Source organism: Paenibacillus gyeongsangnamensis (assembly GCF_027533625.1).
In the GTDB taxonomy this organism is placed as follows: Bacteria; Bacillota; Bacilli; order Paenibacillales; family NBRC-103111; genus Paenibacillus_G; species Paenibacillus_G gyeongsangnamensis.
The window spans coordinates 56017-113031 of the sequence record NZ_JAQAGZ010000022.1 but is presented as its reverse complement, the minus strand read 5'-3'; the positions used below and the strand labels follow the sequence as shown (position 1 = coordinate 113031).

Sequence of the window (57015 nt, the reverse complement as noted above, 5' to 3'; positions counted from 1 at the left end):
GAATGAGTAACCTTTTTGCTATGCAATTCTGTTATTCGAAATGAGACAAGCGAGGTGCATGGTCGATGCCGTCAGTGTCTGATGCGATGGCGGAGGCGGTAACGGAGGAGGAAGTCGTTTACCAGAATCCGCTGCTTTTTCTAAAAGTATGGGAGATCCATTCGAAACAGGCGGACTGCGGCCATCCGGAGCAGTGGCCTTGGCATTATCATAAGGAAGTCGAGTTTCTGGCGATCCGCCGGGGAAGCATGAGGCTGCAGACCAAGCACGAATACTGCTCGCTGCAGGCAGGGGACGTGGTCGTCCTCGGCTCCTCCCAGCTGCACCGGACAAGCAAGGAGCATCCGTCCGAGCTGCAATATGTGGTGTTTCAGGTCGATTTGGTGCAGCATTTTGACCAGAGCACGATGCCTTACCTGCACTGCTTCTCGGAGCTGACGCGGCCGCTCGGGGAGCTGAATTATATTTTCCGCGAGAACGAGGAGGCGAGGCGGGAAGCGTTCGCGCTCATCATGGACATCTTCGAGGAATCGCAGACGCGCGGACGAGGCTATGAGCTCGCCATCAGCGCCGCCATTAAGCGGCTGCTGCTCCTGCTGCTCCGCTGCGATACGCGGGGGGTGTTAAGCGGGGCGGGCGAGGCGGAGCTGACGCGGCTGCGCCCAGCGCTCGATTATGTGGACCGGAACCTCGGCGAGAAGATCGCGGTGGAGGAAGCATGCCGCCTGCTGAACCTGAGCTATCATTATTTCATCAAATATTTCAAGAAGGTCATGGGCCTCTCCTTCGTCGATTACGTGAACTACAAACGCGTGAAGAAAGCGGAGCGTCTGCTCCTCACCCGCGACATCTCGATCATGGAGGTCGGCTTTGAGGTCGGCATTCCGAACATGGCCCAGTTCTATAAGCTGTTCAAGCGGTATAACCAATGCTCGCCGAAGGAATTCAAGCGGCGGATGAAAGGGGAGGCCGGGCGGATAAGTCCGGAGTCGGATGCGGAGGGACTCCAGTATGTGGTAAACTGAATGATGGCGAACATTTGTACGCCCACATCTTAGTTCTGCATAACCGGAGGTAGGAACCACATGCTGCAACGAACACACGGAGCGGCGGGCGTCTTGGCGGCGGAATGGGTGCTGCACGTCTATGAAGTCCCGCTGCTGTCGTGGGAGACGGCCGGAGCGCTCATGCTCGGCTGCTTCGCCGGACCGCTGGCCGATATCGACAAGCCGGGGTCGGTGATGGCGAAGCTCTTTTTTCCCTTGTCGGCCTTATTAAGACTGCTGCAAATTCATCATCGGACGCTGACCCATTCCTTCGCCTTTCTTGCGCTGCTCGGGATGGCCTTGATGCCGCTTCCGCCGCTGTACTTCTGGACGTTCCTTCTGGCGTACGCGTCGCATCCTTTGATCGACCTGCTCAACGAGCAAGGAGTCGCCCTGTTCTGGCCGGTGAAGAAGAAGGTGCGCCTTCTCCCCAAATTCATGGCCATCGATACGGGATCGCCTATGGAATCGTTGTTTTGCTTCATTCTGGTCGTTCTGTGCTTCTGGCTTCCGATCCGGGACTGGTGGCACGGCACGTTCTAGAGGGCGGATTTATACGAAAAAAGACGGCAGGCGCTGTTTCGCGCTTGGCCGTCTCTTTTTTGCGCTACGCGGATATCGGGACGTGGCTCACGCGATCCGGAACCGGCGGACCGACGAGACAGGCGCTCCCGTGTAGAGAACTTGCAGCGGCCGTGCGGATTCCTTTAAGATGGACTCAGCGGGGATCGAATCCGCCGCCTTGCCGTTTGGACAAATTTTTATGGAGGACCGACGAATGCATATACGAGAATTGCAGCCCCTCGAACCGCTTCCGCTCGAATTGCTGCTGCTGGCCGACCCGGAGGCACAGATTGTCCGCTCCTACATGAAGCGGGGCAAGTGTTACGTCATGGAGCATCACGGCGAAGTGATCGGCACCTACGTGCTGCTGCCGACCCGGCCGCACACCGTCGAGCTCGTCAACCTGGCCGTCCGCGAGACGATGCAGGGGCAAGGACTGGGACGGCAATTGATCGCTCACGCGCTGCAAACCTCAAGAGAGCTGGGGTACAAGACCATCGAGGTCGGTACCGGCAACTCCAGCGTCGGGCAGCTGCTTTTGTATCAGAAATGGGGATTCCGCATCACGGGCGTGGACCGGGACTTCTTCACCCGGCACTATGCCGAACCGATCGTGGAGAACGGCATTCCCTGCGTGGATATGATTCGATTGCAGCAGGATCTGTAGTCCGGGAACGGCAGCGTCAGTCGAAGCCGCTCCTGCCCATCGGGCCATGCTCGGCTCCCATACCCCGGCAGTCACATCCAACCAGGATAAACGGCTACGCCGTCCTTGTCTTACAAGGACCAGCGCGTTTATCAAGGTTGATGCGAAGCTATAAGCCCGCGAAAAACTTATAAATACTTATCAACTTAAAAAAAGACCCAAGCTTGTCTTAAGCCGACAAACTCAGGTCCCGCTGATAAAAATCTTATTAGACCGACCGCAGCAGCCGTTCCTGGCGGATTCGCTTCAAATCGCGGAAGCCCACGAACCGCTTGCTTTCCTCGTTCCATACATGGAACTTGAGCGATTCGAGACTCGACCGCAGCGTGATCGTCTGGACGTTCCGAAGCTGCGGATTACTGTTGTGAACCGACTCCAAATAATAGTTTGGCACCCGCGGGCTCAAATGATGGATATGGTGGAACCCGATGTTGCCCGTTATCCAGTGCAGCACCCGCGGCAGCTTGTAGAACGAGCTCCCCCGCAGGGCGGCCTCCACGTAATCCCAGGCTTTTTCCTCTTCGTAGTAAGATTCCTCGAATTGATGCTGAACATAGAACAGCCAGATGCCTGCCAGACCGGACGTCAGGAAGATCGGCGCCTGCACCAGCAGGAACGACTCCCAGCCGATAAGCCAGCACAATAGTCCCGCGCCGGCGGCGATGCCGAGGTTCGTGATGTAAGTGTTGATCCGCTCCTTGCGGCCGGCACGCTTCCGGTTAAAACGGTAATCCAGGAGAAAAATGTACACCGGTCCGATCGTAAACATGAAGAGCGGGTTGCGGTACAGCCTGTACACGATGCGCCTTAGCAGCGGCGAAGAAAAATATTCATCCACCGTCAAGGTCCAAATATCCCCCGTCCCCCGTTTGTCCAAATTGCCGCTCGTTGCGTGATGAACGGAATGAGTATGCCGCCACTGCTCGTAGGGGCAGCAGGTCAGAATGCCCGTGAACGTACCCACAATCTCATTAGCCGTGCGATTCTTGAAAAAGGACTTATGGCAGCAGTCATGAAAAATGATGAAAATCCGAACCAAGAACCCGCCGGCCAGCATGGCAATCGGTAAGGTCAATACGTACGAAACCGATAAGCTCAAATACGCAAGATACCATAAAACAAAGAACGGTCCCACCGTATTCACGAGCTGCCACACGCTGTGTTTGAGCTGTGGTCTTTCGAAGGGGGCGATATCCATGCGCCATCCCTTGTGTTCCTCCTGAGACATTCCGTTACATCTTCCTCTCCCGTTATCGTGATGGATGCATCATTAAAAAATAGCCCAATTTACAATATACGCAAAAAATGTCGATTGGTTTCAAAATTAAGCTCGAATATTGTCAGGGAAATCAATCCAATATAAAAGAATGATGCCCCGACGTTCGGCGGTACAGGATAAAGCTGCGCTCTAGCCGGTAGAGGCGAGAGAAACCGACCCGGCCGTGTTCGGGCAAGAGGGTAAAAGCCTCTCTAAGAGCGTTATAGTGCTGTATGTGATAGTCAAACCCGCCGGCTGTTGTTGAGGCCACTGAAAAAGTCCTTCGAAAACCGGCAGCGACTCACTGAATTCAACTTATAAACTTAATTCCTGCTGCAACTCATCTACGGTTTTCTGTAATTCGTTTAATTTATCCTATAAACCTTTAATTTTTGGGAACTGCATAATAATGCCGTTTAGTGCCTTCACATTACTGCCCGAAAGTTCAGCAGGCTGCCGATGATGACGGCAGCCTGTTCGTCTTGATGCTATCGTCTCCGTTAGAATACTAATTGTACTTTGAACTTGAAATCTCTTTTACCGAACCATCCGCTCCGCAACCTGCTGCAGCTGTAACGACAACTGTTGTTCTCGCTTCCCGCCAACCGCACCGAACGGTAATTACCGCTTCACCGCTCGACTTGCCGGTAACCATCCCGTTACCGTCAACCTCCGTAATGATCGGATCGCTTGAATACCATTCTCTTTTAAATGGAGCTTGAACCTGCAGCGTGATAGGTGCATTCGTACTTGTGAGAAATTCTGCAGTACCGGTGAGCGTCAGCCGTTCCCCTGGCTTCAATTCGACCGAATGCGAATCGAATGCGATGTAATCGAACAGTGGTATGACATCCCAGCTCAGGCTGTCTCCGTCTACCTTCAGATTCAAATAATGAAAGAAACCGCCTTCCTCAGCCGGAACATGCGTAAATTTCCCGCCTCCACCGGAGATGATATAGTCGACGTCCTGCACCCGCTTGTGGAGATAAGCATGCAGATCGCCGCTTAATACGGCAATGCTCCGCTCCGGATGCCGTCTTTTATACCACCCGAGCATATTGTACAACCTCTCGATATCTTCCTTATTGCGAAAACCATGGCCCGTTAATAAATTCCGGCCGTCTGCAACAATTTCATCCGGCGGTACATGCATCATAATCAGGATGTGCTTCATTCCAGTTTCGTTCAGTATATCCTCCAGCCACGCCCATTGCGACGGGTCGGAAGCTGTAATTCCCATTGAAGCGCTGTCCATGCCGATGAAACGAACGCAGCCGTAATCGAAAATATAGTTTGTTTCCCCAAAAGCATAATGAAAGTTGCGCCTGGAATTCGTTCCGGTTATCTCGTGATTGCCGATCGAGATCACAAAGGGTACCCGAAACGAATGAAGCACCGGAAGGGCCAGCCGAAAATTTTCCTCGGTATCGTAATCGACAATGTCACCGACATAGGCGATCAGTTCCGTTTCCGGCTCCCTGTTGATTCGGGCGATCTGTTCTCGCAGCAAAATATCCGTAGGCATCGTCCCGTGACCCTCGAAGTAATATCCTCCGTCGCCGATGACACTGATCTGAAACTTGTTCGGATTTTTCGGCTGCCCCAGCGAAGGGCCTACGGTAAAAGACCAGCTAACCTCAGCCGCGTTGCCGGCGCGATCCGCCGTAATAAGGCTAACTGCGTGCCGTGATTCCGGCGGGAGCGGCTCCGGCGTGAAGTAGATCGTTTCGCTTGTTTCGTCGTAACGAAAGGCTAACTCCCGGCCGTCAAGCATCAGCTTCGTTTTGTTCCAGTCTATTCCAGTATGGGAATCGTACAATCGGGCGGAGATCCTCGGACGGGTCGTTCGAGTCGTCATCCCGTCCAATGGACCGATTACTGTAATAACCGGCGCATCCGTATCGGGTCCGGTATACATGCGGAACGTCCATTTTGCCGAAGGCATTGCGGGATTGCCGGCAAAATCCGCGGCCTCGATCAAAACCGAGTGCTCTCCATCCTCGATAGGTTCATTCGGCTTGTACTCGACGAGTCCGGTCAACGGATCGTACGTGTGTTCTATAACACGGTGATCAAGCATCATCCGGATCGAAGCAGGATCGACGCCGCTGCCGGCATCCCGGACGAAAGCTCCAATGGGCATGTGCGCCGCGTGAACGGTCGTTTCCGGCTTTGGTGACATTCCACTGAACTCGGGACTCTCCCAATCTTCTCCGGACTCGCCGTATTCCGCCCTCACTTGATCGAAGTAAATGATGCCGGCGTTTTTATTGGCGTTATCGTCCTCGACCACATACACCCGACAAAGCTTGACCGGAAACGGCAGTTCCGGACTTATCGGGCTAGTTACGTATTTCCAGCCTACCCAATTCAGTCCTCCCGGCTGCGTCAGATTGAGTGCGATCGCATTCCCTTTGCAGTCCTTAAGTTGTGCCCGTAGCCAGTGACCGTTTCCGTCCCCGTATATCCAAACTCCCAACATGGAAGGGTAACCCGGAAGGATCCGGCCGATTTCACCGTCTTCTCCCCAAAAAATGACGGAAGCAAGGGAAATTCCCAGCTCTCCGCTAAAATCATACGAAAGACGGAGACTGTGCTCGCCCGTTCGCACCGGATCGGGTCTGCTCGCGAGGCCTAGTGCGACCGATCCGGGCACGACTTTCGCAAAACCAGCCTCCAATCCGTTCAAATGGTCAAAATTTTCCTCGAAGTTATATCTTCCGCACATCATGCTAAGACCTTCACAGGTTGGCCGAGACGGGCCGATTCGCTAGCCGCCAACGCAACCATGGCGGCATGCAAACCGTCCTCCCCGGTAATGGGTACCTGCTTTCCTTCCAGTAAAGCTTGTACGAATCCTTCGATCATGTAAACGTACATATCGTCTCCCCAGTAATTCCATTGGGCTTTGGTGAGGTCATCGCTGTACAGCTCATTGGTTTGGGCGAATGCATCAAGCGACATCATCCCTTTGGAGCCTATCAGATTCAGCTTCAAATCGCTTGAGGCCGGGCATGACTTCGGACGGGACCAGCTGGGATCAATGACGGCAAATGCACCGTTAGCGAATTTGACGTGAACGATTCCCGCATCTTCCACCTCGATGTCGTGGAACAACGTGCCGGCCTCCGCATACACCTCTTCGGCACGCCAGCCCGTAAACCACAAGATCAAGTCCATCACATGAACGATATGGTCCATGAAAGCCCCGCCGCCGGATAACGTTCTGTTCGTAAACCAGGCCCCAGGCAACGTCCCTTTATTGCTTCCTTTAATGATTGCAATTTCTCCGAGTTCTCCACACTCTAGTGCAGCTTTCGCCTTCACGACGGCGGGAAGGTACCGGCAAGGGAAAGCGGTCATCAATTGTACGCCGTTATCCCGGCAAGCGCCGATCATCGACTCCATATCTTCCCAAGTCGTTCCTAATGGCTTATTGCATAAAATATGCTTGCCGGCTCTCGCCGAATCTATGGTCATTTGCGCATGGCGCGTATTTTCGGAACAAATGACAACGGCATCCGCATCGGAGGCCAGCAATTCACGGTAGTCGGAATAATACCGCAGCCGATAGTCGTTAACCGGCGATTCCACGCGGGACCAATCTTGATCCGCAATTCCGACGATTTCGACTTCTTCTATCCGTGACAAGCATTGCAAAAATTTGTTGGCATGACCATGGGCGAAGCTGATCATTCCAACTTTCAGTTTACGCATAGTTGTTCCTCCCAGATCAAAACGCTGAATATTTATTAAGGTTAAGATTCAGGCAAGCTCACAGGCTGCCCCGTACGAATCGATTCGATGGCAGCGGCGGCGATTTCGACCGCTTTTAAACCGTCATAAGCACTTACAACAGGATCATTCCCCGTCCGGATGCATTCCAGAAAATGGTTGAGCTCAGTCCAGTAGTTGGAATGGACAATGGGACTCTGTTCATTGACCACGGGTGATCCGTGCGGACCTTCCCTTAGAACAGTTCTTAAGGTGATTCCATCCCGGTTGCTGTGCCGGATAGCGCCTTTCTTCCCGAATAGCTCGACTTCGGAAGTAAACGTATCCGGAGACCCGAGACACCCTTCCAGGTTCGCGATGGCGCCGCTTCGAAAACGGAGTGTCACAAAAGCATAGTCCATCGACTCCGTCCGATGATTCAACGCATAAACGCTGCTGATCTCTCCCAGCGTCCACCGCATGAAATCGATGTCGTGAATGATGACATCCAAGATAACCCCGCCGCTCAACCGGGGGTCCAGGAACCATTCCCTTCCCTCGCCCGGATTGCCGGCTATTCGCTTCGCGTGAGCGATACCGACTTCTCCAATGACTCCATCGGAAACTTTGCGTTTTATGTCGGCATAGGCCGGAAAAAAACGGACGACATGCGCCACATACAGTCGTACGCCGTTTTCGTTGCAGCTCTGAATCATTTCTTCCGCATCCTTCGGCGATAGAGCCAGCGGTTTTTCGCAAATGATATGTTTGCCTGCTTTCGCCGCCTTCAGCACAAGTTCTTTATGAAAATGACTCGGTACGGTAACGCATACCACTTGGATATTGTTATCCGCCAGCAAGTCGTCTACTGATGAATAAGCCGATGTTCCGTATTCCGCCGCAATTCGTTCCGCTTGCTCCTGGCGGAGGTCGCTGATAGCTGTCAGTTCCACTCCCGGCATCCGAGTCAACGCTTGTATATAAGTTACTCCCATTTTTCCGCAACCAACGACTGCAACTTTCATCTATTCCTTACCTCCGGAAAAATCAAATATCGGCGTTCTGCTGTTTGAAACATATTCTTGATGGCCGAACTCACCAAATAATCAGTTAAATGAAAAACCACCTTCGCGAATGTCTTCGCGACCTAACGGTGGTTTTAGTTGGAGCATATTACGACACATATTATATTTCAAAAATGGTTAGCACCGGGTAATGATCGGATGCGCGCTCCGTTAAAGGATTTCGAATAATTCGCGATTCTTTGGCGTAAGAAGCCATAATTGAATCAGCAAAAATAAAGTCTACTCGCGAGTTTCTCCCTCGTAACGTGCCGATTGGTTCATCGGGAGACGGATTGGCCTTTCGCCACGTATCCACGTAACCGCCGTCCAGAATTTGCTGAACAATGGGACCGCGAACCGCATCACGATGATCGTCCGGCAGCTGCGCTCCCCATGTCGGGGACAAATCTCCTTCTCCCGGCGCCCATGCGTTGAAATCGCCAAGGACGCAATGAGGACCTTCAATCTGCTTCAATACCTCCATCATGGCTCCTACTTCCCTCATCTTGAAATTGGAACCGGCAGGTCCTGGCAGTGCGCGATAATGAAGCGTGAAAAAACCAATAGGCTGATGATTCGGCGGTTGTATCCATACCTCGAAGATAGGACGGAACATGGCCTCTGTATCGCAAGGATGAACAACTAGCCGATTGATTGGATAGCGTGACAAAATCGCCACGTGTTCCGGCGCCGGTTCCGATTCAGGCATGTTGCAATGACCTATAACCGGCAACATGCGGCTCCGCTGAGCAAGCGTCATCAAACCATCGATATCATCCACTTCTTGGCAAGCCAAGATGTCCGGCTGAGTCTCCTGAATAACTTGAGCCAGCTCCTCCAACCGATCACCAGGTGCATGCAGCATATTGTAAGTCATGACTCTAATCGTCGTCATATCATTGCTCCTTTCATCTTAGCCGACATCCGTATGAAACGTAATGCCTTCCATAAAATATTTTTGTCCCAGGAAGAAGATGATCACCATTGGGAGTGTAAACACGACCGACGCCGCCATAAGCAAATTCCAGTCGGCATTGTGTGTATTGAGAAACTGCTTCAGGCCGAGCGAAAGAGTCCAATGGTCAGGAGTGCTCAAATAAATGAGCGGTCCCGTATAATCCGTCCAGGCGCCTACGAACGAAAGAAGCGCCACTGTCGTCAGAGCCGGCTTGCTAAGGGGCAAAATAATTTGCCAAAAGATGCGCCAATCGGAAGCGGCATCGATGCGCGCCGCTTCAGTGACGGATTCGGGAATCGTAAGGAAAAACTGCCGCAGCACGAAAATATAGTAGGGAACCCCTAAAAACGTCGGCACGATAAGCGGCAAATACGTACCGAGCCAGCCCAAGTCGCGGAAAATCAAATACGTCGGAACAAATGTTACGAAGCCTGGCAAAAACATCGTTGCCAGCAATACACTGAACAACAGTTTTCGTCCGGGCCAATCGATTTTCGCCAACCCATAGGCGACCATGCTGCTCGATAACACGGTGCCGAGAACAGACATGACCGACAGCAGAACGGTGTTGCCAAGCTGATTCCAGAACGGGATCGTCTTTAGCGCCTTAGGGTAATTTGACCATAAAGGCGGCCATTCGAACCACCGGATCGGATCTGACATCATATGTTCCAAAGGTTTGAGCGATGAAGTAACCATCCAAAAGAACGGCATGATCATGCCGATACTAATTAAGATCAAGAGCGAATACACAAGCCAAATATGTTGAGTACGTTTCATTTCCATGTTTTCATGCCCTCGTAGTGGGTCCATTTCTTCGACCAAGCTAATAGCAGCCCAATGAGCACGGCTAAGATCAAGAACAAAACCCAAGCCAGCGCCGACGCGTAGCCCATCCGCAAATTGACAAAAGCAAGCTGATACAAATAAATCGAATAAAACTCTAGGCTTCCGCCCACTCCAACGCTGCCGCCGTCGGAGCCTCCGCCGCCCATGATGTAAGCTTGGGTAAAATATTGCATCGCGCCAAGCACACCCATAATCAGGTTAAATAACATCAGCGGCGAAATGGCGGGCAAGGTGACATGCCGGAAACGTTGCCAAGCCCCCGCTCCGTCTAAATAAGCGGCTTCCAGCAATGCGGGAGAAACGCCCTGCAAGCCGGCGAGGAAAATCAGCATCGTACCGCCTATGCTCCACCAATGAATGAGAATGAGGCTCGGTTTAGACCATTCCATGCTTGCCAGCCATAACGGACCTGTAATATGAAATATGCCGAGAAACTTGTTGATTAAGCCGAACGACGGATTGAGAATCCAAATCCAAAGCATCGATGTTGCAACTGGAGGTACTAATTGCGGCATATACAGTACTGTGCGGAACAGCTTTCTGCCGCGAATCGGTTGATTCAGAAGCAGCGCGTAAACTAATCCAACCACCAGGCTGCTTGGAACCATGAATACAACCAAATATAACGTATTGTAGCTGGAGCTCCAGAACGTCGGATCATCCAGCAAAGCCCGGTAATTGTCCCAACCTACCCATCGCGGAGCTCCGATGATGTTGTAATCAGTAAAGCTGTAATACAGCGACAAGAGCATCGGCACTAGTACCAAGGTGAGTAACCCGATAAGCCATGGGGAAACGAACAAAAGGCCCCATCTGATTCGAGAGTGAACGAGCTTGCCTTTGCGGCCCGGAGTATTTTTACTCCGGGTCTGCAAAGGAACGACACGCTGCTGTACTGAACTCATTTGCCGGCACTAGCTTTCCAAGTTTTCAGTTCAGAATCAACCAAGGGGGCGATTTGCTTTTGCACGTCATCCAGCGCTTGTTGCACCGTCATTTTCCCGGTCTCCGCCAGCTGAATGTTGGTGCTGAGCTGCTTCGCATAGGTAGCTGATTCCGGGATCGGCGGGAAAGGAATAATGTTGTCGCCGCCGCTATATTTCCAGAAAAACGCCATTTGCGGGTTCGGAGCCAGCTTCGAATCGTTCACAAGCTCCTTGAGCGCAGGAACTGCCATAATCGCCGAGAAATATTCCGGTTTAACGCCCAGCTTTTCCCCTTCTGTAGACAGCCATTTGATAAGCTCCCAAGCTTGGTCCGGTTCCGCCGCACCTTTCGGGATGACCATCGGATTGCCGCCGACGGAGCCCATGTTGCCGAACTGGGGAGCATCGGCCGGATGCGGGATCGGAGCTACATCAAAATCCAGGTTCGGAGCCTGCTGCTGAATGCTCGGCATAAACCATTCGCCGGAGACGATCATACCTACTTTGCCGGTTGTGAACGGGTTTACGCCGCTCGCTGCGTTTTGGTTGCTGGATTGGAACCGGGCAATTTTGTCGGGATTGAACTGCTTCCAGTAATCGACAAGCCAGCTGACGCCTTTGACGACATTGGGGTCGTTCGCTGTCACGACTCCGTCTTTAGTAGCAAAACGGCCGCCCCATAAATAGCCTTCATTTTCTTTAGTGAAAGCCGGGAGAAAGCCGAGCTGCGTATACTGGCCGTCCGGGCCTTCAATCGTCAGCTTTTTGGCGTCGGCAACGAGCTCTTCCAGCGTCGCAGGCGGATGGTCGATACCCGCTTTGGCGAATAACGTTTTATTATAGTACAAACCATACGTGTCTTCAAAATATGGTAGCGCGTATTGATGTCCCAAAATAGAGTTGGAATAAAGGGAGGCTGGAGTGAATTGGTTCAGATCAAGGCCGCTTTTTTGAATATAAGGCTCAAGAGACAGAATAGCCCCTTTGGCTGCGAAAGTAGGAACGTAGTTCGTCGTATTCAGCATAGAGACGCTCGGAGGATTGCCAGCCGCAATTTGAGCGAGCAGCTTGTCCTCTTGCATACCGGGCGCTAACGTCCATACGACATCCGGATGCGTCTTGTTATACTCATTGAGGATGCCCGTCATGGCCTTGGTCAGTTCTGCAGAGGACCATGCCATCGACATCGTGAGCTGCTTCGGTGCCGCTTTGTTCGTCCCGTTTGCGGCGCTACCTCCACTCTGCGCTGTGGTAGCATTCGCTCCAGTCGCATCTGCCGGCTTTGTAGCCGCATTCTGTGAATTGCCGCATGCCGACAATAATCCGGAAATCAGTAAACCTGCTCCGAGTAAGGCTTTGAAACGATGTTTCATTGATTGCTTACCTCCCGTTGTTTACTTACCTCCCCCCTATAATATTAAACTTTTGTATTCCCATTGTTATCGAGGATTGAATATTACTTTAATATAAGAAAGATAGAATTGAAGAATACGATACATAAAATCTATAGTAAAAAATTTCCCCCTACCTGGGTTTGAACCAGACAAAAACCAGGTTGACCCACTTTTTTGACGTGGAGTTATGCCAGCGATGTCCGCTCAAGGAAGGCTGCTACGAAGAGGGGCTAAGAGCAAAACCTGCTCCGTAAGCATTAAATCCGATGAACACTCGGAGCAAATAGCATTCCAAGAATCAGATTATTTCAAAGCAAAATCCAAGGAACGCTACAAAATTGAAGCGAAGAACAGCGAACTCAAACATAGACATGGGTATGATGTCGTCTCATCCTCGGGTCTGCTTGGCATGCAAATGCAAGGAGCAATGGCCATATTTGCCGTAAACCTAAAGCGTTTATTGAAATTAACGGATTGAGAATTCCCTTGCCCAAATAACCGATTTAGAGCCAAAGAAAAGAAAGCATCCGTCCCGATATTGAGGGTAGATGTCTTATTTGCTGTTGTGCATAACGTTGAGATAAAAAAACGTTAGTTCTTCAGTGGCCTCGCTGTTGTTCCGGGGCTTTTGCGGGCGGCGCCCCATTTTTTTCTGGGAAGTTCAGCAGTCATGCCCAAGGAAAGGGTCGGAAGCACGCGATGTGCACGTTCCGGCTGGCTTATGCCATAGATCGGTGGTTTGGGATGGATCGCTTTGCCACATGGAACCGACCGGAATGCGAGGCGGTTTTGATCGTTGGCACCAACACCATAGATTGGCATTGGACGAGAACGAACAGGCGTTGACATGAAACCAAAACGTTTCGTATAATAAAGCGTAACCTAAAGGTTTCGCATTGCGGTGCAGTCGGTAATCAGCTAACTTACGGTTAAACCTACTGCGTGCATGGGGAGCTTAGTAAGGAAGCGGAGCATTCCGCACAATCTTTAGTAAATCAGGGAGGAATTATGCATGAAGAACGCAAGTCCTTATGTCATCGTCGATAACGTAGAAGAGTCCGCCGAGTACTATCAAGGTATTATGGGCGGGGAGATCAAGATCCTGAACAAGCAAGAAGGACGCGTCATGCATGCGGAGCTGCATTTGGGCGGCGGGCACGTTCACTTCTCCGATTCTTACGGCAGAACCCCGAAGGGCGAGAACATCAGAATTATTCTCCAATGCGAGAGCGAAGAAGAAATCCGCAAGGTGTTTGACGGCCTGAAAGCGGACGGCCAAGTGGCGGTGGAGCTGCAGGATACGTTCTTCGGCGCGCTGCACGGCCAAGTGACGGACGGCAAGAACCAAATTACTTGGGTACTTAATTTTTTTAAAAGAAACTAAGCTGCTCGGATCCTCGGCGTTAATGGACCGGTTCGCTAGTATCGCGGCTTGGTTCACTAAGCGCCCCATTGCGGGTGATCGGTCTCCCGTTAGTGAACCACAGTTCATTTGTAGTGAGCGGCGGTTCGCTACAAGACCGGCTAAAGACCATCTGCATGCTTTACTGAACCTCAAGGCCATTTTACGCCCCCAGGTTCACTAGTATCGCCTCCTGGTTCATAAGCGACGCACTAAATGGAATCAGCCTTCCGTTAGCGAACCTGCGTTCCTTACCAGTGAACCACGGTTCACTAAGCACCGCAACTTTCCAACTTTCCGGTAAAACGATGCCGCTCCAAGTACTCGCACACGCGCGCCGGCAAAAAAAAAAGCTCGGAGCTCCCCACAAAGGGGCAGCTCCGGGCTTTATTCATGAGCTCGCAGGCTCGCTCGCTTAGAAAATGCGCGTCTTCCAGCCCATCAGCTTCGCGAGGGCTTCGACGTAGTAGTAGTCTCCGTAGATTAGGGAGACGTCCACGTTCTGGCCGGCCGGCTTGTTGCCGGTACCGGCGATCAGAATCGCCTCGTGGTCCGGACGGTCCCACGTGGCGTAATGCTTCGTGAGCGAGAGCAGGATGCGCTCGGCGGCTCGGCGGTACATCGCGCCTAGGGCGCCCGGCAGCGCCTCCGCGAGCTCGAGCAGGCCGGACGCAGCGCACGAAGCCGCCGACGTATCGCGCGGCTCGCCGTCCAGCGGATCCGCCGCGCGGAAGTCCCAGTGCGCGACGTAGTCGTCCGGCAAGCACGCGAGGAAGTAGTGCGCCACCTGCTGGGAGGCGCGCAGGTACTTCGTATCGCCGGTGTAGCGATACACGTTCGCCATGCCGTGGAGCGCCCATGCGGCGCCGCGGCTCCAGGACGAGTGCGGGCCGGCGCCTTGGCCGCCGAGGGACTCGATCCGTTCGCCCGTCTTCGCGTCGAACGAGACGATATGGTTCACCGAGCCGTCCGGCCGGATGAACTGGCTCACGACCGTATCGGCATGCGCGCGGCCGATATGGTCAAAGCGCGGGTCGCCGATCTGCTCGGCGGCCCAGAACAGGATCGACAGGTTCATCGACGAGTCGACGATGGACCAGCCGATCTTCTCTTGATTCCACGCGCGCAGGAAGTTGCCCGCGATGTTGAAGCGGCCCGCCAAGAAGTTGGCGGCCTGCAGGCCGCGTCGCAGCCCGTCCTTGTCGCCGGTCAGCTTGTGCTTGATGACCGCCGTCGGCAGGAACTGGAAGCCTACGTCGTGATGGAAGTTGTTGTCCTGGATCATCTTCTGCTCGAACTTCTCGTCCCAGCCCCATGCCGCTTCCTTGTAGTGTTCCTTGCCCGTCAACTCGTGCATGATCCAGAGGATGCCCGGCCAGAAGCCGGACGTCCACCAGTCGTAGCGAATATCGTCGTAGATGCCGTCTTCCTTCGCCACGTGCGGCGATTTGGTGCCGATTTGTCCGATCATCCGGTCCACTTTAACCTGGAGCGCCTCCCAAATGTGAGGCAAAGCTTCCGGCAGCCCCGCCGTCCGTTCCCACTTGCTTGTGTCGATAGCTGTCATGGTAAATCTCCTCCTGATTTGAAATTTAAACTGCTAATTGTTCTTCCTGCTAAATGTTAAGCTGCCAAAATTTTAAGATACGGTAATAAAAGTCGTCTTCATGCCTTCGCAAGCCGCGCTCACAACGGACACGCCCTGGCGTCCGCTTCCGCTGCGCCCGCCGTTCAAGGACGCCGCAGGTCCGCCCGCGCTCACGAAATCCGTAACCGAGATGCCCGCCGGCTGTCCGCCGTTCGGATCGACATAAATGCCTGCGCGGCCGGTTGCCAGCTGCACGAGACGCGAGCCGCGGATCGTTCCGAGGTGCTCCAGCAGCTTCCCGTCGCCGGCGAGGCCGAAGCGGACGAACTGCGCCGCGTCCGGGCAGAACACGCCGTTTGCATCCACCGCGCGAGCTTCCACATAAATGCGGCCGTCCTCCAGACGCTCCGCCGTAAGCTGAAGCTCAGCCGGCTCGCCCCACTGGGCGGTCTGGTACTCGAAGGTGAGCTCGTCTTCCACCGTCACGTCATCTTTTACCGCTACGACCTTGACATGGTTCGTGCCCGCCGCGGGGACCGGCTCCCAGCGCAGTCCCGCCGCAGGGAAGTTCTGCGAATCGCATTTCTTCACGCCGAGACTCTCCCCGTTCAGGAACAGCTCCGCTTCGTCGCAGTTGGAGTAGACGCGGATTTGCTTCTTCTCCCCTTCTGCGCCCCAGCGCACCGGCATCGAATGGCCGTAAATGCGGGCCATCGGCTTCTCCGCCCAATACGATTGGAAGACGTAGTAGGCGTCTTTTTTAGTGAAATCGCGCTCGATGATGCCCTTCATGTTGAGGTAAGGAATCGGCGAATCCGGACGCACCGGCGTGGCAAAATCCTTGAACGCCCACTGCGCGGCGCCCGTCAGCCAGTCCATATTCTCCTGCGATTTCAGGTACCAGTCGATCATCTCGCAGAAATACGTGCGTACCGGCGAGCGTAACGCTGCAGCCGTACAAATACGGCGCATTCGTCGTCCACAGCTGCGGCGAGCTCAGCTCGTACACCGCAAGCTCCTTCTCGCCCTGCCATGGAAGGCAGCTCACCTTCGATTCGCCGATGACCTTGCCCTCGCGGTCGGTGATGCGCACCGTCAGCGATACGCTGTCGCCGAGCGCACCCGGGTTATACAGGCTGGCGCGCACCTTCACGCGGCAGGTTCCTTGTCCGGCTTCCAGCGCCGACGTATCCGTCTCCACATGAACCTGCGCGAGCGATACCGCCGGCACGTACACGAGATTCAGGTATCGGTAAATGCCGCCGTATAGGTTAAAATCGCTCGCATCCGACGGAATCGTCTCCAGCTCCCGGCTATTGTCGCAAGCGACCGCTACCGGGATCAGTCCGTTGTAGCGCTCGATACCGCGCGCCTGCTCCGCCGCCTCGGTAATGTCGACCGTAAACTCGTCGTAGCCGCCGAGATGCGAGTCCACCTTATTCGTGTAAACGTAAACATCCGTGCGCTGGCCCGCCCCTTCAAAATGCAGCAGCGTCCGTCCGTTCGGGTACGGATTGTTCACGGCAAGCTTGGTGCGATACCAGCCTTGGCCTTGAAAATACTTGCCGTCCGGGTCCATGACGTCGAGCCCGTTATAGGAATGCGGCAGCTCGACGCCCTGCCATGGCACGTTATAATGATTCTTTAGCTTGTCCGCCCGCCATACTTCCCAAGGGCCGCCCAAGCTGCCGCAGTAATGCTCCCAGTTGTCGTTCAATCGCTGCTTGATCACAGACAGAACATCCCCTTAAGCGATAAGATGCTTCAAGCATAGCAGAAAATGCGCTCGGAAAGTTTGGCCCTCTTATGATAAAATGTTGTTATATTACGGCAGCCAATCAAGGGATGTGCGACATGAAGCAGATCAACTACATGAATATGAACCAGCATCCGGCCCAGCTTTCTTTTTACAAGGACCGGACGAAGGAATTTGCGGAAATTTATCATGCCCATCAGGGGATGGAAATGTTATACGTTCACGTCGGAACGGGAACGGTCGTTGTTGAGCAACAGATTTTCGAGCTGTCGCCGGGCGTCCTGTTCTATTTCAAGCCGTTCCAGCTCCACCGGATCCGGGTCAATCTCGGGGAAGGACAAGCCTACGTCCGCTCGCTGTTCGTCTTCGAGCCTTCCGTGCTGGACGAGACGCTGGCGCCGTTCCCGGGACTGCGCAGCTTCTTCCAGACGCTCTGGAAGGATCCGCTTGCACCTCAAATGATCCGCGGCCTCCCCGCAGACGAGATCGACCGCTTGTTTCACGCGCACATGCGGAGCCTCACGCCTTCCTCGCCCGACCGACTGCTGGAGGAACAAATGCTGTTCCTCACCGCGCTCATCCATACGTGCCGTCCTGCCGTGGAAGCGGCGATGCGGCTGGGCGAGGAGCTTCCGATGCTCCCGCGCAAATCGTCCAGCGTAGCGGAGCAGGCCATGACGTGGATCGAGGGGCACTATATGGAGCCGTTTGAGCTGGGGCGGCTCGCCCAAGAGGTGCATCTGTCGCCGAACCACGTCTCCGCCGTGTTCCGCCAGACGGTCGGCAGCAGCATCACCGAGTATTTGACGGCCCGGCGCATCCGGCAGGCCTGCTGGCTGCTGCAGACGTCGAGCCTCAGCGTACAGGAGATTGGCCAAGCCGTAGGCCTCGGCAATTTTTCCTACTTTTGCCAGCTGTTCAAGAAGCACGTGGGCATGACGCCGAACCGATTCAAGCGTGCGCCTCGGGCGAAATGAACCAAAAACGTGCGGTACGAAGGATCCATTGCCTTAAGGAGAGATTATGCAATAGGAAAAATCCGCACTGATGGCTCGTCCGCATAGACTCCGGGGCTAAGGTTGGACCAACAAGTACCTATTCGCTACACGCCCGCACTTCGACCGCATTTCGACCGCATTTCGACCGTATTTCGCCCGCACTTTTCCTCACTTCACCTCACTTCTCCTTACTTCTCCCTCACTTCCCCTTCACTTCCCCTGCACTTCTCCCTCACTTCCCCCGTACTTCCCCCCACTCCCGTCTCACGCCTTCCACTCATCGCATTTCAAGCCACCGCCTCCCCCTATCCACCGTTCACGGGTAAATTTGTTTCAGCTGATCTTTCCTCCCGATCCCGGATCCTCTTATGGTATGGTGGGTTTAAAAGAGGAGGCATGCGCATGAAACGTCCGCTCGGTTTTGAAACGAATTCGCTCGCGCTGCGGGAATTCACCCTGGAGGACGATGAAGCTCTGTACCTGCTCACCCGGCAAAAGGAGATCACCGATATCCTGCCCGATTGGAACATGACCAAGGAACAGTTAACGGACTTCCTCCGCTTCGTCACCGGTTCTTATACGAAAATTCACGCTGGGGATGTACGGATCCTCCTCGCGGCAGAGCACAAGCGGGAGAGGAAGCTGATCGGCTGGTGCGGCGTCTTCCCGAACGGCAAGCTCCCGCCGGACGAAAGGGAGATCGCTTACGCGATATCCAAAGATTACCGCGGTAGAGGTTACGCTGCCGAAGCGGTGTCCGGGATGGTCTCCTACATCTTCGGATGCACCGGCTTGCAGGAAATCACGGCCATCGTCAAGCCGTTCAATACGGCTTCCCGAAGGGTGCTGGGCAAAGCCGGATTCCGCTTCGTGCAGCCTATCCGGCTGTCCGATGGAGCGGATTACGAATATTTTGTGATGGAGAGGAGCCGTGAACGATCATGAATCCGCACGACGATCCAAGCTTCTATGACCGCGTCGGCGAGGCGAACGGCTGGGATTTCAGCCGTCTGCGCTGCGTTACGGAAGGCGCGGCATGGGACTTCTACGACGAGGTGGCAAAATGCTGCCGCCCGTCCGTCCTGCTGCTCGACATCGGCACCGGCGGCGCCGAGGCGCTGATCTCCGCAGCCGGTGCCGCCCTGCTATGCGTCGGAATTGACCGGTCTCCGGCAATGGTCCGGACGGCGGAACGCAATGTATCCCGCTCCGGGCGGACCAATATACGCATCCTGCCGATGGAGGCCGGGAGGCTCACTTTTCCGGGCGGCTTTTTTGACGTGGTATCTTGCAGGCATTCGGAGTTCTCAGCTAAAGAGGCTTACCGGGTGCTGACGAAGGGCGGCCGGTTCCTGACCCAACAGGTAGCGGAAAGCGACAAGAGGAACCTGAAGATGGCGTTGGGCCGGGGGCAGCATTTTGACGACAAGCCGGGTACGCTCCGGATGAGGCTCGAAGCCGAGCTGGAGGAGGTCGGCTTTGTGGAGGTGCAGGCCTATGAGTATGATGCGGCGGAATATTATGCGGAGGAGGAGGATTTGGTCTTCTTGCTGAAGCATACGCCGATTGTCCCTCGCTATGGAGAGGAGGAAGGGGACGAAGCCACGCTTCGCCGGTTCATCCGGGAGTACCGGACGCCTAAGGGCATCCGGACGAATGCGTCGCGTTTGCTGGTGACGGCCAGGAAATTGTAAGATGACGGCTTCCGAAGCCATCAAAGGGGCCTGAACCGGACCGCGTTTAACTTGAAGCGCCACCGAACGATCGGCACACTTTTGGCTTGGCGGGTTACCGCTTCTTTAGACTATCTCCCGTGGACAATACACGTTAGCCCAATTCCCGCATAAGTTAACAGCAGGTTGATTCATGGGGGGGATCGAAATGTATTTCAATTCTTATTTGCGCCCTGCGGATTCGGCTCTCATCGCCGACATTGCAAAAGCGGTCAACGGGGAATACAGCGCCATCGCTTGCTATGAGCAATTGGCCAAGTTGGCACCCGAAGAAGAAGCAAGGAAGCGAATTCTTGAAATTCGAAACGATGAAATTCGTCATTTTCAAGTGACTTCCAAAATTTATACCGGCTTGACCGGGAGGAAGCCCGCCCCTCACATCACGGAGCCATGTCCGTCGGACTACCGGGCGGGGCTCGAGTTCGCTTTTAAGGACGAACAAGAAACCGTGGATTTTTACCTTAACATCGCCGAGAAGAGCGTGGACCCCTACGGCAAGGATCAGTTCCGGCGTGCGGCGGCCGATGAACAGAATCACGCCGTCTGGTTTCTGTATTTGCTGACGCGGCACCGTTAGGTGCAGGATCAGCGCAGCAGTGCATTTTTCCGGTACTCGCTTGGGGAGAGGCCGGTTTGTTTTTTGAACAGGCGGGAGAAGTAGTACAGCTCCAGTCCGACCTGCTCGGCCACATCGGTGACGGTTCTGCCGCTGTCCTGCAGTAGCACCTTCGCCAGCTCCATCCGTTTGCGGTTGATATAGGCGATCGGCGACAGGCCCAGCATCGTTTTGAAATACTGCATGAAATAATTCGGGTGAAAATGCACAAGCCGCGCGAGCTCGTCGACGGTCATCTGCTCCTGCAAATGCTCGTCGACGTACTGGAGGACGGTGTTGATTTTGCCCGTCTCGGTCGTAGGGGTCAGCCGGAGGCTGCGCTCCGTCTCCTGCTCCATCGCCTGCTCCATGTAGGCTGAGATGATCTCCAGCAGCAGCGACTTGATGCGGAGAGGTGCGGTAAGCGAAGGGTTGCTGTACTGCTCAACCAGCGCCTTGAACTTGGCTTCCATCCACAGCTCGTCCCGGACATCGATGCAGTGGGGGAGCTCCAGCATTTGGAACAGGTTCACTTCCCCGACCGCTGCGGTAATATGACACCAATATTTGCCGAAGCCGTTCTCGTTCAAGCGCCCGTACGAAAGCCTCATCCCCGCCGGCAGCAGCAGCAGCTGGCCCGGCTTCGGATGGTACAGCCGGTTGCGCAAGCGGATCCAGCCTTCGCCCTCGCGGATATAATAGAGCCGGGTAATATCCGGCACCTGATGCGTTTCCCGCCAATTGGCCCCGACTTTCGTGTAATGCGCCGTCTGCAGCGTAATCTGCGTATTTTCCAGGTAACTGCGCATGAGCTGAAGCTGCCGCCCTTCCATCCGAGCCTCCCCTTTCATCGTCCGATGTCAACGTTAAAGATAAACGATAACTCCTTACAATAGTGTAACTCTATTCTCCTATCATACATCCTGAGCTCGCCGTTTGCATACTGCAATAACGTCAGCTTGACGCGGATTACCAGGATAAACGGCTACGCCGTCCTTGCCTTACAAGGACCAGCGCGTTTACCAAGGTTGATGCGAAGCTATAAGTTACGAAAACTTATAGCTTCGCATCAACTAAAAAATGAGGCCAAGACCTCCCCGGGATGAGCGGGCTGATCTTGGTCTTGTCATGTGCGCTGCCCGAAGCGGCAGCGCGAGGATGATTCCCGAGCAATAATGATGGTTTCCAATTTCAAAGGATGACAGCTCTTTTAGGCATAATGATCGATCGAATTTACCCGTTCACAATTGACTTGCCGGTTCATCGATTTCTGCGGATAGCTTGCCCAACCCGTCAGCCGTCGCCGCGACAGTTAAAAGAAGGCCAATTATGCAACTTTTCCCTTTTTCAATCGTTTAATGGGGTGTTCGTATATTCCTGAAAAGGAGCATCAGCCCCTATGATACGAAAATCTATCGCAGTGCTGGCTGCCATCGTATGTACGGCTGTGACGGTTACCCCGAGCCAGCCGTCTTTGGCGCAATCGACAAACGTGGCTGTCAGAACGGTTATCGGCAGCGTGCTGTCCACAGATATTCGCGCCTTCGTCAACGGAGAGGCGATCCGTTCCATGAACATCGGCGGCAATACGGCCATTGTCGTCGAGGATTTGCGCAGCTACGGCTTCGACGTGTCGTGGGATCCGCCCGAACGGCGGGTCGACATTTACCCGAACCCCGGTAAGAAGATTCAACCGGCTTACACCTCGGATGTCAGCGGAAACCATGCGCAGGGGAACAAAATCGCCGATGTGCTGGCAACGGATATCCGCACGGTCGCGCTCGGAAAAGAAATTCCCTCGTTCAACATCGGAGGAAAAACGGCGGTATTCCTGCAGGATCTCGCTCCGCTGCTCGGCCGTCTGGAATGGAACGGGGAGACGCGCACGGTCTCATTTACGGAAAATAAAGCTGCAGCGGCCGACGGGAGGGCAGCTCAAAGCGCCGAATATCCGCTTCAGATCGAGCATATGTCAAGCAACCGGTTTTCCATCCAGTTTGAAGATGACGGCATGTATTTCGGGGATCAGCGAATCGGCTTCGGACAGGACGGCCGGGCGATGCTTTCCGTTGAGCGGATGGCGGACCTGCTTGGCTATAAAACAGACAAACAGGGAGACGGCCTCTACGTCCATAACGATACCTGCGGATTTCGCATCGGGCCGGATCTCGAGACGGCGGAACTGTACTGGTTCGGTGGGAAGGACAACGAGACGAAGCTGACGTTTCCCGCCGTGAAGCAGGGCGGGGAGCTTTATATGTTTGAATACGATTTGAAGGAGATGTTCGGCTATACCGGCAACTGGGATCCGGTTACAAGGCTGCTGGAGATCGATTATGCAAGATACGATGTAAAAGATTTCGGGATACCGGAGAGCGTATACAGCTACTGGTACGGGGTGAAGGGACTGCTGTTCGCGCCGCTTACGACGGATTTGCCGATGCTCTTCGTAACCGCTGCGAGAAGCGGAACAACGTTCCACGGAAGTTCCACGATGAGATCCTCCGAGCAGAAGACGCCGAGCGGCGCTCCGATCTATGAGTTCGCCTCCGCTGTTCCCATGGATATAGGCGACAATGCGGTCAAGGTCGAGTACCGCGTACGCCAACGCATCTTGTACAGCAAGACGTTTATTCATTCCATCACGCCGGAGCGGATGATGCCTGTGATCAATTACGGCGATCTGCCGTTCGGGTTCGGCGATTTCAGCTCGATCACTCTCGATACGCCGGCTACCGGCCAAGTCCGGACCGATAACGGCAAGGTGGAGGTCGGAGGAGCCGTCATCAAAGCGCTCGGGAAGGGACTCCTTGCGGTGATTGAGAAGGAGGATGCCGCCCAATGGACGGACCGCGAAACGGAGCAAATTCCGTTTGATGCAGGACGTTTTACGGCATCGCTTCCGCTGAACCACGGAAAAGGGCGATATCGGATTACGCTGCGGTCAGATCTATCGATCCCGGCCCCCCGGCGGTACGATCCGTACATCGACGTGGCCCGTTTTTACGTCGACTACCGGGACCGGGTGTCCCGCATTGTCGGCATGGACGGGAACGAAGGCTTCGGCTGGAACGGCGGCGGGAAGCTGCTTCATACGACGAATACAGGAAAATCATGGGATGTCATTGTTCCGGACGGCATCGGCGACAAGGATCGCCTGATAGCCGCCGACTTTAGCGACCCGTATAAGGGGTTTGCTTTCTACCTCACGGAAGACAAGAAGCTCGTCGCTTCCCATCGTCTTTATGAGGGGGGCTGGGAAACGGCGGCGCTGCCGACAACGGAGACGTGGGAAACATCGTCCGACGTAACGTCGTATCGAGCGCATTTTGACTTTAGTCCCGATTATGTGATGCTAACCTCTTCGCCATCGGCAGGACAGATGCACAAATCGCTCTACAGGTCGGACGACCGCGGCAGATCATGGACGCGTGTCGGCGATTTGACAGCCGGCATTCCCGGCTACCCGACGGGAATCAGCTTCCGCAAGGAGAAGGAAGGCTGGATCGGTACGAATGCTCAAGGGCAGGAGGGCTTCCCGTTCTACCGGACGCAGGACGGCGGCCGAACCTGGGCCCTTCAGCCCATTGAAGTCCCCGCCGAATTTAGGAAGGCTACCGCCACCATCTATCCGCCCGCCTTCGACCAGGAAAGCGATTATCATGGCATCTTCATCGCCGAATTGGTGCAGAACGGGGAAAAAACGTACGTCCCCTACGAAACGAGAGACGCTGGGGATACGTGGACCCCGCTCCCCCATTTGAAGGCCATCCAAGGGGTACCGGTATTGAATTTTGACAGGCTCAATATGGGAAGGGCCATTTCCAGTGACGGCAAGACCGTCTACACGATGAATTCGTATAATCATGAGGACTGGCAGGCGGTCACAACGGACCTTCCATTAAAAGGTGCTTCGCAATTTTTCCTGCGCGAAGACGGTTTTGGATGGGTGCTGCTGGACGGCTTCATCAAGGTAACCAGCGACGGAGGGAGGTCGTGGAGCGACCCGCAATAACGGGCTGCGCAGCAAAAGAGCCTCAGGTCCACAAGCGACGGCGGAAGCTCTGAGGCTCGTTCTGCGAGCTTGGTTAATCAAAGCGCGAGATCAAAGCGTACACATCTTGCGACCGGTCTTCGGCCGGCTTGAACGAAACGGATTTCAGCCGCACCTGTGCTCCTCTGAAGTTGAAATTGGCGCTGACCATGATGAAAAAATAGCGGGACTCTCCAGCGCGGACATTATATAGTGTCTTGGAAATTTCCTGGGCCTCTCCCTTGTCGTTATAGATTTCCAGGCGAAGCTCGATATCGCTCCTGCTGTATGGCGTGTCGATGGCGGCAAGCGTTCCTTCAAGAGCTACATGCATCGGTCCGCCCGATTCATAGGAAGGAAACGGGTTCGGCGTGACGCCGACCTGTACGCGATGCCCGCTGTCCGTCATGTCGAGCTTCCTCTCGTCCTTGATGCGAAGCCAACCGTCACCCATCCACGTATGCGCATGGATCCAGTCGCCGGCCCGCTCGAAGCTCTCGATCTGCTGCGGTGCGGCAGCTCCGATGGCCGACGCGGAGTCGAACGGATACGTATGGATCGACGTCGTCCTCGTCAGCTCGTAGGTGTTGTTCTCCGGCACGATCTCGGCAGGCATATGCAGCTGCGGGTTCACCCAGGCGGCATCGCCGGACGCCGTGTGCACATGATACCAGGTGGTATTGAAATAGCGGATGGTTACCTTCTCGAAGGCCTGAACGGGCTGAGGCGCAATCATCCCGAGGGTGGGCAAATAAGTAAGCGTATGATTGAACATTCCGCCCGGCCCTGAATCAAGCGCGGCAGTTACCCCTCCGAACAACAGCGTGTAGGTGTTCAGAGTAACCGTTTCGTCGGTCGTTTGCACGTAAGGCAGGTAACGGTCCGGGATAATCCACTTCTTGCCGAGCCATGTATCGATGCGGACCGCGCGATACTGCCAATTCATCGGTTCACCCGGGTTGTATACGTAAGCGACCGCATCCGCGTGAACCTTCTGAGGCGATATATGGTAACGCGTCTTCGAAGGCTCGGACGGGTAATCGTACAGAACGGCATCCTCGTACAGCTGCAGGTCGAACGACTCCTTCCTCATCACCGAGCCTTGATAATCGAAGCTTGGCTGTATCCATTTCGGACCGAGCCACGTATTCACGGAAAGCCATTTTCGCCCGCCGGCTTCCTTCGTTTCAAGCACCTGCATCGTTTGCGGACCGACTACCCCTTCCGTCGATGCGTGTAGGCTTGGCGTCTCATACAGCGGCAAATCCTCCACAATGGTAACGTAAGAAGGAAGAGGCGCAGCACCGGCAAGGCTTGCAACGGATAACAGCACCAGGGCGAATAGGCAACTCACGCTCCGTAAGGCGGCAAGAAGGAATCCTTTTCGCATCGATAGTCTCCTCTCTTATACTTGGAAATCACTCCTCCTTTAACGCGGCAAGTTTGCCAAAAGTTGCTTAGTTATCCCTAAAATACTAAAAACTGGGGATTACCCATACTCACCTCTCTATCCATTGGACGAAACCGAGGCAAAAGTTTTCCTTCCGGGCACATGCATTTTCCATTTTTCGATTTCTCCCATCAGCCCCTTTTTCTTGGCCCCTTTCCGTCCCCCCGGCCGTGTTTGTTTCATGTCAAATGCCGGCGGGTAAAAAAAGACAAGCAAGGAACACACCGTGCAAAGGAGCTGATGAACATGCCGGGCTTACTGATTACGATCATCATGGCGGTCGTCATCGGTGCGATCGGTTCGGGCCATTGCGCCGAGGGCGATGCCGGGAGGCATGATCGGATCGATGATCGCCGGTTTCGCAGGAGCTTGGATCGGCAGTCTGCTGCTGGGTACATGGGGGCCGGTCATTGGAGGCTTCGCTGTCGTTCCCGCGATTATCGGAGCCGCCTTGTTCGTATTCCTGCTCGGACTGCTGTCCCGCGCATTCGGCGGCCGACGTACGGCTTAATGCTGACATCATTCATAACCCCTTACCCCGACTAAATTAAAGGAGTGATTCTCATGGCAACAGCACAAGCGGACAACATGGAGGAAACCAAACGCGGCGGCGTATTCTTAGGTACGGTGATCGGAGCCGCCTCCGGCGCGCTGCTCGCCCTCCTGCTCGCGCCGAAATCCGGCAAGGAGCTTCGCGAGGACCTCACCGGGAAGCTTCAGGCGCTGCAGGAAAAAGGCGCCGAGCTGATGCAATCGGCGAAAGAGAAGGCCTCCGAGACGGCCGAGGCCGTCAAGGAGCAGAGCGCCAAGCTGGCAGACAAGGCCCATGCGGCGACGGACCGGGTGGCGGACGCTTCGCACAGCCTGCTGGACCGGGCGTCTGCGGCGGCCGGGGAAGCGACTGGTGCGTCCCGCCGGACCGCGGATCAAGCGGCTGATGCAGCGCACAAGACGCTTAGCGAAGCGGATAAGACGGCCAAGTCTTATAACTAAGCTTAGCGCGAAAAAACCGTCCGTAAGTAGACGGTCAGATTGACGAGAAACCCTGATATACTGAAAAATGCCAATGGTGTAGGTGGGGTATCCCCTGTAGGAGCGATAGCGTCCGCCTTTGTTATCGGAAAATTACCGCTGGTTAAAGGATTAATTGAAAGTTTTCCGATAACAACAGCGGCCGGAAGGGGATACCCCACCGGGTACCAAGGCAGATTTCTCTATTTCACGGGTTTCTCTACAGCCTGACCGTCCGTAAGCGGACGGTTTTTTCGTACCTAATGCATCAGAGCGCCGGAGCCTCCATGCCAATGGCGGCCCATTCCTCTTTCGACGGACCATAGACCCCCGTAACCGGCAGTCCCGCCAGCCTCATCAGAATCGTCAGCTGCCCGCGGTGATGCACCTCATGCTTCAGGAACAAATACAGCGTCAGTCCGTTCTTCCAAGGCTGGCCGAACACGATCGACGTCTCTTGGAGCTTCTCGTCGGTCCACTGCGTTCTTACCGCTTCCATCAGGCTGTCCGCCGTCTTGCGGTACTTCTCCGCGATGGCTGCAGCCGTGGCCGGCGGCGCACTGCGCTCCGGAGGGGCGTCGAACGTAAGGCCTGTAGGATGCAAAATGCCTCCCGAAGGAACCAAATGCCATGCGAGATGACCGAGGGTACGGTAGCCGGGTGCCATTTCCTGACGGAGCGATTCGTCCGTCAAGGCGCTCAGAAGCTTGGAAGTCGATTCGCTTTCATTCCGGTAATCCTGAATAAAGCTTTCCACGGTTTGATACATCATCATAATCAACGCCTCCTTAGGGGGATCTTTTCTTTCTTGCAGGAACCTCTTTCTAACTCCAGTATACGCCGCCTTAACTGCCAACTGTATGTCAGCATTCATGCATCATGGCAAAAAAAATCGGGGGTTGCTCACCCCCGAATAAATTGCTCGATCCATGCTTCGACCTCTACTTCCTCTCTAAGTCCCTCCTTGGCCGGGATTCGTTCCCGCTCCGGCTTGACGAAGTGTCCTTCCTCCAAGTAGTAGCCTTGCTTCTGCGCCGCCGTCAGCATTTTACAGAATTGATCGGCCGCCCCGATCGCCTGTTCCATATCCGGGAACGATTCAAGCACGTTGCCGTAGCCCAAAGGGTTCGACGTCGCTTGAATGGCCAAGTCGTACATGCCCTCTCCCGTTTCGCGCACCAGAATTTCGCTGCCTTGGCATTTGATGCTGTGTTTGACCGTCATCGCATCCACCGCCTCTTTCATTGATAGAATGGTCGTTACGGTTGTAGGAATAATTACCCCCCGCCTGTCCCCCTGAAACGACGCTCCAACCTGCGGCAACGGCAAAAAAACGCCCCCGGCTCCTGACCTAGCGTCGGAGCTTCGGGGGCGGGCATCTTTTTTAAAAAAGCCGGCCTGTTCAAAGGCCGGCTGATCTTATCATTCACTTTCCCAGAGTTGTCTTTAAAAAGTGGACGATCTTCGTATTCAGTGCAATATGGTTCTCCATTTTCTCCGTCTGATGCCCTTCGTCCTCAAAGATCACCAGTTCAGCCTCCTGGCCTCTGGCACGCATATCGGCATACAGCTGCTCGGCTTCGCTGACCGGAACGCGCGTATCGTTGCGGCCGTGGAAGATCAGAAGCGGCACCTTGATGTTCCGCGAATGGTTGAGGGGGGCGATTTCCTCGAAAAAGTCCGAATCGTCCGCTAGCGTACCGTATTCCGATTCGCGCAATTTCCGGCGCCATTCTCCCGTATTTTCGAGGAACGTACGGAAATGCGATATGCCGACAATGTCTACCCCCGCTGCCCATAAATCCGGATAGTGCGTCAAGGATGCCAGCACCATAAACCCTCCGTAGCTGCGTCCCATAATGCCGATTTTGCCGGTATCGATCGTCTCGAAGCGCGCCAGGTCCTTCACCATCCACGCCAAATCGGCCACCGCATCCATCCGTTTTCTCCCGTTATCGAGATTCAAATACGTTTTACCGTATCCCATACTTCCGCGAACGTTCGGCGCGACCACGTTAAATCCCTGGCTGACCAAATATTGAATAACCGGGTGAAAATCGAATCGGATTTGCGATTCCGGTCCGCCGTGCACGTAGACTACCGTAGGCGCCTTTTTGCCTCCCGGAAGCCCGGTTCTTTCGGTTCGATTAGGCCCGTAATAAAAGTAAGGCACCTGAACCCCGTCAAACGAGGTGAACGAGTGTAGCTCGGCCTCCTGCCACAAATGCTGGATGGTTTCCGACACCCCAAAAGTGGTGATACGCTGGAACGTTTCGTCTTTCAGACGATACAGCCAAATATCTCCTGGCAGCACCGGACTTTTGAGGGCAAATACGAGCTCCCCTTCGCTTAGCCACGATAGCGATTGGATGACGCAGCGAGGCAGCTTCACTGCTGTGGAAGCTCCGGTCTCTACTTCATACAGGTTTAATACCGAAATACCGCCTTCGTTGACGGTGTATGCGATCCATTTGCCGTCGGGCGACAGCTTCGCCTCTTCGACATCCCATTCCGGGACATGGACAAGCATGGCCGCACCCGCTCGATCCGTGTAAAAGCGGTACAATGCCATCGTATTTTCCGCCGCATTGGTCACCAGATACCCCGTACCGTCCTTCGCTACTTGCACGGAGGCGTAGTCGCCCGCACCCTCCACGCCAATTTCGCGGACTTCGTCGCTTCTCAAATCCAGAACATAGAGGGATTGCACGACATTCGTCACATCGCTTAAAATCAGCAGTCCGCTTCCATCCGGAAGCCAGCACAGCGGAACGCATCTCCCTTCATGCCGGAAAACGACCTCAGCTTGTTTCGTTTCCACATCCTGCACAAAAATATCGAAAAGTCCGGGACCACGGCGGTTGCTGGCAAAAGCAATTTTCTTCCCGCATGGGTACCAGCCCCCAAGATGGTGAAAATGCTGCGGGGATACCATGAGCTCTTGAACGGCTAACGTTTCGTTGTTCAGCAAATAAAGCTGCTGCTTCTCATTCCCCTTATAGTCCATACCAATCACGGTTTGGGAGCCGCACGGAGAATGGTTGGCGTCCATCACCCGATCGGGCAGCTCGACGACCTGCTCGCAGCTCGCCGTCTCTGCATCCCAGCTCCAGAGCTGGGGCAGGCCGGTTTTTTTACTTAGAAACGTGATCCGTCTGCGCCCTGGAATCACGGTTGGTAAGCGGAAAGAACGGTAAGGTACGCCTGAAGCGTAGGATTCTCTTCTGCCGTCATGTCTTTGTGCACCATCGGTTTGTCGCTCCTTTATTGAAAAATGCAGGCTTGCAGATGAATGATGGCATGCCGTTCATTTACAGAGGAAAATGGCATGCGGCAAGATGCCCGTCTGCATGCGGCAAGATGCCCGTCTGCTTGCGGCTGCAGCGCTGGCGTTTCATTGCGGCACCTATCCTGGACATAAGGGCAGCGCGTATGAAAGCTGCAGCCTTTGGGAGGGTTTGCCGGATTAGGAAGATCGCCTTGCAGGATAATACGCTCTTTTCGCTGGGTCGGATCGGGATTCGGAACAGCCGAGAGCAGCGCTTGCGTATACGGGTGTCTTGGCTTCGCAAATAAGGAATCACGGCCTGCAAGCTCAACAATTTTGCCTAAATACATCACGGCGATGCGATCGCTGATATGCTTGACCGCCGGTAAACCATGAGCGATAAAAATATAGGTAAGCTGCAGCTCCTTCTGCAGCTTCTTGAGCAAATTCAGGATTTGCGATTGAATGGACACGTCCAAAGCGGATACCGCCTCGTCGCAAACAATCAGATTCGGATTCAGCGCGAGCGCTCTGGCAATTCCGATCCGTTGTCTCTGCCCGCCGCTGAATTCGTGGGGATGGCGCGACATATGATGCTCATCCAAACCGACCAGCCGGAGTAATTCCACGACTCTCTCCTTCAATGCGCTGCCTTTATACAGGCCGTGCACTTCAAGCGGTTCGGATACAATCTCCTCCACTTTCATTCTCGGATTAAGGGAAGAATACGGATCTTGAAAGATGATCTGCAGATTGCGGCGAACTTTACGCACTTCTTCTTTGTCAAGGGAAGTCAAATTTCTCCCTTCGAACCAAATCTCGCCCTCCGTCGGTTCCAGCAGCTGCAAGATGAGCTGCCCTGCGGTTGACTTCCCGCACCCGGACTCGCCTACAATCCCGAGCGTCTCTCCGCGGTTAACGGTAAAATCAAGGCCATCCACCGCACGCACAAAACCGGCCTTCCGCGAGAACAAACCCTGCTTGTACGGAAAATGTTTTTTTAATCCTTTTACCTCCAATAATGGTTGGCTCGTTTGGTTCATATCGGATCACCCCTTACTATAAAAACAACGCGCCCAATGCTGGGCGGTAACCGGTTCGAGCGGCGGCTTCTTGGATTTGCACTGCTCGGTCGCGATCGGACAGCGCGGGTGGAACGTACAGCCGCTCGGCATTTGAAGCGGATTCGGTACAGAGCCGTAAATGGAGTCAAGCTCTTCACATTGTTCGTCGATCTTCGGCAGCGAGCCTAACAGCCCTTTCGTATACGGGTGTTTCGGGCTCGCGAACAAATCGAACACGCCCGCTTCTTCAACGACTTCTCCGGCATACATAACAACGACCCGGTCAGCCATTTCCGCAACGACGCCCAGATCGTGGGTAATCAAGACGACTCCCGTATCCCGCTGCTTGCTCAAGCTTTTCAACAGCTCGAGAATTTGCGCCTGGATGGTGACGTCGAGCGCGGTCGTCGGCTCATCGGCGATCAGTAATGAAGGATTGCAGGCCAGCGCCATGGCGATCATCACTCTTTGCCGCATGCCGCCGGAAAGCTGGTGAGGGTAGTAATCGACGATTTTATCCGCCCGTGGAATGCCGACACTGTCCAGCATGGCGATGCTTTTGGCCCTTGCTTGCTTCTTATCTACATCCTGGTGATTAAGAAACACTTCGCCCAGCTGGTTCCCAATCGTGAACACCGGGTTCAGGGAAGTCATAGGCTCTTGGAAAATCATCGAAATCTTGTTGCCCCTCAGCTTGCGCATCTCTTTATCGCTCTTACCGAGCAAATTTTCTCCCTCCAATAAAATTTCCCCGCCGACCACTTTTCCCGGTGGAGCTACGAGCCTCATAATGGAGAGGGAGGTGACGCTTTTTCCGCACCCGGATTCACCGACGATAGCTAGCGTCTCCCCTTTGGACACGGTGAACGATACCCCGTTGACGGAAGCGACGACGCCGCCATCGGTTTTAAAATGAGTTTGCAAATTTTTAACTTCCAACAGTGGTGCCACCTGTTTCACCTCTATTCTTTGCATGTCGCTAATCAAGATTCTTTCGCTTTCATCCTTGGATCCAAAATATCGCGCAGCCAGTCTCCCAGGAAGATGATGCCGAGTACGGTTATCGTAATAGCGATGCCGGGAAACGTTGCGACCCACCAGCTTGTGGCGAGATACTGTCGGCCGTCGCTCAGCATACCGCCCCACGTCACGGTCGGCGGCTGGATACCCAGCCCCAAGAAGCTCAAGGAAGCTTCCAAAATGATGGTGGTGGCAATACTAAGCGTGGACACGACAATGAACGACGAAATGACGTTGGGCAGAATGTGTTTGAATATAATCCGGGCATCGCGCGATCCGACGGCACGGGCGGCTTTCACATAATCACGTTCTTTGACGCTCAGCACTTCCCCGCGGATAATACGGGCATACTTGACCCAATTGGTTACCCCCAAAACGAAAATCAGTGAAAACAATCCGGGGCCCAGAACAGCAAGGATCACAAGCATAAATAAAATGTTGGGTATCGCCAGGAAAGCATCGACGGTTCTCATAATGACACGGTCGATCCAACCCCCGTAATAGCCGGATACAAGCCCCATGATCACGCCGATCGTTCCGGCTACGGCTACGGCGCAAATGCCAACGAGCAAGGACACCTGCGAACCGTAAATGATTCGGCTAAGCACGTCCCGCCCGAGATTGTCCGTGCCCAGCGGGTAATCCGCAGATCCTTTCTCCATCCACATCGGAGGCAATAACCGCTTGACGGCATTGGTCTTTGCAGGGTCATGCGGAGCAATGGTTCCGGCAAAAACCGCCATGAACACGACGGCGACGATAATAATGAATCCGATGGTTCCCGTCTTGCTTTTCAACAGCGAGCGGATGATGCGCGGCAGCTTGCCTGCCCGCTTCGTTCTTTGTCCTGTGTTAACCTGTCCGCTCTTTGCTTCGATCGATACACTCATTTGCGCTCACCTCCGGCGTTTAACTGATTTTTATGCGCGGATCCAGGATGCGATAAATGAGGTCCGCCAACATGTTGCTTAAAATAACCAAAAACGCAATGACAAAAACAGCCGCTTGCACGATCGCCATATCCCGCGTATTGACCGCTTGAATAATTAATTGTCCCATGCCGGGCCACGCGTAGATCGTCTCCGTAATCAACGCCCCGCTGATTAAAGTAGAGATTTGCAAGGCCATGATCGTCACAACGGGAATGAGCGAGTTGCGGAAAGCATGCTTGTAAATAACGAATTTTTCGGCTAATCCTTTACTTCTCGCGGTTCGAATATAATCTTGTCCCAAAATCTCCAGCATGCTGGAACGGATCAAACGCGTCATTTCAGCCGCTATACCGGTTCCAAGCGTAACCGCCGGCAAAATTAAATGCAGCAGCGTGCCTCGACCGGAAACCGGGAACATGCCCAATTTGACGGAAAACAAAAGAATAAACATAATGCCGAGCCAAAAATGCGGCATCGCCTTGCCAAGCACCGCTGCTCCGGTAGCGAGCACGTCCCAGAACGAATTTCGTTTCGTCGCCGAAATAATCCCTAACGGAATGGCGATGACCGTGGCTACAAGCATGGCTGCTGCAGCCAATTCGAACGTAGCCGGGAAACGATCCAATACGATAGGCAGCGCAGGCTCGTTATAACGGAATGATTTTCCGAAATCCCCCTGCAGCAAATGCCCCATAAATTTGAAATATTGAATATATAACGGTTGATCCAATCCGAGAGCTGCGGTCAAAGCTGCGCGGTCGTCCGCCGTTGCCGTATCCGGAAGCATCAGCGCTACAGGATTCCCGGAAACGTGTACGAGCAAGAAAACAATGAGGGAGATTAAAAACAACACGGGAATGACCTGCAAAATCAATTTCAATAAGTATTGCCTCACGGGCTACCTCCCAGGTTAATATGGAATGAGTATCGCAGGTAGGAATGGCCTTCGCTGCGCTTTATCGCTTTAGCGAACTTAAATCTTTTTATGCGGGAGAAAAGGGCCCCTTCGGAGGCCCTTGTGTGAATTGCGTTTAGGCCTATTTCAAGGTGATTTCATCCGCATATGTAATTTCGTCGATTCTTGGAGTAAAGTTTATGCGTTTGTTGATCCCGTAATTAGCGCCCAATTGCAGCAAATAAATTTGAGGACGTTCTTTCGCTAGGATGTCTTGCACTTGCTGATAATTCTTTTCCCGCTCCCCGGGATTCATATTCTTCTCCGCGTCGCTTAACAGCTTCGTCACTTCAGGATTGTTGTATCCCGTATCCGGATTCAGACGTTTATATAGCAGCGCAGCATCGAACATGGAATTGGAGTAAGCGACCAGGAACATGTCTCCGGTTGTGCCCGCATTGCGTTTATCGTTAAATTTGCTGCTCTCCAAAATTTCCAGCTTTACCTTAATTCCCACTTCTTCAAGCATTGCCGCGATTAATTCCGACGTTTCCTTGTCTTTTAACGATTTGCCTACCGATCCGGTAAAGCTGATCGTAAGGCCTTTCTCGTAGCCGGCTTCTTTCAGTAATTGCTTGGCCCGTTCCGGATTATAGTTCGATTTGCCGAACAAGTCCGGTTTGGCCCCGAAAATGCCCGGGATAATCGGTGTCAAGGTTTCTTTGCCATCGCCTTCAAACAGACTGCTGATCAGCGCTTTTTTATTAATAGCCAGATCGATGGCTTCGCGAACCCGCGGGTCTGCCGTCGGACCGCTTGTCGTACGAAGGGCAAGCATCATGACACGCGTACTAGGACCTGATAACGTTTGGGTGGAATCAAGGTTGTTAATCCGTTTCATATCCGTCGGAGGAATTTGAACCGCCATGTCCACCCCGCCGGTCAGCAATTCGGACACCCGTGTTGCTTCCTCGGGAATCGAACGGAAAACCAACTTGTCCCATTTTCCTTTTTCGCCGAAATAATCGTTGTTTTTTACGAGAGTGACACGGTCGTCCCGAATCCATTCGGAAAATTTGTATGGACCGGTTCCCACGGGATTTTTGAGAAATTCGTCAAAGCCTTTTTCCTTAATGTATTTGGAAGGCAGCATGCTGGAGCCGAGACGAGACAAGCGCGAAAGCAAGACCGGTTCCGCTTCGTTCGTAATGACATCGACTGTACGATCATCGACGATGTTCACTTCTTTGATTTGCTTGTAGTTACCATACTCGACCAGCTTGGCATCTTTGGCCACGCGCTCAAGCGAATACTTGACGTCAGCCGCCGTAAATGGATCCCCGTTATGGAACTTCACGCCTTCACGCAATTTGAATCTCCACGTTGTCGGGTTTAGGTTTTCCCAGGAAACGGCCAGATCGGGCTGAAACTTGCCGTCGCGGTCCTTTTTCACCAAATAATTGAACATGTTGACATGAACCGATTCCGTGCTGGTAGTGCCGTGATTGTGGACATCAAAACCGAGTACATCGCCGCTTCTGGCAATGGTCAGTACCTTCTGCCCGTCCTTCTCTTTCCCCTTGGTCTCGGCTGCGCCTTTGGATGCGGGTTTACTGCAGCCTGCAAGAACAACCGATAGAGCAATAATGAGCGCCAAACTAAGGAATGCAATACGCTTCAACTCTGTTCCCCCTTCATGATTTAAAAAATCTATTTTTGTTAGGAAAAATCTTCGGGTAATGTCTGCCATATGCCCCGACAGAAACCTAAGGAATGCCTATGCGCTGGCACAATATGTACATCGGACCGGTCGCCGGCGATATCGGCTTGAGGGTCAGTTCCATCCCGTACGATGTCCGGGAAATCGCTTTCATTCAAATGCTTAAGAACTCGCCGTAAATCTCCTTCAACGATAGCCTCCCTTTAATGGAAAAATTCCCTTTATGTTCCCTTAATAAACTATAAAACATGTGATATGATAGTGTCAACAATTAATAATAAAGGCTAAACCCACGTTTTTAGAAGGATTTTTGGAATCCGCTTAGAATTTGGAATAGGTCCGGATTTTACAATTGAAAGGAAATTGAGCCCTATGATTGCTAGAGTCGGAGCCGTCGGTCCTAAGGACTCCATCGAACTGATTACCGAAATCGGCAAAGAGTTCAAAGACCAGTTGACCATCGTCCCGTTTGTGTATAACAACGTAAGCGAAACGCCGGATATCGTCCTGCGCGAAGATAGCCATATTGATGTCTGGGTATTTTCCGGACAAGCCCCTTATGCCATTGCCCAAGAACAGAACATTAAGCAAAAGGCGCTGTTTCCGCAATTGAACGGATCCAGTCTGACTAAGGTGCTGCTGGAAATCGTATACCGCGATCGTCTGCAGCTGGGGCGGATTAGCTTTGATACGATTTTGCCGCATCATTTTTACGAAACCTGCACGGAGCTTGACCTGACTTACGATTCGATCCAGCTGCTGTCGTATGCCGGATACAAACCGATCGAAGAGCTGGTTGCCTTCCACTCCGAACGGTTCGCTCAAGGGAAGGTCGATGCCTGCGCCACTTGCTTGCGCGGAGTGTACGAGGAACTGAAGGCACAAGGTATACCCGCGTACCGGATAACGCCCAACCGGATGACCATTCGCTCGATGTTGAATTTGGCCAGCACCGCAGGCGAAACCCTGCATTTCAAAAAATCGCAAATCGCCGTCATGCTCATCGATGTTGAAGAACCGGGCAAGTTAATCGGTCAAAACAAAAGCTCATACGATGTATTCCGTCTCGACTTGCAGTTTCAAGATGCGATTCTCGACCACGTGGAGGCGCTGTCCGGTTCTTTCGTCGCCATAGGCAACGGCAAATATCTCGTGTTCACCACCCGCGGAGCATTCGAATCGGCCGATGCGAGCACACACCCTTCCGTCCTGTTGGAAAAAATCGCATTGATCACCGACCTGCAAACGAACATCGGCATCGGCTTTGGCGTTACCGCTCTAGCTGCCGAGCGCAACGCACAGATCGCCCTTCAGCACGCCAAAAAAACCGGCAATCTTTGCGCCATCCAGGTTAACGATATGGGCGATATCGAGGGTCCTTTGCGGCAGACGGGAAGCATCAATTTCAACTATCGTACGGAAGATATCAAGACGAGCGAGCTATTAAAAAAAGCCGGCGTGACGATCACAACCTATAACAAATTGCTGTCCGTACAAAAAAACTTGGGACAAAACTCGATCAGCGCCCCTGACATTGCCGAATGGCTCGGCATGACCAAGCGGAACGCGCGCCGCATCCTGGGCGATCTGGAAGAACACAGCCTTGCCGAGCTTATCGGCGAAGAAGCGCCGACCAACCGCGGCAGACCGCGTAAAATATACCGGATCAAGGAGCTCCTCTAATCGATGTCCCGCTTTCGTCCCATTCCGCCCGCTCCTAGACATACCAAAGTCAGCCTGACTAGCAGCTCCGTTCCGATAAGCAGCACTTCTTCGTCAAAATCGAAGCGAACCTGGTGATGCCCGTCTTTCAGCGGCGAGCCGAATAAAAGGTACGTCGCTTGACCGCCCTGCTCCTGAACACGGTTCATCATGTAGACGACGTCCTCCGAGCCGCCGAGGTCCATTCGCGGAATAACCGCCTTCACATGGCTCATCTTTTCCGCTTCCTGTCGGACGATCGGGACTAGGCCGGAGCTGCTCTCCGCCCCCGGTGCTTCACCGACAACTTCCCATTGACAGGAGACGTCGTGCAATTGGGCCACATGTTCGATAATGCGGATCGCTTCGCTTTTCATATAACCGTTCAGCTCCGTCGTCTCGCCGCGCGTCTCCAGCTCCATCACCGCTTTGTCGGCAACCACGTTGCGGCCCGAACCGGCTTTGAGCGTACCTACGTTGATCCGGGTAGCTCCCCCGCCATGACGGCTGATGCCGTTCAAATGCAGAGCTGCGGAAGCAGCAGCAAGCAAAGCGTTTCGTCCTTCCTCCGGAGCTGCCCCTGCATGGGCCGCTTTGCCCGTGTAAACGACATTGATTTTGGTCGTAGCCAAAAATCCGCCGACCGTCGCCACGACTTCGCCGAGCGTTTTACTCTTGAAGGCAATGTGACCGCCGAAAAAATAATCCACCCCGTCGAGCCATCCGGCATCGACCATCGCTTTGGCGCCTCGGCTTCCTTCCTCCGCAGGCTGGAACAGCAAGCGAATTTCTCCGACAAGACGATCCTTCCGTTTCGCCAGAAGCTCCGCCACGCCAAGCCCGATCGCCGCATGTCCGTCATGCCCGCAGGCATGCATCATCTCCGGATGGCGGGAAGCGAACCCTTCCCGTACCGGACGGTGGTCATCGCTTGCGCATTCCGTCAAGTCGTTGGAATCGATATCAAAACGCAGCGCAATGACAGGTCCCGGTTTTCCCGTCCGAATAACGCCTACAACCGCCGTATGGCCATCCTTCATCTGCTCTACCCAGATGGGATCAGCCCCTTCATGAATCGCTCTGTTCTCGTGATACCGCAGCACTTCGGGATGGGGAACGCCCATGCGCGAAGCGGATTTGCATGCTTCCTCCCGCACGTAAACGGTGTACCCCCATTTGCTCAATTCCTCCGCGACAATCGCCGCCGTGCGGTATTCCACCCAACCCGATTCAGGGTACATGTGAAAATCCCGCCTTCTTTGAATGAGTTTGCCTTTGATGCCTAGCACTTCCCGACTGATGTCCATCCGCGTGTTCCTCTCCTGTTAAAGCCTTAATGAAACGGGAAACCTTATTAAAGGAATTTTTCCTTAATTATTCCCTATTAAAATATAAAATCTACCGCCCTTTCTGTCAACATGAAGTGAGGTTCGAAAAATAAAGCAGCTGAAATCGATGTTTCCTGCACAAAAAAAATCGCCCCCCAAGCCCGACATTCGTCTGAGCTTCGGGGGCGACCCGCAAATTTGATTACACCAGCGGCTGCATGCCGCGTTCAAGCCAATCCTCTCGCGTCGGACCGTAAATGTCCGGCACTCGCAGACCCGCTTGCCGCATCAGCACGGTCATTTGGCCGCGGTGATGCACTTCATGCTGAATGAGAATGTGCAGGGTCAGGCCATTGGGCCATACCTCACCGTACATATTGGTCGTACGGGCCAGCGTCTCATCGCTCCACTGCTCCTGGATCGCCTTCAGCAGCTCCTCGCTGCTCTTCCGGTAGACGGCTGCAATCGCTGCGGCCGAAGCGGGCGCAGGCGTATGCTCATCCCCTTCCGGACCCGGAAATACCAGCCCGGTGCGCGATACCATCTCATGGATGGTTACGGCGATATGCCAGGCGAGCTGCCCCAGGCTCCGGTGATTCGGAGCAATGCGCTGCTCAAACGACGCGTCCGTTAAAGCGTCCAATACGCGCTGTGTGGCGGCGGATTCATGCCGCCAGCTGCTGACAAAGCTTTGTACAGTAGTAAACATCGGTATCCATAGCCTCCTGGGAATGTATTCGGCGAGCCGTCTCGCCTCTTCAACTATGACTATACCGAGTTTACCCTGACAGCCTTATGTCAAGATTCCGGAATAAAGCTTCACGACTTCTTCCGCCTTCGCCCTTACGGCCTGTGCTACGGATTCGGGCTCCAGTATGCGCACATCGGCCCCGTAGCCCAGCAGCATCGAGTAAAGCCATGGCTCCTCCGGCTGATGGGCGGTCACGAGCAGCGTACCGTCCGGCCTGGTGACAATCTCGCCGTGGACAAAATAGTCCCGCACCCTCGCCTTCGCGCCGGGCTGGAACTCCAGCACGAGCTTCACGCAAACCGGCGGGGCCTCCTGCCTCCGCCACCGGTAGTCCAGCTGCTCCAGCGTTTCAGGCCGGCGTTCGAACGTGTCCTGCAGCATTCGGAGTTCCTCGATCCGTGACAACCGGAACACCCGGAAATCCTCCCGAAGCGAGCAATAGCCGTACAAATACCAAACAAACCCTTTCAGCACGAGCCCCATCGGTTCGCACCGGCGTTCCGAAGCCTCCCCTTGGGAGCTGGTATAAGCAAACGCGATGAAGCGGTTTTCCCGGATCGCCTCGCGCAGTATAGAGAGCTTCTCCTTGTACCGTTCCCCGCCCTGCCACGGATTGAAATCGACCAGAAGCTGGCCGCTCAGGCCGGATGCGCCGCTCTTGTCCGTTCGGTCGACCAGCGTTCCCACTTTATCCAGCAGCAAGGCGATGTCTTCCTCTCCCAGGGCGGAACGGATGCCCTTGAGCGCGATAACAATCGACTGCAGCTCCTCCATCGAGAGAAACTGCCGCTCCAGCCGGAACCGGTCCATGATTTCATATCCGCCCTGGGCCCCCGAATAAGAAACGATCGGAATACCGGCCATATTGATCGTTTCCAGATCTCTATAGATGGTTCGCATCGAAACCTCGAAGCGGTCGGACAGCTCCTTCGCGCTTACCCGGTCCCGGTTCAGCAGCAGCATGGTGATGGCCAGCAGACGATCCAATTTCAAGGGATGACAGCTCCTTTTGGCAAAATGAACGTTTCCAGCGGTTTCCTTCACACCTTCTTATATTAACATAAGAGAGAAGCCGCGACTCTTCCTTTCATTCTTCCGGCCCCTTGCCTTCCGCGGAGCTTGTCCTGCCATAAGCAAAAAGCGCCCCTCTCGGGACGCTTCAGCCGCCGGCTCCGGCGCTGTCTTCCGGTTCGCGGAAATAAGTCTTCAGCTTGTCGAGCGCCCGCTTCTGAATCCGGGATACGCTCATCTGCGATACGTTCAATTGCTGCGCTATCGTGCGCTGGGACTGCCCTTCCACATAGGCGAGCTGCAGCACCTTCTGCTCTTCCGGCTTCAAGTGCGTCAGCGCCTCCTGCAGCGCCAGCCGATTCTCTACCTGAAGGTAAGCATCGCCCGGGCTGCCGATGACGTCGCCGATCGTCGAGCCGTTATCCTCCGAAGAAAGAGGCGTATCGAGCGACACATAATGATAATAATCGCGGCCCGCCAAAATTTCGATGGTTTCCTCAACCGAGAGCTCCATCTCGGCTGCGATTTCATCCACATTCGGGGACCGCTCCAGCTTTATCGTTAAATGATCGATGACCTGCTGCACCTGGTTGCCTTTTTCTTTAATGCGCCGCGGCACCTGGATATACCATGATTTGTCCCGCAAATAATTTTTCATATGTCCGATGACGCTTTTCATCATATACGCCTCGAACTGAACGCCGATCGACAAGTCGAACTGCTTTAGCAGCTTGAGCACCGACATTTGCCCTACCTGATACAAGTCTTCGAACAAATCGGGGCGATTGCGGGACATCTTGCCGGCGGCCATCTTGACCATCGGCTCGTATTGCTGCAGCAGCACGGTGGCGGTCTCGTTGCACCCGGTTTGCTGATATTGTACGATGAGCTCCTCAGGGCTCACATTCGCAAATCGCTCCGAATTGATTTTCATACCATTTCCTCGCTCCTGCTCAATCGCTTGGTTAATAGAACCTCCGTACCCGCTTGCGTACGAACCTCCACCTCGTCCATGAGCGCCTGCATCAGGTAAATGCCTAGACCGCCGATATTGATCTCGTTCAAGCTCTTATCGTGCAGGGAGCCGGCCCGGCGCGCCTTTTCCTCATAATCAAAACTCGGTCCGTGATCCTTCACCGCAATTCGCAATCCGCCCTCGACCCGTTCGAACCGAACCTCCATCTCGCCCGCGGCCCCCGGTTCGTAGGCATGTACAACTACGTTGTTGCATGCTTCCGCAACCGCCACTTTCATATCTTCGATCTCCTCGTAGGAGAAGCCGAGCTTGGAGCTGATGCCGTATAGGGTCAGGCGAACCAAATCGATGAATTCCGCTTCTGCAGGTACAGTCAAACTAACAACATGGGTTTCCGGTTTCATATGGTTCGCTTCTATCCTTTCTTAACCGTGAATGGTACGTGCATCGGACTCGGAGGACGGTTGCAAATAAGGCGTGATCCCCGTCAAATCGAACAGGCGAGCGATCTTGGGAGGAATATCCTCGACGCCGAACGGCGCCTTCAGCACGTCCCTTGCTTTTAATACCGATACAATCACACCGATACCGGTACTGTCAATATATTGTAAATGCTTTAAGTTCAAGATAAGCTTATGCTTCGTATCCGCTACGAACGGATCCAACGTGGCTCGGAGTACCGCGACCTTGGACAGATCAAGCTCCCCCTGCAGCCATACGACGTTGGCTTCGTCCATTCTTCTTGAAAATACTTCAAAGGTTTGCTGCTGATTTTCCATGGCTTGAAGTTCCTCCTCCAAGTTGAGTTGAGAGACGATGGATTATGATTACACTAACGGCTGATCAACGCGTGATTCTCCTTCATGGCCAAGGGGCTTGCCCGGGCAAGCTCCGCAAAGGAACGGAAGAAGCCACCCGAACTCCTGCCCGGAGACGGCGGGGGGTTGTCGAGCCAAAAGTCAGCAGGCTTCCCGCCGTTTACAGGCAGGATACCGGCTAACGCTTGCCTTACCGGAGAAGGCTGGGGCGCAGAACGTGTATAAGCAGGGTCGGAGGGTCGTTCATACTTGTCACAAGCCGGTCCGGCCCTGAAGCAAAGATTTCCCTTTCACCGCGGTCTCCATTCTTTCGTTGTCTGCACGGCCGGACGAAACCACCCGGAGCATAAAACTCTGCCCGATCCGTACGCGGGATTTAGGCTAACGCCCGGTTCGGCCGTTAGGTGTATTTAACCTGTCAGCTGTAGGTTGAAACAGCGGGCTTATTTTTTTGCCGCGGAATCGCTCCCACAGCCCCACCGCAATCGGCACCGCCTGGATCAGTCCGGCCGCTGCGCCGTCCTTCAGCAGCTTGCTGTGCTCGACCTGCGTGTGGATCGTGTCGGCTACAGTAGCCGAGGCTTGCTTGAAGGAAGACGTCACCTCGGAGACGGCATCGCCGATGTGCTTGATCGAATGGACGGCCGGATCCAGCGAATGCAGCTTATTGCGCACGTCCACCGTCACTTCATTAGTATGGCGCAGCAGCTCGGTCGCTTCCGCGCTGATGCCGTTCATTTGCGTCTGCAACTCCTTCATCGTAACGTTTGTCTGCGCGAGCAGCTCGGATACATTGCGCAAGGTTTGAATCAGGAAAATGACGAGCGCGACAAAAGCGATCGCCACCACAGCCACGCTGATTTCAATGATCATCCCGTTCACCCTTTCTATTGTTGTGCGTCAGATGCCACTCTATTACCACGGGAGGACGAGCTTGAAACTCCCGGATCCGGCTCCCCTGCCCGATGTTTCAAGCCGTTCTGGGGCGGGGTAAGAAAAGACAAGCAGGCGGCGAAGCCTGTTGCTCAGCGGACGGCCTGAACGGTACCATACCTGACGTCGGGCCGTCTGCATCAGACATGAGGATTGGGCCGACATCCGATTGTGCTGGCTTCCAATTGAGTGCAACCTCTGAGTGCTACTTCGTCTAATGAGCAAATGAGTAATGAGTACAGCCTATTATTTGGGGAGGAATCGACGATGGCTACGAAAACCGTCAAGAAAGACCTGGAACAAACGTTGACCGAGCTTTTGAACCGGCAAGTCGCCAACTGGGCCGTGCTTTACATAAAGCTGCACCAGCATCATTTTTATGTAAAAGGCCCCGGCTTCTACGATCTCCATATCAAATTCGAGGAATTGTATAAAGAAGCCGATCTATACTTCGACGAGCTTGCGGAACGGATTCTGACACTCGACGGCGAACCGTTGTCCACGATGAAGGAGTATTTGGAGGCCACCTCCATTCAGGAGATGCAGCCGCTGGCGTCCGCCGAGGAGATGGTGAAAGAGGTCATCCGGGACTTCACCACCGTCATCGACGAGATAGGCGAAACCATGAATGCCGCGGAAAGCCGCGGCGACGACGGCACCTGCGACATGTTGCTCAAGATCCGCACCGCGCTGGAGAAACATGTATGGATGCTCCGCTCTTACATTAGTAAGTAAGCAGTTGGCGGGTAGTAGGTGACGAGTAGTGGATAGTGGACCACGCGTAGCGAGTGACGAGTAGTGGGTAGCGGGTAGCGGGCCCCCCTGGTTCACTCCGACCAGGCACCTTTATGGCGACAGCCAGGCTCGAGAGAAGGCAGGTTCCTAAGTAGGAACCGAGGCTTTCTTAGCCTGGCTGTCGGCCGTTTGCGGGCGGTAGTGAACCTCCGGGCGCTACTAGTGAGCCTAGGTTCACTTGGGACAGGCTATCGGCCGTTTCGCAGGCGATAGTGAACCATCGGGCGCTACTAGTGAGCCTAGGTTCGCTCGATGTACCCGGAGGTTCATTACCGCCCCGCAACGAATGGTCGGCACTCCGGTAATGAAGCTAGGTTCCTTTGTAATGAACCGAAGTTCACTAGAACTTGGCTGTCCGCCGTTTCGCAGACGATAGTGATCCTCCAGGCGCTACTAGTGAGCTTAGGTTCGCTCGATGTACTCGAAGGTTCATTACCGCCCCATAACGCATGGCCGGCACTCCGGTAGTGAAGCTAGGTTCCTTTGTAATGAATCGAGGTTCACTAGAACCTGGCTGTCTGCCGTTTCGCAAACGATAATGAACCTCTGGGCGCTACTATTGAGCCTAGGTTCGCTCGAGTCGTTGTACTCGGTCAGGTTCGCTCAATGTACTCGGTGGTTCACTACCGCCCCGAAACGATATGGCCGACACTCCAGTAGCGAGGTTCCAACTTTCTAAAGCCCGGGGGCGCCCCCCGGGCTAATTTTTTTAGATGACCTGCCCTTTCCCAATATTGGCATAAAGCGTCAAGGAGCGGTGAATACTACCTCTGCTAAAAGCAGCTAAACAGCGCAATTTCGGCAGCGCCGACACCCGCGCAGCATTCCTCAGCTTCGGCGCACTGCATATCCGGGCAAGTCGGCGGTACGGTAATTTCATTTTACGAAACGGAGAGTGACAAGTGGGATGAAAAAAGGGATCTCAGTCATTGCGGTCGGCTTGCTGGCCGCCTCATTGACGTTTAGCGGCTGCGCCAAGAAACCGGCGGATACGGGAGCAGGCAAAACTCCGGCAGCGGGCGGCGCCGGCAATCAGGCTGCGGCCAAATTCAATATCGGCATGGTGACCGACGTCGGGGGCGTGAATGACAACTCGTTCAACCAGAGCTCTTGGGCGGGTTTGCAGAAGCTCGAGAAGGATACCGGTGCCAAGGTGAAATATTTGCAAAGCAAAAGCGACGCCGATTATATACCGAACATCAATCAGCTAGTCAAAAGCAACTACAACCTCACCTGGGGTATCGGCTTCATGATGGGCGACGCGGTGAAGACGGTGGCGGATCAGAACAAGGACGCCAAGCTCGCCATCATCGACAACGTAGTGGATGCTCCGAACGTGGAGTCGGTTACTTTTGCAGAGAACGAGGGGTCGTTCCTTGTCGGCGTGGTAGCGGGCTCGATGACCAAATCGAACAAAATCGGTTTCGTCGGCGGCATCGACATCCCCGTCATTAAACGGTTCGAGGCCGGCTTCAAGGCGGGCGTCGCCGCGGTGAATCCGAATGCCAAGGTGACGATCAACTACACCGGCGCTTTCGATAAGCCCGACCTGGGCAAGGCAGCTGCGGCAACGATCTATAACGACGGAGCGGACATCGTATTCCATGCGGCGGGGGCGACCGGCAACGGGGTGTTCAACGAGGCGAAGGACCGGCTGAAGACCGGCAAAAAAGTCTGGGTCATCGGCGTAGACCAAGACCAATCGCTCGTATTCGGCGACGAGGTGACGCTAACTTCCATGGTCAAGCGGGTGGACAATGCCGTCTATAAAATTTCGCAAGACGTCATTAACGGCAAGTTTACCGGCGGCAAAACCCAGGTGCTCGGCCTGAAGGACGACGGGGTCGGTCTGCCGGACACCTCCAAGAAGAACGTTCCTGCCGACGTGCTTGCGAAAGTCGATGACTATAAACAAAAGATTATCAAAGGCGACATCAGGGTTCCTGAAAAATGACCAACAGGGTGGAAATGCGCGGCATTACAAAGCGTTTTCCCGGCATAGTGGCCAACGACCGGATCAGCCTGACGCTGCGGCAGGGCGAAATTCTCGCTCTTCTCGGAGAGAACGGCGCAGGCAAATCAACGCTGATGAACATCTTGTTCGGGCTGTATCAACCGGATGAAGGCGAGATTCACGTCAACGGCGAGCGTGTCGAGATCTCGGGCCCTAAGACGGCGATCCGGCTCGGGCTCGGCATGGTGCACCAGCATTTCAAGCTCGTCCAACCGTTTACCGTGACCGAGAACATCATTCTTGGGATGGAGCCGAAGCAGCGGCTCGGCATGGATTATGCGAAGGCGGAGAAGCAGGTTGCCGAGCTGTCGGCCCGGTACGGTCTGAGGGTCGACCCGCGGGCCAGGGTCCGCGACATTTCCGTCGGTATGCAGCAGCGTGTGGAAATTCTGAAGACGCTGTACCGAGGGGCTGATATCCTCATTTTCGACGAGCCAACCGCGGTGCTCACCCCGCAGGAAATCCATGAACTGATGGAGATTCTCCGCAAGCTGACGGCCGAGGGGAAGTCGATCATTCTCATCACGCATAAGCTGAAGGAAATTATGGCGATTGCGGACCGGGTGACGGTCATTCGGCGCGGCCAAGTGATCGATACGCTGAACGTCAAGGAGACCAATCCCGATGAGCTCGCGGCCAAAATGGTTGGACGTCAGGTCACCTTCCGTCTGGACAAGAGGCCGGCTTCACCGGGCAAGGCCGTCCTCGCCCTCGAAGGCGTAACCGCCCGCGGGACCGGCGATGTACTCGCGCTCAGCGGCGTAACGCTCGAGGTGCGGGGCGGCGAAATTCTCGGCCTCGCCGGCGTCGACGGCAACGGGCAGAGCGAGCTGATCGAGGCCGTCACGGGACTGCGCGGCGTGGACAGCGGCCGCATCCGGCTGAACGGCGAGGATATCGCGGGTGCCGCCCCGCGTCCGATTGCCGAGCGCGGTGTCGCGCATATTCCCGAAGACCGGCATAAGCGCGGTCTGGTGCTCGATTTCTCCATGAGCGAGAATCTGGTGCTCAAATCGTATTATAAGCCCGCCTACAATCGCGGCGGCTTTCTGGATTACGCCGCGATCGACAAGCAGGCGCAGCGGCTGATCGGCGAGTTCGACGTACGGACGCCGGGGACGCATACCCCTGCCCGGGCTTTGTCCGGAGGCAATCAGCAGAAGGCGATCATCGCACGGGAGGTCGACCAGGATCCCGACCTCCTGATTGCCGCTCAACCGACGCGGGGGCTCGATGTCGGGGCGATCGAATTCATTCACAAGCGGCTGCTGGAGCAGCGCGACAAAGGAAAGGCTGTGCTGCTCGTCTCTCTGGAACTGGACGAGATTCTCCAGCTGTCCGACAGGATCGCCGTTATCTATGAAGGCCGGATTGTGGGCTTCGCCGACCCGGCTACGACGACGGACCGGGAGCTGGGGCTTATGATGTCCGGCTCCGGGACGGCCGCCGGGGCTACCACAGAAGCAGGAGGTGACGCGCGTGACCAAGACATCCCGCGTTCTCGTTAAAGATTCGGTCCTCGTGCCGCTGGTCGCGATCGTGCTCGGCCTCCTGGTCGGCGCGGTCATCATGATGATCGGCGGCTACGATCCGCTGACGGCCTACGCTTCACTTGTGCAGAAGGTCGTCGGCGATCCCTATAACCTCGGCGAGACGATCCGCGAGATTACGCCGCTCGTGCTGACCGGTCTGTCGGTGGCGTTCGCTTTTCGCACGGGACTGTTCAATATCGGCGGGGAAGGCCAGTTCGTGATGGGCATGACGGGGGCATCCTGGATCGGCATCAAGCTGAGCCTCCCCTTCTGGATTCATGCGCCGCTGGCTGTTGTAGTCGGCGCCGTCCTCGGGGGCCTTTGGGGAGCAATCGCCGGTTATTTAAAAGCGAAGCGCGGCGTCAACGAGGTCATTACGACGATCATGCTGAACTGGATCGCGCTGTACTTGGGGAACTATATTGTCGGGAATTTTTTGCTTCAGCCGGGGCAGCAGCGCTCTTATCTCATTCATGACACCGCCTCCGTCAGTATGCGCACGTTAAGCGCCCTCTTCGGGAATGCGAGGCTGCACTGGGGAATTCCGATTGCGATTGTGGCGGCGGTCGTCTTCTATGTCCTGCTCTGGCGGACGCGCCAGGGCTATGAGCTTCGGGCCGTCGGGCACAGTCCGTCCGCCGCCGAATACGCAGGGATGAATGTGGGAGGCAACGTCATTCGGGCCATGTTCATCGGAGGCTTGTTCGCGGGTCTGGCGGGCGTATTTGAAATTCTCGGCGTCTTTCATTATCAAGTGATCGCCGCTTCTTCACCGGGCTACGGCTTCGACGGCATTGCCGTGGCGCTGCTCGGAGGCAATCACCCGCTGGGCGTCGTGCTGGCCGCCGTGCTGTTCGGCACGCTGACCTACGGCTCAGCGGGCATGAGCTTCGGGGCCGATGTGCCTCCCGAGATCGTACGCGTCATTATCGGTACGGTGATCTTTTTTGTCGCTTCGCACGGGATTATCCGATGGCTGCTAAAGCCGTTCCTGGCGAAGCGCAAATCCGGGGAGGTGGCCTAAGGTCATGGACGTGCTTCGCATTATCGGGGAGCTGATTCATACGACGCTTGTGTTTTCTACGGCGCTGATATTGACCGCGCTTGGCGGCATTTTCTCGGAGCGGTCCGGCGTCGTCAATATCGGCCTGGAGGGACTCATGGTGTCGGGCGCCTTCGCTTCCGCCGTGGCCGCCTATTATGCCGAGCAAGCCGGGATGACGGACAGCGCGCCCTGGGTCGGGGTTCTGGCCGCAGTCGTGTTCGGGATACTCGTCTCCATCATCCATGCCGTCGCGTCCATCACCTTCAAGGCGGATCAGGTCGTCAGCGGCGTGGTGATCAACTTTTTGGCGGCGGGATTAACAGTGTATCTGGTGAAAATTTTGTTTAACGGCGCCGGACAAACGGAAACGTTGAACACCGTGTTCCATAATGTGAACATACCAGGTCTGGCCTCCATCCCGCTGCTGGGCTACGGGCTGTTCAGCGCCTATCCGACGACGTATCTGGCTTGGATTCTGGTGGCGGTAACATGGTATGTCCTTTTCAAAACACCCTTCGGGCTCCGGCTGCGTGCGGTAGGCGAGCACCCTGGCGCAGCGGACACGCTGGGCGTGCCCGTTGCCCGGATCCGCTATATCGGTGTGCTGCTGAGCGGCGCGCTCGGCGGGCTGGGCGGAGCGACGATCACGCTCACGACGACGAGCAACTTTTCGCACAATACGATCTCGGGCCAAGGCTTCATTGCGCTGGCCGCCATGATTTTCGGCAAGTGGCACCCGTTCGGCGTCTTGGGGGCGGCCATTTTTTTCGGCTTCGCGCAAGCGATCAAAAACTTCGTGCAGCTGTTCGAGATTTCGAAGTCGATTCCAATGGAATTCCTGTACATGCTGCCGTACATCTTGACCATTCTAGTGCTCGCCGGGGCCGTAGGACGCGCGTACCCTCCCGCTTCGTTAGGCGAGCCCTACGATCCGGGCAAACGGTAGGACCTTTCAAGGCCCCGTGTTTGGAGTGGGGCAGTTGGCACTCGAAGATGCGGTAATGAAGTACCGGGCATTACTAGTGTTCATAGGTTCACTTGTAGAGTCCCGAGGTTCACTACCGGCTGCAATGGGCTGATGGAAAGATTATAGCGAACCTAGGTTCACTTGTAATGAAGCTCGGTTCACTAAATCGGGGGAGCCAGCGCTCGCAGATGCTGTAGTGAACTTCCGGGCGCTACCAGTACTCCCAGGTTCACTTGTAGAGTCTTGAGGCTCACTACCGCTGCCTCGTACGAACCTGGGTTCACTGTGAAAAGTGCATAGTGAGCCTGGGTTCTTATAAATGCTGCCGCGGGACCAGAGCGTGAATTTGATGAACCGGTATCGGCTTGTATTCTCTACCGGATAACGCCCGTATGGGCGTTATTTTTTATTCTCATAAAACCCAAAAAAGCCGAACCTACGAAGAGGTTACGGCTTTCCGGCTGGATATCCAGCCCGCGGCGCTCACCTGCCGCATGACTGTCGTCAGGAGCGGCCGCTCGACAAATCGATAAACGAGGAGACATAACAGCAGGCCGGTCAGAAAGCATAAGGTCACTGTCGCTGCAGGACCGAGGTATTTGATCAAATGAGCGCCCCGCGCGAGCTTGAACGTGACGGACATCATCGGCAAGCTTGCGAGCAAAATGGAATACGAAGCGTTCCCGCAGTAGACCAGGGGCTTCAGCCAGCGGGTCTCTTGCGCCTGCCACGTGACCACGCCGACCAGCAAGAGCGCCGAGCCCAGTGTATACAGCAGGTCGGAGGACGGCACCTGCTGGCCCAATCGCAGCATCCATAGGAGCGGATACGTCAGCGCACCGGCCGCGATCCACCAGAGCCCGCCGATTCTCCAGCGTTTCACGGCATATGCTACCGCGACGCCTGCGAAAAATTCAAGATTCGCTTCGTTGAACAAAAAGTTGATCAGCACGCTGTTTTTCATATGGATCCAGCCCAGAGCGTTGAAAACAATAAGGGTCAGCCACGATACGACGAGAGCGGCCGCCGCCCTTCTCTTCATGATGAAAAACAACGAAAATATCAGGTAAAACCACACCACATAAGTCAGCGACCAAGCCACGCCAAGAATCGGCGCATTTTGCTGGGGCCAGAGCAGCAGCGATTCCACAATCACGGATGGCTTGCGCTCATAACCGAATCCGAAGGACGGAACGATGAAATACATCGGCACCACCGCGGCTGTGATCAGCCAATACAGCGGATAAATGCGCGCGAAACGCTTTATCAGGAAGGGCCCGAACGCGCTGTGATCGCCGAAGCGATGGCGGTAGAGGGTAAACATTAAATATCCCGTCAGGGCAAAAAAGAACGTGTACGCCCCGCTCCTCCCCATTCCGCTGACGCCCAAATAGTTGTAGGCAAAATAATGATCGCTTACCTGCGAGGCGTGGAACAGCATGACCAAGACGACGGCTGCACCACGCGCGGCTTGAACAGCCACGAGGTTTTGTTTCTCTCTCATTCTTTTCCAGGCTCCATTCTCTCTATTAGTCTCTATTGACCTCGATTAGCTTCTATGTAGCCTCTATTAATCTCTATAGTCTCTACTCCATATAACCCGAGTATGTCAAACAATCGTGACGAAAAGATGACGCGAACCTGAATATATGCTGAAAACAAGCTGAAGGTCCGCTTAAGCGGACCTTCAGCTGGTGGATATTGAATCATAAGCCCGGAGGCCTCGGGTTACAGCACGACCGGGTTGCCCCCGAACGGACCGGCCGTACCCGTACCGGTAGTTCAACTGGAGCCGGAGCCTAAGCCCGAACCGGAGCAAGGTCGAGGACCAATACGGCTACACCTTCCCCAGCCGGATCAAGCTGGGCCAGCGGATCAAGGAGCGCGATTATACGATCCGGCGCATCCGGGAAGGCCAGGCCAATATTAAGCCGATCGTCGACCACTATTTCAGCCGGGCCACCCAGCGCATCGCGGACTTGATCAAGAAGCGCTGGAAGAAATGCCCGGACTTCCAGTGCTTCTACGTCCTCGGCGGCGGCGGTACGGCGCTGAAGCCTTACTTGCTTGAGGCCGCCGGGCCGATGAAGCTTCGGTTCGTTGCCGACAGCGAGCTGCAGAACGTGAAGGGCTACCTGAAGGTGGCCCGAAGCCGCCTCAATCAGAACGCCGTCGCTTCCATGCCGTAACCCTGGCATAGCGAAAGCCAAAAAGGTGCCGCAGGAGCCCGTTTCGACGGGTTCCTGCGGCACCTTCTTTTGTGCTGAAATCCGGTTACGTCTTCCGCTTCACCAGCACGATCGCCTCCGAGCCGGCTTCCTCGCCTTCCGTCAGCCGCACTTCGTCCACCAGCGCCTGCATCAGGTAAAGTCCGAGCCGCTCCGGCGATGCGTCCTGGATCTCCGAGCCGCTCATAGGCTCTGCAGCCTCAACCGCCGGGGCGAAGCGGAAGCCGGGGCCTCCCTGCGCTGACACCTCCAGCGCCTCCGGCAGAAGCCGGAAATCGAGCCGCAGCCAGCCTTCTCCGCCGGCATTCTCCTGCTGCAGGATAATATAAGTGCACGCTTCCGTGACGGCCACCTTCAAATCCTCTATCGCTTCATAGGAATAACCCGCCCGGACCGCCATGCCATAGAGCACGAGCCTGACCGTATCCAGGTAATCGGCCAAGGCCGGCAGGATGAGACGGACCTCGCTTGTTTTCGCCGTAGCGTTCATCAGGAACCGCCCTCGATCGTGAGGAATTTGGATAGACCGGTCAGGTCGAACAGGCGGCGGATCTTGGGCGGCACCTCCTGCACGCTGAGTCCGGAACCCGCTCCCTGGCGAGTTTTGAGCGCTGCAACGAAGATTCCGATGCCCGTGCTGTCTACATAGCTCAGTTCGCGCAAATTCAGCTTCAGCAGCTTTTCCTTATCGGCGGCGAGCGGCTCCACTGCGGCACGGAACTGCTCTACCGTACCAAGGTCCAGCTCGCCTTCGACGAAGAGCACGTTAGCTTCCGGTGTGGACAGCAGCCTGTAATGAAACTTCTCCGATGGGTGGGTCATACTCATTCTAACCTCCCTTGGGATCAAGGTAATTGTAAATTTTAGCATACCAGAAATCGCTTCAAATTTCACGATTGCGTCCGCCCCGGTCCGGATGACGCCTTATTGATTCGCCTTTTGCCCGTCCGGGTAAAAGAGAGTAAGCATCCGATACCCATTGGAGCATACCATTTGAGGGAGTGATGATCATGGACCAGTCGAGAAATGTCGATATCGAGCAGAAGCGCATCGAGAAGAAGATGGACTCGGGCATGGTGGCTTCAACCTTTATCAAGTATGCCGCTTATATCATTATCTTTTTCGGATTCCTGTACTTCATAATTCACTACGTCTTCCCTATGTTCCGGTAAGACCTTCTCAGGGGGGCGGGCGGGTGACACCGGACCGCAAAAAATTTCGGACAACTGCAGCGGTCTCCTTGCCCCGCAAGGAACGCGCTTGGATCCGAATCGTTTTAGCCATCAGGAGAACGCGCTCCGCAGCGGGCGCGTTCTTTTCTTTTCGAATAACGCCCATCCCATGCAACCTTTCCCTCGAGGGCCTCGTCTAAAGAGAAAACACCCCAATATTTTCTAAACAGGGAGGATTTCTCATGCAGTACGATTGGAAAAAAGGCTGTGCCGCGGGCCTGACCGCCGCCATGCTGCTCGGTGCGATGACGCCTGCTTACGCCTCGGCTCAGGTGACCTCGATCTCCGGCACCGTCCCGGCCGCCGCTGCGGACCAGACGGCCGCAAGCGATGCATCCGGCGGCAAGGCGGCTGGAGCAAGCGAAGCGCCCGTAGACACCAAGATCAGCCGCGAGCGCGCGATCGAGCTGGCCAAGGGGTATGTAACGATTCCGGGCGATTACAAGCTGCAGAACGTAAACAACCAGAGCAGCTTCAATCCTGCGGGCGGGAGCCGCGGCTCCTGGAGCCTGAGCTTCGTGAAGCAGGACCAGAACCGCTACTACGGCAATATCAGCGTCTCGGTCGATGCGGATACGGGCAAGCTGCTTTCCTTTTATTTATCGAAGAACGAGCCCGACAAGAAGCCGGTGTTTCCTCCCAAGGTCCAGCTGGCGCAAGCCAAGCAGCTTGTAGAGGAGTACATCGCCGCAATGAAGCCGGAGCTGAAGGACCAAATCAAGTACGACGACGAGTTCGAGCGGAATTACCGCATGCCGCTTAACGGACCGGTACAGTACCAATTCCGCTTCTTCCGTACGGTAAACGGCGTCGTCTTCCCGCAAAACAGCATCAGCGTTACGGTAGGCGACGAGGGCGGCATTGTCGGCTTCAACCTGCAGTGGGACGATACGCTGAATTTCAAAAAACCGGAGAACATCGTGCCGGCGGATCAGGCGGCGGAGCTGTTCAAGAAGAATACCGTTCCCGAGCTGCAGTACATTATGCCGTACGATGTGAAAGAGAAGCCCGAACCGATGCTGGCTTACCAGATGATCCCCTTCCTGCTGGACGCGGAGAAGGGGGAAGCGATCGCTCCGGACGGCTCCAAGCCCGCGGCTTCGCGACCGTGGCTGCCGGTAAGCGACAAGCCGCTTGGCCAAGAGCCGCAGACTCCTATGAAGCTGACGAAGGAGCAGGCGGTGGAGCGCGCCGCCTCACTGCTTCCGATTCCGAAGGACTCGCAGCTGCAAAACGCAGCCTACCGCGAATATACCGACCCCCGAATCGGCACGACCACCTCGGCATGGGAGCTTCGTTGGTCTCATACAACGGAACAGGATAAGGGCAAACCGGACATCACGGCCGTCGTCGACAGCGATACCGGATCGATCACTCACTATTCCAAGTATGATATCCGGCCGCTGCAGGCGGCTCAGACCCAGGCGGCGGATTGGGAGACGACCTACAAGTCGCTTCAAGATAAAGCCGTGCAGTACGTGAAAGCCTGGCTGCCCGCTTACGCACACGAGCTCTACTTCCAGGAACAGCAAATCAGCGATTTGCCGAAGGAAAAGCTGGCTCAAATGAACACGATCAACTTCAATTTCCGCCGGATGGCCGGCGGTGCCTTTACCGAATTTGACCAGGTGAGCCTCAGCTTCGACCGCAGCTCCGGAGAGCTTCAATATTTCAACAGCAATCTGTCCCGTCTGGCCTACCCTGCGGAGCTTCCGGCCATTCTGCCGAACGCTGACGCGAAGAGCAAGCTGCTCTCTCAATATCGGATCGAGCTGCAGTATGTTATCGACCCGAAGAGCGGCGGCGGCTTCCCTTATCCTGCAGGCATGCCGATGGAGAAATACAATGTCATGGTGGCAGCGGGCGAATTCAAGCCGAATGCGAATGCAGCGAAGCCGGAAACCCGGCTGGTCTACGCCTTGAAGCCCGCTTACACGGTCCGCGGTTCCCTGTTCCTTGATGCGGTCACGGGAGAATGGAAGAGCCGCGAGAACGGCAAGGTCGTGAAGCCGCAGGCAGCCCCGCCGAGCGATATTAACGGACACTGGGCGGAGAATGCTCTCCGGTTGATGGTGGATTACCAGGCGCTCGACGTGAAGGACGGCAAAGTGCTCCCGGATGCCCCCATCACCCGCGGCGAGATGATCAAGATGATGCTCCTCACCTTGAACGGCGGGTATGACGTGTTCCCCACAGCCGCTTATGCCGGGCGCGCCGCCAGCTTCTCGGATGTGGCGAAGGATTCCCCTTACTTCGCATATGTCGAGAACGCCGTGGACCGCGGGCTGATCGACCGCACGGATGTCTTCCGTCCGGACGCGACGTTATCCCGGGCAGAGCTTGCGGGTTTGATCGTACGCGGGCTTGGCTACCGCAAGCTGGCTGAGGTGGACGGCCTGTTCACGCCGAAAGCGACCGACCTGGACGGCGTAAAGAACCCGGGCGATATCGCCTTGGTCACCGCGCTCCAGATCATGTCGGCCGACGGCACCCGCTTCTCTCCGGAGGTCCAAGTGACGCGCGCCTCCGCCGCTGCCGCTTTCTATAAATTCCTGCAGGTCCGGGCCGAGCTGCAGGACTCCCCGAACCGGGGCTGGTAAGCCCACTGGGGCTGTCTAAAAAGTCATTTTTACATTTTTTATGCCCCACATAGATTGGTGAATTAGCAGAAAAAGAAGCTTCCAATCCCACCTTGACAGTGGTTTTGGAAGCTTCTTTGTTGGAATTTTGGGTCTAGTTGATTCCGCAAGACCTTTTTGAATCAGCCCCCTTTTTGTTATCGCCGCTACACGTTTATCCGGCCCCTGGAATAAGATGTACCATCATCGAAACCAGGGGTTTTCCAATATGGCGATCAAGGTTCAAAGAACGATATGGCTGGCCGCCGTCGTATTTCAAGCGGTGCGGCAGTTTAAGCAGCAGGGAGCCGTCACCCTTCCGCGCGGTTACCGGCTCGTCAAACAGCTTGGAACGGGAACGTCCCCTTTCCTTGGGTTTATACTCGAATCGGAGAAAAACATCGTCATTGCGTTTCGCGGCACCGAAGATTTGCTGGACCTCTTGCGGGACCTCCAGTTCAATCAAATTCCGTACCGCTATGCCTCCAATGCGGGGGCTACGCATCAAGGCTTGACCCGGTTGTACTCGGACGCTCTGCGCAGCCCGATTCGTGATACGCTGCAGGGCACCTCCCCTGCCAAGAAGCTGCTCCTCACCGGTCACAGCGTCGGAGGCTCCCTCGCTACGCTATGCGCGCTCGATATGGCTGTAAATACCGCTTTCTTGGAGCCGCAGGTAACAACCTTCGGCTCGCCTAAGGTAGGTAATCCTACTTTCGCGCGCGTATTTAATAAGCACGTCACGAACAGCCGGCATATCGTCAACCGATCCGACCTTATACCCCAGCTGCCCTTATCCATCGGGGAAACGGTTTACCGGCACGTGCAGTCGCGTCTTGAGCTGACCTTCCGGAACCGCTCTCTCATCGGCAGCCACCGCATTGAGGCTTATTTCCGCGAGCTTTCGTACCTCGATCCGTCCTACGTTCGCAAGCTGATCCGGCGATCGCCGGGTTTTTGTCCGGAAATCCGGGAGGAGGGGCAGTCCTGAAGAGACGTTCAGACGTGATCCATAAGGAGCGTTGCCAAATTCAGGAACGGCATGCTATATTTTATTCATTAAGTTCCTATTGGAAAGGTAGTGTTTGATGTGTCCAAAAATGAAGCCTATTTTCAACAAGT

General features: G+C 54.9%; 54 protein-coding genes and 2 pseudogenes (1 of these 56 only partly in view). 24 read left to right on the top strand and 32 right to left on the bottom strand.

The window, feature by feature from the left end:
• Positions 1–65 precede the first annotated feature (65 nt).
• From O9H85_RS28520 to O9H85_RS28510, 3 genes are all read left to right on the top strand, one after another.
• The gene (locus tag O9H85_RS28520; protein WP_269884800.1) at positions 66–1025 is read left to right on the top strand and encodes a helix-turn-helix domain-containing protein; all 960 of its coding nucleotides are present in this window, start codon (positions 66–68) and stop codon (positions 1023–1025) included.
• A gap of 60 nt (positions 1026–1085) precedes the next feature.
• Positions 1086–1589: a metal-dependent hydrolase gene (locus O9H85_RS28515; protein WP_269884799.1), complete on the top strand. Its 504-nt coding sequence runs from the start codon at positions 1086–1088 to the stop codon at positions 1587–1589.
• A gap of 235 nt (positions 1590–1824) precedes the next feature.
• Positions 1825–2277: a GNAT family N-acetyltransferase gene (locus O9H85_RS28510; protein ID WP_269884798.1), complete on the top strand. Its 453-nt coding sequence runs from the start codon at positions 1825–1827 to the stop codon at positions 2275–2277.
• A 247-nt stretch (positions 2278–2524) separates the two neighbouring features.
• On the opposite strand, the gene desA is transcribed toward O9H85_RS28510, so the two are convergent.
• The 8 genes from desA to O9H85_RS28470 form a co-directional block, all read right to left on the bottom strand.
• Positions 2525–3544 (bottom strand): Delta(5) desaturase DesA, encoded by a 1020-nt coding sequence (gene desA, locus O9H85_RS28505; protein WP_269884797.1) that lies wholly within the window; start codon positions 3542–3544, stop codon positions 2525–2527.
• 538 nt (positions 3545–4082) lie between these two features.
• Positions 4083–6305, bottom strand: a complete 2223-nt coding sequence (locus O9H85_RS28500) for a metallophosphoesterase (RefSeq protein WP_269884796.1) — start codon at positions 6303–6305, stop codon at positions 4083–4085.
• Positions 6302–7291, bottom strand: a complete 990-nt coding sequence (locus O9H85_RS28495; protein ID WP_269884795.1) for a Gfo/Idh/MocA family protein — start codon at positions 7289–7291, stop codon at positions 6302–6304. Before O9H85_RS28495 ends, O9H85_RS28500 begins: the two co-directional genes overlap by 4 nt.
• A gap of 41 nt (positions 7292–7332) precedes the next feature.
• On the bottom strand, positions 7333–8313 hold the full coding sequence (locus O9H85_RS28490; RefSeq protein ID WP_269884794.1) for a Gfo/Idh/MocA family protein: 981 nt from the start codon (positions 8311–8313) through the stop codon (positions 7333–7335).
• Between the two features lie 160 nt (positions 8314–8473).
• Positions 8474–9247, bottom strand: coding sequence for an endonuclease/exonuclease/phosphatase family protein (locus tag O9H85_RS28485; RefSeq protein WP_269884793.1), 774 nt, complete (start codon positions 9245–9247; stop codon positions 8474–8476).
• A gap of 18 nt (positions 9248–9265) precedes the next feature.
• Complete coding sequence (locus tag O9H85_RS28480; RefSeq protein WP_269884791.1) at positions 9266–10096, bottom strand: carbohydrate ABC transporter permease; 831 nt, start codon at positions 10094–10096, stop codon at positions 9266–9268.
• Positions 10087–11064, bottom strand: coding sequence for a carbohydrate ABC transporter permease (locus O9H85_RS28475; protein ID WP_269884790.1), 978 nt, complete (start codon positions 11062–11064; stop codon positions 10087–10089). Before O9H85_RS28475 ends, O9H85_RS28480 begins: the two co-directional genes overlap by 10 nt.
• Complete coding sequence (locus O9H85_RS28470) at positions 11061–12458, bottom strand: ABC transporter substrate-binding protein (protein ID WP_269884789.1); 1398 nt, start codon at positions 12456–12458, stop codon at positions 11061–11063. Before O9H85_RS28470 ends, O9H85_RS28475 begins: the two co-directional genes overlap by 4 nt.
• 179 nt (positions 12459–12637) lie before the next feature.
• Here O9H85_RS28470 and O9H85_RS28465 point away from each other — a divergent pair.
• Positions 12638–12957, top strand: a pseudogene (locus O9H85_RS28465) (transposase); the annotation flags it as partial.
• Between the two features lie 534 nt (positions 12958–13491).
• A complete protein-coding gene (locus O9H85_RS28460) occupies positions 13492–13863 on the top strand; it encodes a VOC family protein (RefSeq protein WP_269884788.1) in 372 nt (123 codons plus the stop codon).
• 433 nt (positions 13864–14296) lie between these two features.
• Here O9H85_RS28460 and O9H85_RS28455 read toward each other — a convergent pair whose 3' ends face one another.
• The 3 genes from O9H85_RS28455 to O9H85_RS28445 form a co-directional block, all read right to left on the bottom strand.
• On the bottom strand, positions 14297–15448 hold the full coding sequence (locus O9H85_RS28455) for a glycoside hydrolase family 88 protein (protein WP_269884787.1): 1152 nt from the start codon (positions 15446–15448) through the stop codon (positions 14297–14299).
• A gap of 72 nt (positions 15449–15520) precedes the next feature.
• The gene (locus O9H85_RS28450) at positions 15521–16348 is read right to left on the bottom strand and encodes a DUF4982 domain-containing protein (protein ID WP_269884786.1); all 828 of its coding nucleotides are present in this window, start codon (positions 16346–16348) and stop codon (positions 15521–15523) included.
• A complete protein-coding gene (locus O9H85_RS28445) occupies positions 16230–17201 on the bottom strand; it encodes a sugar-binding domain-containing protein (RefSeq protein ID WP_269884785.1) in 972 nt (323 codons plus the stop codon). Before O9H85_RS28445 ends, O9H85_RS28450 begins: the two co-directional genes overlap by 119 nt.
• A 122-nt stretch (positions 17202–17323) precedes the next feature.
• On the opposite strand from O9H85_RS28445, the gene O9H85_RS28440 reads away from it, so the two are divergent.
• The 4 genes from O9H85_RS28440 to O9H85_RS28425 all read left to right on the top strand — a co-directional run bounded on the left by O9H85_RS28440 (position 17324) and on the right by O9H85_RS28425 (position 20533).
• Positions 17324–18202: an AraC family transcriptional regulator gene (locus O9H85_RS28440; protein WP_269884784.1), complete on the top strand. Its 879-nt coding sequence runs from the start codon at positions 17324–17326 to the stop codon at positions 18200–18202.
• Positions 18203–18625: 423 nt separating this feature from the next.
• Entirely contained in the window at positions 18626–19168 is a 543-nt protein-coding gene (locus O9H85_RS28435; RefSeq protein ID WP_269884783.1) for a GNAT family N-acetyltransferase, read from the top strand.
• Positions 19165–19917 (top strand): class I SAM-dependent methyltransferase, encoded by a 753-nt coding sequence (locus O9H85_RS28430; RefSeq protein ID WP_269884782.1) that lies wholly within the window; start codon positions 19165–19167, stop codon positions 19915–19917. Before O9H85_RS28435 ends, O9H85_RS28430 begins: the two co-directional genes overlap by 4 nt.
• Before the next feature lie 187 nt (positions 19918–20104).
• Complete coding sequence (locus O9H85_RS28425; protein WP_269884781.1) at positions 20105–20533, top strand: ferritin-like domain-containing protein; 429 nt, start codon at positions 20105–20107, stop codon at positions 20531–20533.
• An 8-nt stretch (positions 20534–20541) separates the two neighbouring features.
• On the opposite strand, the gene O9H85_RS28420 is transcribed toward O9H85_RS28425, so the two are convergent.
• On the bottom strand, positions 20542–21384 hold the full coding sequence (locus O9H85_RS28420) for a helix-turn-helix domain-containing protein (RefSeq protein ID WP_269884780.1): 843 nt from the start codon (positions 21382–21384) through the stop codon (positions 20542–20544).
• 566 nt (positions 21385–21950) lie between these two features.
• Here O9H85_RS28420 and O9H85_RS28415 point away from each other — a divergent pair.
• Entirely contained in the window at positions 21951–24566 is a 2616-nt protein-coding gene (locus O9H85_RS28415; RefSeq protein WP_269884779.1) for a WD40/YVTN/BNR-like repeat-containing protein, read from the top strand.
• Positions 24567–24639: 73 nt separating this feature from the next.
• Here O9H85_RS28415 and O9H85_RS28410 read toward each other — a convergent pair whose 3' ends face one another.
• Positions 24640–25974 (bottom strand): hypothetical protein, encoded by a 1335-nt coding sequence (locus O9H85_RS28410; RefSeq protein ID WP_269884778.1) that lies wholly within the window; start codon positions 25972–25974, stop codon positions 24640–24642.
• Between the two features lie 306 nt (positions 25975–26280).
• Between O9H85_RS28410 and O9H85_RS28405 the strand changes: the two are divergent.
• Both O9H85_RS28405 and O9H85_RS28400 read left to right on the top strand, forming a co-directional pair.
• Positions 26281–26545 (top strand): annotated as a pseudogene (locus O9H85_RS28405) (GlsB/YeaQ/YmgE family stress response membrane protein).
• A gap of 53 nt (positions 26546–26598) precedes the next feature.
• Positions 26599–27027 carry a YtxH domain-containing protein gene (locus O9H85_RS28400; RefSeq protein ID WP_269884777.1) on the top strand — a complete coding sequence of 143 codons (429 nt, stop codon included), beginning with the start codon at positions 26599–26601 and terminating at the stop codon, positions 27025–27027.
• A gap of 286 nt (positions 27028–27313) precedes the next feature.
• Here O9H85_RS28400 and O9H85_RS28395 read toward each other — a convergent pair whose 3' ends face one another.
• The 8 genes from O9H85_RS28395 to O9H85_RS28360 all read right to left on the bottom strand — a co-directional run bounded on the left by O9H85_RS28395 (position 27314) and on the right by O9H85_RS28360 (position 35905).
• Positions 27314–27814, bottom strand: a complete 501-nt coding sequence (locus O9H85_RS28395) for a DinB family protein (protein WP_269884846.1) — start codon at positions 27812–27814, stop codon at positions 27314–27316.
• Between the two features lie 134 nt (positions 27815–27948).
• Entirely contained in the window at positions 27949–28374 is a 426-nt protein-coding gene (locus O9H85_RS28390) for a hypothetical protein (RefSeq protein WP_269884776.1), read from the bottom strand.
• Between the two features lie 97 nt (positions 28375–28471).
• Entirely contained in the window at positions 28472–30217 is a 1746-nt protein-coding gene (locus O9H85_RS28385; RefSeq protein ID WP_269884775.1) for a S9 family peptidase, read from the bottom strand.
• 92 nt (positions 30218–30309) lie between these two features.
• A complete protein-coding gene (locus O9H85_RS28380; protein ID WP_269884774.1) occupies positions 30310–31356 on the bottom strand; it encodes an ABC transporter ATP-binding protein in 1047 nt (348 codons plus the stop codon).
• Positions 31357–31362: 6 nt separating this feature from the next.
• Positions 31363–32352, bottom strand: a complete 990-nt coding sequence (locus tag O9H85_RS28375; protein WP_269884845.1) for an ABC transporter ATP-binding protein — start codon at positions 32350–32352, stop codon at positions 31363–31365.
• A gap of 8 nt (positions 32353–32360) precedes the next feature.
• Entirely contained in the window at positions 32361–33287 is a 927-nt protein-coding gene (locus tag O9H85_RS28370) for an ABC transporter permease (protein ID WP_269884773.1), read from the bottom strand.
• Positions 33288–33306: 19 nt separating this feature from the next.
• The gene (locus O9H85_RS28365; RefSeq protein WP_269884772.1) at positions 33307–34224 is read right to left on the bottom strand and encodes an ABC transporter permease; all 918 of its coding nucleotides are present in this window, start codon (positions 34222–34224) and stop codon (positions 33307–33309) included.
• A gap of 142 nt (positions 34225–34366) precedes the next feature.
• Positions 34367–35905 (bottom strand): ABC transporter substrate-binding protein, encoded by a 1539-nt coding sequence (locus tag O9H85_RS28360; protein ID WP_269884771.1) that lies wholly within the window; start codon positions 35903–35905, stop codon positions 34367–34369.
• Between the two features lie 92 nt (positions 35906–35997).
• Between O9H85_RS28360 and O9H85_RS28355 the strand changes: the two genes are divergently transcribed.
• Together O9H85_RS28355 and O9H85_RS28350 are read left to right on the top strand one after the other, a co-directional pair.
• Positions 35998–36123: a hypothetical protein gene (locus O9H85_RS28355; protein ID WP_269884770.1), complete on the top strand. Its 126-nt coding sequence runs from the start codon at positions 35998–36000 to the stop codon at positions 36121–36123.
• 193 nt (positions 36124–36316) lie between these two features.
• Positions 36317–37627, top strand: coding sequence for a helix-turn-helix domain-containing protein (locus O9H85_RS28350; protein WP_269884769.1), 1311 nt, complete (start codon positions 36317–36319; stop codon positions 37625–37627).
• On the opposite strand, the gene O9H85_RS28345 is transcribed toward O9H85_RS28350, so the two are convergent.
• From O9H85_RS28345 to O9H85_RS28320, 6 genes are all read right to left on the bottom strand, one after another.
• Positions 37624–38952 carry an amidohydrolase gene (locus O9H85_RS28345; protein ID WP_269884768.1) on the bottom strand — a complete coding sequence of 443 codons (1329 nt, stop codon included), beginning with the start codon at positions 38950–38952 and terminating at the stop codon, positions 37624–37626. The two genes, O9H85_RS28350 and O9H85_RS28345, sit on opposite strands and share 4 nt — an antisense overlap.
• 223 nt (positions 38953–39175) lie before the next feature.
• Positions 39176–39682, bottom strand: coding sequence for a DinB family protein (locus tag O9H85_RS28340; protein WP_269884767.1), 507 nt, complete (start codon positions 39680–39682; stop codon positions 39176–39178).
• Between the two features lie 84 nt (positions 39683–39766).
• Positions 39767–40717, bottom strand: a complete 951-nt coding sequence (locus O9H85_RS28335; RefSeq protein WP_269884766.1) for a helix-turn-helix transcriptional regulator — start codon at positions 40715–40717, stop codon at positions 39767–39769.
• Between the two features lie 166 nt (positions 40718–40883).
• Positions 40884–41669: a sigma-70 family RNA polymerase sigma factor gene (locus O9H85_RS28330; protein WP_269884765.1), complete on the bottom strand. Its 786-nt coding sequence runs from the start codon at positions 41667–41669 to the stop codon at positions 40884–40886.
• Positions 41666–42115, bottom strand: a complete 450-nt coding sequence (rsbW, locus tag O9H85_RS28325) for an anti-sigma B factor RsbW (protein ID WP_269884764.1) — start codon at positions 42113–42115, stop codon at positions 41666–41668. The genes O9H85_RS28330 and rsbW overlap by 4 nt, the downstream gene beginning before the upstream one ends.
• 21 nt (positions 42116–42136) lie before the next feature.
• Positions 42137–42490 carry an STAS domain-containing protein gene (locus O9H85_RS28320; protein WP_269884763.1) on the bottom strand — a complete coding sequence of 118 codons (354 nt, stop codon included), beginning with the start codon at positions 42488–42490 and terminating at the stop codon, positions 42137–42139.
• 44 nt (positions 42491–42534) lie between these two features.
• On the opposite strand from O9H85_RS28320, the gene O9H85_RS28315 reads away from it, so the two are divergent.
• The gene (locus O9H85_RS28315) at positions 42535–42711 is read left to right on the top strand and encodes a hypothetical protein (protein WP_269884762.1); all 177 of its coding nucleotides are present in this window, start codon (positions 42535–42537) and stop codon (positions 42709–42711) included.
• A 199-nt stretch (positions 42712–42910) separates the two neighbouring features.
• Here O9H85_RS28315 and O9H85_RS28310 read toward each other — a convergent pair whose 3' ends face one another.
• Complete coding sequence (locus tag O9H85_RS28310; RefSeq protein WP_269884761.1) at positions 42911–43402, bottom strand: DUF948 domain-containing protein; 492 nt, start codon at positions 43400–43402, stop codon at positions 42911–42913.
• 327 nt (positions 43403–43729) lie between these two features.
• Between O9H85_RS28310 and O9H85_RS28305 the strand changes: the two genes are divergently transcribed.
• From O9H85_RS28305 to O9H85_RS28285, 5 genes are all read left to right on the top strand, one after another.
• Complete coding sequence (locus tag O9H85_RS28305) at positions 43730–44197, top strand: Dps family protein (RefSeq protein WP_269884760.1); 468 nt, start codon at positions 43730–43732, stop codon at positions 44195–44197.
• 967 nt (positions 44198–45164) lie between these two features.
• The gene (locus O9H85_RS28300; RefSeq protein WP_269884759.1) at positions 45165–46211 is read left to right on the top strand and encodes a BMP family lipoprotein; all 1047 of its coding nucleotides are present in this window, start codon (positions 45165–45167) and stop codon (positions 46209–46211) included.
• Positions 46208–47779 (top strand): ABC transporter ATP-binding protein, encoded by a 1572-nt coding sequence (locus O9H85_RS28295; protein WP_269884758.1) that lies wholly within the window; start codon positions 46208–46210, stop codon positions 47777–47779. The genes O9H85_RS28300 and O9H85_RS28295 overlap by 4 nt, the downstream gene beginning before the upstream one ends.
• On the top strand, positions 47751–48827 hold the full coding sequence (locus O9H85_RS28290; protein ID WP_269884757.1) for an ABC transporter permease: 1077 nt from the start codon (positions 47751–47753) through the stop codon (positions 48825–48827). The genes O9H85_RS28295 and O9H85_RS28290 overlap by 29 nt, the downstream gene beginning before the upstream one ends.
• Before the next feature lie 4 nt (positions 48828–48831).
• The gene (locus tag O9H85_RS28285) at positions 48832–49794 is read left to right on the top strand and encodes an ABC transporter permease (protein WP_269884756.1); all 963 of its coding nucleotides are present in this window, start codon (positions 48832–48834) and stop codon (positions 49792–49794) included.
• A 457-nt stretch (positions 49795–50251) separates the two neighbouring features.
• Here the strand turns inward: O9H85_RS28285 and O9H85_RS28280 are convergent, their stop codons facing one another.
• From O9H85_RS28280 to O9H85_RS28265, 4 genes are all read right to left on the bottom strand, one after another.
• The gene (locus O9H85_RS28280; RefSeq protein WP_269884755.1) at positions 50252–51319 is read right to left on the bottom strand and encodes an acyltransferase family protein; all 1068 of its coding nucleotides are present in this window, start codon (positions 51317–51319) and stop codon (positions 50252–50254) included.
• A 295-nt stretch (positions 51320–51614) separates the two neighbouring features.
• A complete protein-coding gene (locus O9H85_RS28275) occupies positions 51615–52067 on the bottom strand; it encodes a hypothetical protein (protein WP_269884754.1) in 453 nt (150 codons plus the stop codon).
• A gap of 22 nt (positions 52068–52089) precedes the next feature.
• A complete protein-coding gene (locus O9H85_RS28270; RefSeq protein WP_269884753.1) occupies positions 52090–52533 on the bottom strand; it encodes an ATP-binding protein in 444 nt (147 codons plus the stop codon).
• On the bottom strand, positions 52533–52871 hold the full coding sequence (locus O9H85_RS28265; RefSeq protein ID WP_409348217.1) for an STAS domain-containing protein: 339 nt from the start codon (positions 52869–52871) through the stop codon (positions 52533–52535). Before O9H85_RS28265 ends, O9H85_RS28270 begins: the two co-directional genes overlap by 1 nt.
• 182 nt (positions 52872–53053) lie before the next feature.
• Between O9H85_RS28265 and O9H85_RS28260 the strand changes: the two genes are divergently transcribed.
• The 4 genes from O9H85_RS28260 to O9H85_RS28245 form a co-directional block, all read left to right on the top strand.
• Positions 53054–53215 carry a hypothetical protein gene (locus O9H85_RS28260; RefSeq protein WP_269884752.1) on the top strand — a complete coding sequence of 54 codons (162 nt, stop codon included), beginning with the start codon at positions 53054–53056 and terminating at the stop codon, positions 53213–53215.
• A gap of 242 nt (positions 53216–53457) precedes the next feature.
• A complete protein-coding gene (locus tag O9H85_RS28255) occupies positions 53458–55875 on the top strand; it encodes an S-layer homology domain-containing protein (protein ID WP_269884751.1) in 2418 nt (805 codons plus the stop codon).
• Between the two features lie 247 nt (positions 55876–56122).
• Positions 56123–56884: a lipase family protein gene (locus O9H85_RS28250; RefSeq protein ID WP_269884750.1), complete on the top strand. Its 762-nt coding sequence runs from the start codon at positions 56123–56125 to the stop codon at positions 56882–56884.
• A gap of 99 nt (positions 56885–56983) precedes the next feature.
• Positions 56984–57015: the 5' portion of a nitroreductase family protein gene (locus tag O9H85_RS28245; RefSeq protein WP_269884749.1), read on the top strand. The gene runs 583 nt beyond the window's last position; 32 of the gene's 615 nt are visible here — the first part of the coding sequence; it begins with the start codon at positions 56984–56986; the stop codon falls past the right edge of the window.

Excerpts from the sequence above, each read along its gene's own strand:
- O9H85_RS28430 (WP_269884782.1), top strand. The coding sequence starts at position 19,165 with ATGAATCCGCACGACGATCCAAGCTTCTATGACCGCGTCGGCGAGGCG.
- rsbW (WP_269884764.1), bottom strand. The coding sequence starts at position 42,115 with ATGAAACCGGAAACCCATGTTGTTAGTTTGACTGTACCTGCAGAAGCG.
- O9H85_RS28510 (WP_269884798.1), top strand. The coding sequence starts at position 1,825 with ATGCATATACGAGAATTGCAGCCCCTCGAACCGCTTCCGCTCGAATTG.
- O9H85_RS28345 (WP_269884768.1), bottom strand. The coding sequence starts at position 38,952 with ATGGACATCAGTCGGGAAGTGCTAGGCATCAAAGGCAAACTCATTCAA.
- desA (WP_269884797.1), bottom strand. The coding sequence starts at position 3,544 with ATGTCTCAGGAGGAACACAAGGGATGGCGCATGGATATCGCCCCCTTC.
- O9H85_RS28270 (WP_269884753.1), bottom strand. The coding sequence starts at position 52,533 with ATGAACGCTACGGCGAAAACAAGCGAGGTCCGTCTCATCCTGCCGGCC.
- O9H85_RS28380 (WP_269884774.1), bottom strand. The coding sequence starts at position 31,356 with ATGAACCAAACGAGCCAACCATTATTGGAGGTAAAAGGATTAAAAAAA.
- O9H85_RS28410 (WP_269884778.1), bottom strand. The coding sequence starts at position 25,974 with ATGCGAAAAGGATTCCTTCTTGCCGCCTTACGGAGCGTGAGTTGCCTA.
- O9H85_RS28490 (WP_269884794.1), bottom strand. The coding sequence starts at position 8,313 with ATGAAAGTTGCAGTCGTTGGTTGCGGAAAAATGGGAGTAACTTATATA.
- O9H85_RS28265 (WP_409348217.1), bottom strand. The coding sequence starts at position 52,871 with ATGAGTATGACCCACCCATCGGAGAAGTTTCATTACAGGCTGCTGTCC.
- O9H85_RS28470 (WP_269884789.1), bottom strand. The coding sequence starts at position 12,458 with ATGAAACATCGTTTCAAAGCCTTACTCGGAGCAGGTTTACTGATTTCC.
- O9H85_RS28475 (WP_269884790.1), bottom strand. The coding sequence starts at position 11,064 with ATGAGTTCAGTACAGCAGCGTGTCGTTCCTTTGCAGACCCGGAGTAAA.
- O9H85_RS28420 (WP_269884780.1), bottom strand. The coding sequence starts at position 21,384 with ATGGAAGGGCGGCAGCTTCAGCTCATGCGCAGTTACCTGGAAAATACG.
- O9H85_RS28415 (WP_269884779.1), top strand. The coding sequence starts at position 21,951 with ATGATACGAAAATCTATCGCAGTGCTGGCTGCCATCGTATGTACGGCT.
- O9H85_RS28425 (WP_269884781.1), top strand. The coding sequence starts at position 20,105 with ATGTATTTCAATTCTTATTTGCGCCCTGCGGATTCGGCTCTCATCGCC.
- O9H85_RS28310 (WP_269884761.1), bottom strand. The coding sequence starts at position 43,402 with ATGATCATTGAAATCAGCGTGGCTGTGGTGGCGATCGCTTTTGTCGCG.
- O9H85_RS28500 (WP_269884796.1), bottom strand. The coding sequence starts at position 6,305 with ATGATGTGCGGAAGATATAACTTCGAGGAAAATTTTGACCATTTGAAC.
- O9H85_RS28260 (WP_269884752.1), top strand. The coding sequence starts at position 53,054 with ATGGACCAGTCGAGAAATGTCGATATCGAGCAGAAGCGCATCGAGAAG.
- O9H85_RS28300 (WP_269884759.1), top strand. The coding sequence starts at position 45,165 with ATGAAAAAAGGGATCTCAGTCATTGCGGTCGGCTTGCTGGCCGCCTCA.
- O9H85_RS28255 (WP_269884751.1), top strand. The coding sequence starts at position 53,458 with ATGCAGTACGATTGGAAAAAAGGCTGTGCCGCGGGCCTGACCGCCGCC.
- O9H85_RS28350 (WP_269884769.1), top strand. The coding sequence starts at position 36,317 with ATGATTGCTAGAGTCGGAGCCGTCGGTCCTAAGGACTCCATCGAACTG.
- O9H85_RS28280 (WP_269884755.1), bottom strand. The coding sequence starts at position 51,319 with ATGAGAGAGAAACAAAACCTCGTGGCTGTTCAAGCCGCGCGTGGTGCA.
- O9H85_RS28495 (WP_269884795.1), bottom strand. The coding sequence starts at position 7,291 with ATGCGTAAACTGAAAGTTGGAATGATCAGCTTCGCCCATGGTCATGCC.
- O9H85_RS28460 (WP_269884788.1), top strand. The coding sequence starts at position 13,492 with ATGAAGAACGCAAGTCCTTATGTCATCGTCGATAACGTAGAAGAGTCC.
- O9H85_RS28485 (WP_269884793.1), bottom strand. The coding sequence starts at position 9,247 with ATGACGACGATTAGAGTCATGACTTACAATATGCTGCATGCACCTGGT.
- O9H85_RS28395 (WP_269884846.1), bottom strand. The coding sequence starts at position 27,814 with ATGTATCAAACCGTGGAAAGCTTTATTCAGGATTACCGGAATGAAAGC.
- O9H85_RS28520 (WP_269884800.1), top strand. The coding sequence starts at position 66 with ATGCCGTCAGTGTCTGATGCGATGGCGGAGGCGGTAACGGAGGAGGAA.
- O9H85_RS28295 (WP_269884758.1), top strand. The coding sequence starts at position 46,208 with ATGACCAACAGGGTGGAAATGCGCGGCATTACAAAGCGTTTTCCCGGC.
- O9H85_RS28455 (WP_269884787.1), bottom strand. The coding sequence starts at position 15,448 with ATGACAGCTATCGACACAAGCAAGTGGGAACGGACGGCGGGGCTGCCG.
- O9H85_RS28515 (WP_269884799.1), top strand. The coding sequence starts at position 1,086 with ATGCTGCAACGAACACACGGAGCGGCGGGCGTCTTGGCGGCGGAATGG.
- O9H85_RS28355 (WP_269884770.1), top strand. The coding sequence starts at position 35,998 with ATGCCTATGCGCTGGCACAATATGTACATCGGACCGGTCGCCGGCGAT.
- O9H85_RS28340 (WP_269884767.1), bottom strand. The coding sequence starts at position 39,682 with ATGTTTACTACTGTACAAAGCTTTGTCAGCAGCTGGCGGCATGAATCC.
- O9H85_RS28450 (WP_269884786.1), bottom strand. The coding sequence starts at position 16,348 with ATGGACTGGCTGACGGGCGCCGCGCAGTGGGCGTTCAAGGATTTTGCC.
- O9H85_RS28315 (WP_269884762.1), top strand. The coding sequence starts at position 42,535 with ATGATTACACTAACGGCTGATCAACGCGTGATTCTCCTTCATGGCCAA.
- O9H85_RS28305 (WP_269884760.1), top strand. The coding sequence starts at position 43,730 with ATGGCTACGAAAACCGTCAAGAAAGACCTGGAACAAACGTTGACCGAG.
- O9H85_RS28285 (WP_269884756.1), top strand. The coding sequence starts at position 48,832 with ATGGACGTGCTTCGCATTATCGGGGAGCTGATTCATACGACGCTTGTG.
- O9H85_RS28370 (WP_269884773.1), bottom strand. The coding sequence starts at position 33,287 with ATGAGTGTATCGATCGAAGCAAAGAGCGGACAGGTTAACACAGGACAA.
- O9H85_RS28375 (WP_269884845.1), bottom strand. The coding sequence starts at position 32,352 with ATGCAAAGAATAGAGGTGAAACAGGTGGCACCACTGTTGGAAGTTAAA.
- O9H85_RS28435 (WP_269884783.1), top strand. The coding sequence starts at position 18,626 with ATGAAACGTCCGCTCGGTTTTGAAACGAATTCGCTCGCGCTGCGGGAA.
- O9H85_RS28330 (WP_269884765.1), bottom strand. The coding sequence starts at position 41,669 with ATGAAAATCAATTCGGAGCGATTTGCGAATGTGAGCCCTGAGGAGCTC.
- O9H85_RS28440 (WP_269884784.1), top strand. The coding sequence starts at position 17,324 with ATGAAGCAGATCAACTACATGAATATGAACCAGCATCCGGCCCAGCTT.
- O9H85_RS28480 (WP_269884791.1), bottom strand. The coding sequence starts at position 10,096 with ATGGAAATGAAACGTACTCAACATATTTGGCTTGTGTATTCGCTCTTG.
- O9H85_RS28250 (WP_269884750.1), top strand. The coding sequence starts at position 56,123 with ATGGCGATCAAGGTTCAAAGAACGATATGGCTGGCCGCCGTCGTATTT.
- O9H85_RS28400 (WP_269884777.1), top strand. The coding sequence starts at position 26,599 with ATGGCAACAGCACAAGCGGACAACATGGAGGAAACCAAACGCGGCGGC.
- O9H85_RS28320 (WP_269884763.1), bottom strand. The coding sequence starts at position 42,490 with ATGGAAAATCAGCAGCAAACCTTTGAAGTATTTTCAAGAAGAATGGAC.